At 46.0% G+C, this 56594-nt stretch carries 61 protein-coding genes and 1 tRNA gene (1 of these 62 running past the window's edge); 31 read left to right on the forward strand and 31 right to left on the reverse strand.

Features of this window, described 5'->3' with window-relative positions; translation table 11 throughout:
* The 5 genes from H6F66_RS17590 to H6F66_RS17605 all read right to left on the reverse strand — a co-directional run.
* Positions 1-155, reverse strand: a 155-nt coding sequence (locus H6F66_RS17590; RefSeq protein ID WP_190420221.1) for an IS1 family transposase, incomplete at its 3' end; no start/stop codon positions are given.
* Between the two features lie 232 nt (positions 156-387).
* A complete protein-coding gene (locus H6F66_RS17595) occupies positions 388-807 on the reverse strand; it encodes a hypothetical protein (protein WP_190423665.1) in 420 nt (139 codons plus the stop codon).
* A gap of 163 nt (positions 808-970) precedes the next feature.
* On the reverse strand, positions 971-1096 hold the full coding sequence (locus H6F66_RS28975) for a hypothetical protein (protein WP_277873834.1): 126 nt from the start codon (positions 1094-1096) through the stop codon (positions 971-973).
* Between the two features lie 46 nt (positions 1097-1142).
* Positions 1143-1730 carry a Uma2 family endonuclease gene (locus H6F66_RS17600; RefSeq protein WP_190423666.1) on the reverse strand — a complete coding sequence of 196 codons (588 nt, stop codon included), beginning with the start codon at positions 1728-1730 and terminating at the stop codon, positions 1143-1145.
* 230 nt (positions 1731-1960) lie between these two features.
* On the reverse strand, positions 1961-3142 hold the full coding sequence (locus tag H6F66_RS17605) for an RtcB family protein (protein ID WP_190423668.1): 1182 nt from the start codon (positions 3140-3142) through the stop codon (positions 1961-1963).
* A 241-nt stretch (positions 3143-3383) separates the two neighbouring features.
* Between H6F66_RS17605 and H6F66_RS17610 the strand changes: the two genes are divergently transcribed.
* The 4 genes from H6F66_RS17610 (at position 3384) to H6F66_RS17625 (ending at position 5520) form a co-directional block, all read left to right on the forward strand.
* Entirely contained in the window at positions 3384-4274 is an 891-nt protein-coding gene (locus H6F66_RS17610; RefSeq protein WP_190423670.1) for a class I SAM-dependent methyltransferase, read from the forward strand.
* A complete protein-coding gene (locus tag H6F66_RS17615; protein WP_190423672.1) occupies positions 4271-4972 on the forward strand; it encodes an HAD family phosphatase in 702 nt (233 codons plus the stop codon). Before H6F66_RS17610 ends, H6F66_RS17615 begins: the two co-directional genes overlap by 4 nt.
* A gap of 46 nt (positions 4973-5018) precedes the next feature.
* A tRNA-Ala gene (locus tag H6F66_RS17620) sits at positions 5019-5091 on the forward strand.
* 129 nt (positions 5092-5220) lie between these two features.
* On the forward strand, positions 5221-5520 hold the full coding sequence (locus H6F66_RS17625) for a hypothetical protein (protein ID WP_190423674.1): 300 nt from the start codon (positions 5221-5223) through the stop codon (positions 5518-5520).
* Between the two features lie 101 nt (positions 5521-5621).
* Here the strand turns inward: H6F66_RS17625 and H6F66_RS17630 are convergent, their stop codons facing one another.
* Together H6F66_RS17630 and H6F66_RS17635 are read right to left on the reverse strand one after the other, a co-directional pair.
* Positions 5622-5939 (reverse strand): RNA-binding protein, encoded by a 318-nt coding sequence (locus H6F66_RS17630; RefSeq protein WP_190423676.1) that lies wholly within the window; start codon positions 5937-5939, stop codon positions 5622-5624.
* Positions 5940-6098: 159 nt separating this feature from the next.
* Positions 6099-6314 carry a hypothetical protein gene (locus H6F66_RS17635; protein ID WP_190423678.1) on the reverse strand — a complete coding sequence of 72 codons (216 nt, stop codon included), beginning with the start codon at positions 6312-6314 and terminating at the stop codon, positions 6099-6101.
* 464 nt (positions 6315-6778) lie between these two features.
* On the opposite strand from H6F66_RS17635, the gene H6F66_RS17640 reads away from it, so the two are divergent.
* Positions 6779-7012: a hypothetical protein gene (locus H6F66_RS17640; RefSeq protein ID WP_190423680.1), complete on the forward strand. Its 234-nt coding sequence runs from the start codon at positions 6779-6781 to the stop codon at positions 7010-7012.
* A gap of 73 nt (positions 7013-7085) precedes the next feature.
* Here H6F66_RS17640 and H6F66_RS17645 read toward each other — a convergent pair whose 3' ends face one another.
* Both H6F66_RS17645 and ribD read right to left on the reverse strand, forming a co-directional pair.
* A complete protein-coding gene (locus tag H6F66_RS17645) occupies positions 7086-7697 on the reverse strand; it encodes a hypothetical protein (RefSeq protein WP_190423682.1) in 612 nt (203 codons plus the stop codon).
* A gap of 69 nt (positions 7698-7766) precedes the next feature.
* Complete coding sequence (gene ribD / locus H6F66_RS17650) at positions 7767-8900, reverse strand: bifunctional diaminohydroxyphosphoribosylaminopyrimidine deaminase/5-amino-6-(5-phosphoribosylamino)uracil reductase RibD (RefSeq protein ID WP_190423684.1); 1134 nt, start codon at positions 8898-8900, stop codon at positions 7767-7769.
* A gap of 220 nt (positions 8901-9120) precedes the next feature.
* On the opposite strand from ribD, the gene H6F66_RS17655 reads away from it, so the two are divergent.
* The gene (locus H6F66_RS17655; RefSeq protein WP_190423686.1) at positions 9121-9930 is read left to right on the forward strand and encodes an HAD family hydrolase; all 810 of its coding nucleotides are present in this window, start codon (positions 9121-9123) and stop codon (positions 9928-9930) included.
* A 29-nt stretch (positions 9931-9959) separates the two neighbouring features.
* On the opposite strand, the gene mreD is transcribed toward H6F66_RS17655, so the two are convergent.
* The 3 genes from mreD to H6F66_RS17670 form a co-directional block, all read right to left on the reverse strand.
* Positions 9960-10505, reverse strand: coding sequence for a rod shape-determining protein MreD (gene mreD / locus H6F66_RS17660; protein ID WP_190423687.1), 546 nt, complete (start codon positions 10503-10505; stop codon positions 9960-9962).
* Between the two features lie 90 nt (positions 10506-10595).
* Positions 10596-11330 carry a rod shape-determining protein MreC gene (gene mreC, locus H6F66_RS17665; protein WP_190423689.1) on the reverse strand — a complete coding sequence of 245 codons (735 nt, stop codon included), beginning with the start codon at positions 11328-11330 and terminating at the stop codon, positions 10596-10598.
* Between the two features lie 174 nt (positions 11331-11504).
* Positions 11505-12512: a rod shape-determining protein gene (locus H6F66_RS17670; RefSeq protein ID WP_190423691.1), complete on the reverse strand. Its 1008-nt coding sequence runs from the start codon at positions 12510-12512 to the stop codon at positions 11505-11507.
* Positions 12513-12811: 299 nt separating this feature from the next.
* On the opposite strand from H6F66_RS17670, the gene H6F66_RS17675 reads away from it, so the two are divergent.
* A complete protein-coding gene (locus tag H6F66_RS17675; RefSeq protein ID WP_190423693.1) occupies positions 12812-13174 on the forward strand; it encodes a single-stranded DNA-binding protein in 363 nt (120 codons plus the stop codon).
* Positions 13175-13247: 73 nt separating this feature from the next.
* On the opposite strand, the gene H6F66_RS17680 is transcribed toward H6F66_RS17675, so the two are convergent.
* On the reverse strand, positions 13248-13982 hold the full coding sequence (locus tag H6F66_RS17680; RefSeq protein ID WP_190423695.1) for an SIMPL domain-containing protein: 735 nt from the start codon (positions 13980-13982) through the stop codon (positions 13248-13250).
* 337 nt (positions 13983-14319) lie between these two features.
* Between H6F66_RS17680 and H6F66_RS17685 the strand changes: the two genes are divergently transcribed.
* From H6F66_RS17685 to murI, 3 genes are all read left to right on the forward strand, one after another.
* Positions 14320-15726 (forward strand): cation:proton antiporter, encoded by a 1407-nt coding sequence (locus H6F66_RS17685; protein WP_199295001.1) that lies wholly within the window; start codon positions 14320-14322, stop codon positions 15724-15726.
* Between the two features lie 497 nt (positions 15727-16223).
* Entirely contained in the window at positions 16224-18143 is a 1920-nt protein-coding gene (locus tag H6F66_RS17690) for an N-acetylmuramoyl-L-alanine amidase (RefSeq protein ID WP_190423699.1), read from the forward strand.
* Between the two features lie 51 nt (positions 18144-18194).
* On the forward strand, positions 18195-19058 hold the full coding sequence (gene murI, locus H6F66_RS17695; protein WP_190423701.1) for a glutamate racemase: 864 nt from the start codon (positions 18195-18197) through the stop codon (positions 19056-19058).
* Between the two features lie 63 nt (positions 19059-19121).
* Here murI and H6F66_RS28980 read toward each other — a convergent pair whose 3' ends face one another.
* Positions 19122-19250 (reverse strand): hypothetical protein, encoded by a 129-nt coding sequence (locus tag H6F66_RS28980; protein WP_277873836.1) that lies wholly within the window; start codon positions 19248-19250, stop codon positions 19122-19124.
* Between the two features lie 598 nt (positions 19251-19848).
* On the opposite strand from H6F66_RS28980, the gene sds reads away from it, so the two are divergent.
* Positions 19849-20820 carry a solanesyl diphosphate synthase gene (gene sds / locus H6F66_RS17700; RefSeq protein WP_190423703.1) on the forward strand — a complete coding sequence of 324 codons (972 nt, stop codon included), beginning with the start codon at positions 19849-19851 and terminating at the stop codon, positions 20818-20820.
* A 154-nt stretch (positions 20821-20974) separates the two neighbouring features.
* A complete protein-coding gene (gene menB / locus H6F66_RS17705; RefSeq protein ID WP_190423705.1) occupies positions 20975-21808 on the forward strand; it encodes a 1,4-dihydroxy-2-naphthoyl-CoA synthase in 834 nt (277 codons plus the stop codon).
* 198 nt (positions 21809-22006) lie between these two features.
* Here menB and H6F66_RS17710 read toward each other — a convergent pair whose 3' ends face one another.
* Positions 22007-22321 (reverse strand): hypothetical protein, encoded by a 315-nt coding sequence (locus H6F66_RS17710; protein ID WP_190423707.1) that lies wholly within the window; start codon positions 22319-22321, stop codon positions 22007-22009.
* 553 nt (positions 22322-22874) lie between these two features.
* Positions 22875-23444, reverse strand: coding sequence for a DciA family protein (locus H6F66_RS17715; RefSeq protein WP_190423708.1), 570 nt, complete (start codon positions 23442-23444; stop codon positions 22875-22877).
* A gap of 161 nt (positions 23445-23605) precedes the next feature.
* On the opposite strand from H6F66_RS17715, the gene H6F66_RS17720 reads away from it, so the two are divergent.
* From H6F66_RS17720 to H6F66_RS17730, 3 genes are all read left to right on the forward strand, one after another.
* On the forward strand, positions 23606-24907 hold the full coding sequence (locus H6F66_RS17720; RefSeq protein WP_190423710.1) for a hypothetical protein: 1302 nt from the start codon (positions 23606-23608) through the stop codon (positions 24905-24907).
* 142 nt (positions 24908-25049) lie between these two features.
* Positions 25050-25808 carry a PspA/IM30 family protein gene (locus H6F66_RS17725; protein WP_190423712.1) on the forward strand — a complete coding sequence of 253 codons (759 nt, stop codon included), beginning with the start codon at positions 25050-25052 and terminating at the stop codon, positions 25806-25808.
* Between the two features lie 246 nt (positions 25809-26054).
* A complete protein-coding gene (locus tag H6F66_RS17730; RefSeq protein WP_190423714.1) occupies positions 26055-26831 on the forward strand; it encodes a PspA/IM30 family protein in 777 nt (258 codons plus the stop codon).
* Between the two features lie 193 nt (positions 26832-27024).
* Here H6F66_RS17730 and H6F66_RS17735 read toward each other — a convergent pair whose 3' ends face one another.
* Positions 27025-27852 (reverse strand): hypothetical protein, encoded by an 828-nt coding sequence (locus H6F66_RS17735; protein ID WP_190423716.1) that lies wholly within the window; start codon positions 27850-27852, stop codon positions 27025-27027.
* Positions 27853-28192: 340 nt separating this feature from the next.
* Here H6F66_RS17735 and H6F66_RS17740 point away from each other — a divergent pair, with 340 nt between their 5' ends.
* The 3 genes from H6F66_RS17740 to H6F66_RS17750 all read left to right on the forward strand — a co-directional run bounded on the left by H6F66_RS17740 (position 28193) and on the right by H6F66_RS17750 (position 31171).
* Positions 28193-28519, forward strand: coding sequence for a thioredoxin family protein (locus tag H6F66_RS17740; RefSeq protein WP_190423718.1), 327 nt, complete (start codon positions 28193-28195; stop codon positions 28517-28519).
* Positions 28520-28585: 66 nt separating this feature from the next.
* A complete protein-coding gene (locus H6F66_RS17745; RefSeq protein ID WP_190423720.1) occupies positions 28586-29755 on the forward strand; it encodes an LL-diaminopimelate aminotransferase in 1170 nt (389 codons plus the stop codon).
* Between the two features lie 354 nt (positions 29756-30109).
* Positions 30110-31171 (forward strand): NF038130 family PEP-CTERM protein, encoded by a 1062-nt coding sequence (locus tag H6F66_RS17750; RefSeq protein ID WP_190423721.1) that lies wholly within the window; start codon positions 30110-30112, stop codon positions 31169-31171.
* A gap of 354 nt (positions 31172-31525) precedes the next feature.
* Here the strand turns inward: H6F66_RS17750 and H6F66_RS29435 are convergent, their stop codons facing one another.
* The 3 genes from H6F66_RS29435 to arsH all read right to left on the reverse strand — a co-directional run bounded on the left by H6F66_RS29435 (position 31526) and on the right by arsH (position 33996).
* Positions 31526-32230 carry a TVP38/TMEM64 family protein gene (locus H6F66_RS29435; protein WP_347269400.1) on the reverse strand — a complete coding sequence of 235 codons (705 nt, stop codon included), beginning with the start codon at positions 32228-32230 and terminating at the stop codon, positions 31526-31528.
* Positions 32199-33200: an arsenosugar biosynthesis radical SAM (seleno)protein ArsS gene (gene arsS / locus H6F66_RS17760; protein ID WP_190423725.1), complete on the reverse strand. Its 1002-nt coding sequence runs from the start codon at positions 33198-33200 to the stop codon at positions 32199-32201. The genes H6F66_RS29435 and arsS overlap by 32 nt, the downstream gene beginning before the upstream one ends.
* Before the next feature lie 169 nt (positions 33201-33369).
* Positions 33370-33996 (reverse strand): arsenical resistance protein ArsH, encoded by a 627-nt coding sequence (arsH, locus tag H6F66_RS17765; protein WP_190423727.1) that lies wholly within the window; start codon positions 33994-33996, stop codon positions 33370-33372.
* A gap of 178 nt (positions 33997-34174) precedes the next feature.
* Between arsH and H6F66_RS17770 the strand changes: the two genes are divergently transcribed.
* Positions 34175-34498 (forward strand): YnfA family protein, encoded by a 324-nt coding sequence (locus H6F66_RS17770; RefSeq protein WP_190423729.1) that lies wholly within the window; start codon positions 34175-34177, stop codon positions 34496-34498.
* Positions 34499-34566: 68 nt separating this feature from the next.
* On the opposite strand, the gene H6F66_RS17775 is transcribed toward H6F66_RS17770, so the two are convergent.
* From H6F66_RS17775 to arsM, 6 genes are all read right to left on the reverse strand, one after another.
* Complete coding sequence (locus H6F66_RS17775; RefSeq protein WP_190423731.1) at positions 34567-35040, reverse strand: dual specificity protein phosphatase family protein; 474 nt, start codon at positions 35038-35040, stop codon at positions 34567-34569.
* Between the two features lie 7 nt (positions 35041-35047).
* Positions 35048-35461, reverse strand: a complete 414-nt coding sequence (gene arsC, locus H6F66_RS17780; RefSeq protein ID WP_190423733.1) for an arsenate reductase, glutathione/glutaredoxin type — start codon at positions 35459-35461, stop codon at positions 35048-35050.
* A 13-nt stretch (positions 35462-35474) separates the two neighbouring features.
* Complete coding sequence (locus H6F66_RS17785) at positions 35475-36188, reverse strand: MIP/aquaporin family protein (RefSeq protein ID WP_190423735.1); 714 nt, start codon at positions 36186-36188, stop codon at positions 35475-35477.
* Between the two features lie 59 nt (positions 36189-36247).
* Complete coding sequence (locus H6F66_RS17790) at positions 36248-37300, reverse strand: PstS family phosphate ABC transporter substrate-binding protein (RefSeq protein ID WP_190423737.1); 1053 nt, start codon at positions 37298-37300, stop codon at positions 36248-36250.
* Positions 37301-37423: 123 nt separating this feature from the next.
* A complete protein-coding gene (locus H6F66_RS17795) occupies positions 37424-37747 on the reverse strand; it encodes a metalloregulator ArsR/SmtB family transcription factor (protein ID WP_190423739.1) in 324 nt (107 codons plus the stop codon).
* A 155-nt stretch (positions 37748-37902) separates the two neighbouring features.
* Positions 37903-38871 (reverse strand): arsenosugar biosynthesis arsenite methyltransferase ArsM, encoded by a 969-nt coding sequence (gene arsM / locus H6F66_RS17800; RefSeq protein WP_190423741.1) that lies wholly within the window; start codon positions 38869-38871, stop codon positions 37903-37905.
* 144 nt (positions 38872-39015) lie between these two features.
* Between arsM and H6F66_RS17805 the strand changes: the two genes are divergently transcribed.
* The 3 genes from H6F66_RS17805 (at position 39016) to H6F66_RS17815 (ending at position 42015) form a co-directional block, all read left to right on the forward strand.
* Positions 39016-39339 (forward strand): (2Fe-2S) ferredoxin domain-containing protein, encoded by a 324-nt coding sequence (locus H6F66_RS17805; RefSeq protein WP_190423776.1) that lies wholly within the window; start codon positions 39016-39018, stop codon positions 39337-39339.
* A 198-nt stretch (positions 39340-39537) separates the two neighbouring features.
* Positions 39538-40509, forward strand: a complete 972-nt coding sequence (locus H6F66_RS17810) for a M48 family metallopeptidase (RefSeq protein ID WP_190423743.1) — start codon at positions 39538-39540, stop codon at positions 40507-40509.
* Positions 40510-40722: 213 nt separating this feature from the next.
* Positions 40723-42015: a hypothetical protein gene (locus tag H6F66_RS17815; protein ID WP_199294998.1), complete on the forward strand. Its 1293-nt coding sequence runs from the start codon at positions 40723-40725 to the stop codon at positions 42013-42015.
* A gap of 31 nt (positions 42016-42046) precedes the next feature.
* Here H6F66_RS17815 and H6F66_RS17820 read toward each other — a convergent pair whose 3' ends face one another.
* Complete coding sequence (locus tag H6F66_RS17820; RefSeq protein ID WP_190423747.1) at positions 42047-43012, reverse strand: YbhN family protein; 966 nt, start codon at positions 43010-43012, stop codon at positions 42047-42049.
* Positions 43013-43461: 449 nt separating this feature from the next.
* Here H6F66_RS17820 and H6F66_RS17825 point away from each other — a divergent pair, with 449 nt between their 5' ends.
* Positions 43462-44019, forward strand: coding sequence for a DUF6658 family protein (locus tag H6F66_RS17825; RefSeq protein WP_190423749.1), 558 nt, complete (start codon positions 43462-43464; stop codon positions 44017-44019).
* Positions 44020-44112: 93 nt separating this feature from the next.
* Complete coding sequence (locus H6F66_RS17830) at positions 44113-44781, forward strand: DUF6658 family protein (RefSeq protein ID WP_190423751.1); 669 nt, start codon at positions 44113-44115, stop codon at positions 44779-44781.
* An 82-nt stretch (positions 44782-44863) separates the two neighbouring features.
* Here H6F66_RS17830 and larC read toward each other — a convergent pair whose 3' ends face one another.
* The gene (larC, locus tag H6F66_RS17835) at positions 44864-46216 is read right to left on the reverse strand and encodes a nickel pincer cofactor biosynthesis protein LarC (RefSeq protein WP_190423753.1); all 1353 of its coding nucleotides are present in this window, start codon (positions 46214-46216) and stop codon (positions 44864-44866) included.
* A gap of 197 nt (positions 46217-46413) precedes the next feature.
* On the opposite strand from larC, the gene H6F66_RS17840 reads away from it, so the two are divergent.
* The 3 genes from H6F66_RS17840 (at position 46414) to H6F66_RS17850 (ending at position 49635) form a co-directional block, all read left to right on the forward strand.
* Positions 46414-47067, forward strand: a complete 654-nt coding sequence (locus H6F66_RS17840; RefSeq protein WP_190423755.1) for an L-threonylcarbamoyladenylate synthase — start codon at positions 46414-46416, stop codon at positions 47065-47067.
* Positions 47068-47523: 456 nt separating this feature from the next.
* Complete coding sequence (locus H6F66_RS17845) at positions 47524-48720, forward strand: HetZ-related protein (protein ID WP_190423757.1); 1197 nt, start codon at positions 47524-47526, stop codon at positions 48718-48720.
* Between the two features lie 213 nt (positions 48721-48933).
* A complete protein-coding gene (locus H6F66_RS17850; RefSeq protein ID WP_190423759.1) occupies positions 48934-49635 on the forward strand; it encodes a PHP domain-containing protein in 702 nt (233 codons plus the stop codon).
* Between the two features lie 700 nt (positions 49636-50335).
* Here the strand turns inward: H6F66_RS17850 and H6F66_RS17855 are convergent.
* From H6F66_RS17855 to H6F66_RS17865, 3 genes are all read right to left on the reverse strand, one after another.
* Positions 50336-51022 (reverse strand): response regulator transcription factor, encoded by a 687-nt coding sequence (locus H6F66_RS17855; protein ID WP_190423761.1) that lies wholly within the window; start codon positions 51020-51022, stop codon positions 50336-50338.
* Positions 51023-51261: 239 nt separating this feature from the next.
* On the reverse strand, positions 51262-52374 hold the full coding sequence (gene mraY / locus H6F66_RS17860) for a phospho-N-acetylmuramoyl-pentapeptide-transferase (RefSeq protein ID WP_190423762.1): 1113 nt from the start codon (positions 52372-52374) through the stop codon (positions 51262-51264).
* A gap of 100 nt (positions 52375-52474) precedes the next feature.
* Complete coding sequence (locus H6F66_RS17865; RefSeq protein ID WP_190423764.1) at positions 52475-52726, reverse strand: DUF3134 domain-containing protein; 252 nt, start codon at positions 52724-52726, stop codon at positions 52475-52477.
* Positions 52727-52922: 196 nt separating this feature from the next.
* On the opposite strand from H6F66_RS17865, the gene H6F66_RS17870 reads away from it, so the two are divergent.
* From H6F66_RS17870 to H6F66_RS17885, 4 genes are all read left to right on the forward strand, one after another.
* Complete coding sequence (locus H6F66_RS17870) at positions 52923-53513, forward strand: PAP/fibrillin family protein (RefSeq protein ID WP_190423778.1); 591 nt, start codon at positions 52923-52925, stop codon at positions 53511-53513.
* Between the two features lie 79 nt (positions 53514-53592).
* On the forward strand, positions 53593-54408 hold the full coding sequence (locus H6F66_RS17875; RefSeq protein WP_190423766.1) for a PD-(D/E)XK nuclease family protein: 816 nt from the start codon (positions 53593-53595) through the stop codon (positions 54406-54408).
* Between the two features lie 22 nt (positions 54409-54430).
* The gene (locus H6F66_RS17880; protein WP_199295000.1) at positions 54431-55075 is read left to right on the forward strand and encodes a GNAT family N-acetyltransferase; all 645 of its coding nucleotides are present in this window, start codon (positions 54431-54433) and stop codon (positions 55073-55075) included.
* A 303-nt stretch (positions 55076-55378) separates the two neighbouring features.
* Positions 55379-56594, forward strand: partial view of a sigma 54-interacting transcriptional regulator gene (locus H6F66_RS17885; protein ID WP_190423768.1) — the 5' end (the start) only. 1376 nt of this gene lie beyond the right edge of the window; 1216 of the gene's 2592 nt are visible here — the first part of the coding sequence; the start codon lies at positions 55379-55381; the stop codon falls past the right edge of the window.

Below are 56594 nucleotides of genomic sequence, written 5' to 3' on the forward strand. Positions count from 1 at the left end.
CGATCTATCAACTCGCGGGTTGATTTAGAAATAGGTTGATGCTTGGGATTCATTACAAATTGTCGGCCACAATTTCGACATTTAAAATTTTGTTGGCCCGTGTGAGTATGACCGTTTTTTACAACGTATTGAGAGTCGCACTTGGGGCATTGCATAAGCTAAAAATCAAGTTTTATTGAATAGTTAAAATTATAACCAATTGTCATTACTATGCAGGACTACCCAACTGCGTAACTCCTGAAACTTGTAAAGTAATTCCGTTTTCTCAGTCAGATGATCAGTATCTAACCTGACATAATCAAATTGATCCTGCTCCAATCTAGAACAGACATAATCTGCCGTTACATCTAGTGAATTTGAGAGAACTACAATCATTTAACTCAGACATCAGGGGATTATAGAAAACTGGGTGTAGTAAGAGGTACCAGAGTCAAGATTTTCTCGTGTATTTGTAGCAGTCTGTGTACCCAGGTTCCGAGGATCTTGATCAGTCTGCTCTTGTGAATCAGTTCTCGTCTGAGTACCGAGCAGTATGTTGATTGAGTCAGAATGCTCTTTCTGCTGGCACACTGCTTCTTGATACAAAGATATGAAACTACATTTCATGATACTGTCTACTTGAGTGAGCTTATCCTTTGGTGAAGGGTTATCTGTAGAAGCATTATAACTATTGCGACCCAAAATTCTGAAGTACCTGCCCCACAGAGTAGGAGCAAATTTCGTGCCGTTGCTGGTGGATGGGCAGGGAGCCGCATCACCCACAACGCTCTCTGGGTTGGCAGAAAATTGCTCTTCAGTGGCTCCCACGAACCGAAAGAGCTTCCCGGCTACTAGAGCGACTATCTGATTAAAACCAGTACCTTGTGAGTGAGCTACTTGGACGGGGATCTACCCGTGAGTTAATCTTGCAGTCTGTGGAGGATCTTCACCAACATTTGCGATCGCGCTGCTGTAGATACCATTATTCACCTCACGCGCTGCGACGGCGAGTATTTCGGGGAATTGTGGAAAAGTCTAACAGATAGCGATCGCTACTTCCGGCGGTGTCTAGTTTCTGGGGAAACTCCCACAGCCTTTTATAGATGAAAAGTACCATAAGCGATCGCTCGTGTCAGAATGCGATCGCGCAAAAAGCATATACTTCAAGATGCCTCTGTCTCCGTAGATTCAAATCTAACTTGTCGATATACAGCATCTACGCTTAGAGAAAGTCCCACACTAGAGAGAGTGAATGTATCTCCTGACTCGTAGGGATAAAGCACCCACAAACCCTCCTCATTGCGCCGGAAGCACTCCACCCCTATCTGTTCTGACTGAATCAGCACGTACTCCTGTAAAGTTTCCATCTGACGATATCGAGCAAATTTACCACCCCGATCAAAAGCTTCTGTGGAAGGCGAAAGCACTTCTACAATTAGGCAAGGATACTGAACAAACTGATTAGAGTTTCGATCTCTAGGGTCACAAGTCACCACCACATCAGGGTAATGATAGGGGCCATTCTCAGAGGCTTGCACCTTAACATCTGCAATATAGACTTCGCAGCCTCTCTCTTGTAAATGACTATCTAGAGCCGTGTAGATATTGCCAGCGATTCGGTTGTGGGGCTTCGTCCCCCCAGTCATGGCAAAGACTTCCCCATCAATGTAGTCGTAGCGGATTTCTTGAGTGGGTTCCCATTCCAGATACTCTTGGGGAGTCATCTGGTTAAGTTGTCGAATAGCAATCATAGTTTCTATAACTTCCTCATAAAAGTTTTGTTAATGAAGCGAGAAGCCCTAATTCAATCTTCCTCAAATTATATTTTAAAATAGATTAATAAAAAACATCATTTTTATTAATTTGTGAAAATTATTAAACTACCTTTTAACTTCATTAAACTCTGCGTACCGCTGCGTTAACCTTTGCGTACCTTTGCGTTAAAAAATAAAAAAGGTGGGCGATGCCCACCTTACATAAATCAACCCTTAATACAGACAACCTGCTTTAGCGTTGCCACAACTTCGACAAGATCCGCTTGATTAGCCATGACTTGCTCAATCGGTTTATAAGCGCCAGGGATTTCATCTAAAACGCCCTCATCCTTGCGGCACTCTACACCATTCGTTTGCTGAATCAAATCATCCAACGTGTAGACATTCTTTGCCTTATTTCGAGACATTAAACGTCCAGCACCGTGACTACAAGAACAGTAACTTTCAGCATTACCTTTACCCTTAACAATGAAGGATTTTGCCCCCATTGAACCAGGAATAATGCCATAATCTTCTTCACGCGCCCGCACGGCACCTTTACGAGTCACATACACATCTTCGCCAAAATGCACTTCTTTTTCGGCGTAGTTGTGGTGACAGTTCACTGACAGCAGAGGTTTAGTCTGCTTACCACCAGCGAGATGCTTTTCCACAATCCGCTTAAAACGCGCCATCATCACGTCACGGTTGAAACGGGCGTAGTCTTGCGCCCACTGTAAATCGTGCCAGTAGGTGGCAAATTCTGGCGTACCAGCGACAAAGTAAGCTAAGTCTGGATCGGGTAAGCGATCGCCTGCTAGTTTCGCTAGTTCTTTAGCCGTGCCAATATGGTTTTGTGCCAGCATATTGCCGATGTTGCGCGAACCAGAGTGCAACATTAACCAAACAGAGTTCTCGGTATCCAGGCAAACTTCAATAAAATGATTCCCTCCACCGAGAGAACCCATCTGTTTCATGGCTTTACTTTCTAGGCGTTGTACACCTGAATGTAGTTCCTTGAAATCTCGCCAACCCTGCCAGTTTAAAACTACTTTTTCAACATTTTTGTTTTCATTGAAACCAACAGGAATCGCTGCTTCTAAATCCAGACGAATTTGCTTTAGCTTCCCCTCCAATTGTTCGGCGGTAAATGGCGTTTTAATTGCCATCATTCCGCAACCAATATCCACGCCCACAGCAGCGGGCATAATTGCTTCTTTAGTAGCCACTACAGAACCCACCAAGGCACCTTTGCCAAGGTGAACATCTGGCATTAGCGCTACGTGCTTGAAGACAAATGGTAGGGATGCGACATTTCTTGCCATCTTGGTTTCATCAGAACCAAGGGCATGATTTGCCCAAGATAGCACTGGCTTTGGAGTCGAAATTTCTAACTTTTCGTAGGGCATAAACGTGTGCCAACTATAAACAAAGATCCGTATTGCCGCAAGGTTACTTCCCGTCAATAAAGCAGACTCAGATGGGATAGCTGTGGCAAAATTCGTATATTACATTTATAATACATAAAAAATACAGTTTTGTCATCCCTAGAGACAACCCGCAGGCAGAGGTTCTGAGGTATAAGTTACATTAAGATTCGTAAAGAGGAGGTATGCTCCTCTGGTACTCACATTACCCGGATGAAATCCTATGGCGGTTGGCAAGAACTCAATCTATGAGCGCTTCTTAGCACCTGTGATTCGGATGTTCATTGATGAGAAGGGGTTACGGCGTTTTTATGAAAGCGTTGATTGGCAAAAGGAAAGCGATCGCTTCCGCAATCCTAATTTAGAATATCCTTCTTACTACAGTAGTCAAAACTTCCACGGCATAGAGGGCGGTTATCTTACCCCTGGTGCGGCAGTTTCCTACGATCCCATTACCCAGTATGTTTTGCCGCCTAACGAAGCCTGGATACGTCAAAGCTTGGTTGATGCAATTTCTGGGCAACCGCGACGGATACTGGATTTAGGTTGCGGTACAGGTTCCACAACTCTGATGTTAAAAAAGGCTTTCCCGGAAGCGGAAGTTATTGGTTTAGACTTATCGCCTTATATGCTGGTAATGTCTGAATACAAAGCCAGAAACGCTGAGGCTAATATTCAATTTTTGCATGGCAGTGCGGAAGCTACGGGGTTTCCCGATGCGTCTTTTGACTTGGTAACAGCTTCTCTGTTGTTTCACGAGACACCGCCAGAGATATCGCGTACCATTCTACGGGAAAGTTTCCGCTTGCTGAGGGCTGGAGGAGAGGTTTTAATACTGGATGGGAATCAGAAAACTATTCGCCAAGTTGATTGGTTGAGCGAAATTTTTGAGGAGCCTTATATTAGAGCTTACGCCGCCGATAGCGTTGATGCTTGGATGGGATCGGCAGGATTTGAAGCTGTGCAAACTCAGGATGTGTGGGCGATACACCAATTAACTAAAGGTGTTAAACCTATCGCAGTTAAGAATTCCCGCCGTACAGCGATCGCTGACATAGCTGATAATGAAGATTTGGCGGGCTTGGGTATCCCGGCTTATGGCACATTGGCATGACTTTGAAGGCAGTTCTGTTTGATTTTAACGGTGTAATTATTAAGGATGAGGCAATTCACCGGGATCTGATTGATGAAATTCTAATTTCGGAAAATCTGCGCTCAAAACCAGGGGAGTATCGGCAATTTTGTTTAGGCAGAAGCGATCGCTTCTGCCTAAAACAGATCCTCACAAATCGCGGCAGAGAAGTCAGGGACGGCTATTTAACCCAATTGGTGAACCGCAAGACGCAAGCCTACCAGCAGGCGTTGGATAAGTTGGAAGAACTGCCAATTTATCCCGGTTTAGAGGACTTTATTCAAAAGCTGCGGCTGCATGAGGTGAAACTAGCTATTGTCAGCGATGCCCTCCGTGCTGAAGTAGAATTGGTGTTAAATCGCACCGGGTTACTTGAGCATTTTTCGGTTATTATTGCTGCGGATGACACCACCACCAGTAAGCCAGAACCTGATGGGTATCTCTTGGCGATAGAACGCCTCAACCTTAAAGCTTCTAATTGTCTGGCGATTGAAGATACCCCAACCGGAATTCAAGCAGCGAGATCAGCGGGTGTGCAAGTGGTGGGGGTAGCCCATACTTACCCGTTTCATATGCTCCAGCGTTGGACTAACTGGGCTGTAGATTATTTTACCGACTTAGAAGTGGAGCGGGTGCAACAAGTATTTTCCCGCACGACACCGCAGGCAACCGCAGGTTAAAAGTAAAGTGCTAGAATAGGTAAGGCAAAAAATTAAGTTTAGATTAGGGGAATTAGCTCAGTTGGTAGAGCGCTGCGATCGCACCGCAGAGGTCAGCGGTTCAAATCCGCTATTCTCCATTTCCCTGTAAATTCGCAAATTAAATGTCGTAAGTTTTGAATTTACATCAGCAGAGTAGTTGATAAGGGCGCTACTGTGTCCGAAGTAATTAGCGCTAACATTGAGCCAATGTTATTGGAGGATACATTATGGCTCAAGTGTCAGTCGCTACTCTCCTGCTACTAGGGTTCAGCCTGTTCGCTACGGCAACCCGCGCCCAAGAGCATCCCACTATAACTCGCCTGGTTATGCGCGATCGCACCATTACCGTCACTTCAGATTCAAACGGGTTGCTATACTCAGTTAGCACAAAGGATGGTACTGTGCTTAATGCCAATCTTAGAGAAGAACAGCTACAAGCAAAGTATCCTGATGTGTATGAGAATGTTCGCCCAGCCATCGCCAGTGACAAAGTGACGGATAGTGTTATCCCTTGGGCTGGGATGTAGTCGTTTCTTAGATTGGCATAACCTATACATAGATAGCCCCACTCCACTTTAAAAGTGGAGTGGGGCTATCTATTATGGCTAAAAGAGTTTAGTCTTAAAGCTTAATAGCGGTTAGAGAAATTGCTGTTTCTCCGACCACCGCCGCCGCCACCACCACCAAAGGATGAACCTCGGTCTTCGCGGGGCTTGGCTTTATTAACTTTCAGATCGCGGCCCATCCATTCAGCCCCATCAAGGGCTTCAATGGCTGCGGTTTCTTCAGCATCCGTACTCATTTCCACAAAAGCAAAGCCGCGCATGCGACCTGTTTCGCGGTCAGTAGGTAGCTGAACCCGCTTGACACTACCGTATTCTGCAAAAACACCACTGAGGTCTTCTTGTGTGACTTCGTAGGAAAGATTGCCTACATAAATTGACATAGATTTTCTCCAAAATCAAAGCTTTGTAGAGATTTAGATTTCGGAGACAAGCCTGTCAAAACTAAAAGGAAAATGCCTGTCAATTCTAAAAACAAACGCTGCTACCGAACTTATTCTCACTTACGATACTAGCACGATATGGAGCTATGGGGGGGAGAGCTAGAAAAACGTTACAAAACGCAACAGTTGGGATGATGAAGTGGAACAAAGCGATCGCCTGATACTATTCAAGATTGGTAAATCCTCGCCAGTACACGATTTCAGGATTTTAACTGTGGCAAATCCATATACCCAATCGTGTTGGGAGTTGGGCGATCGCGTGTCACAACTGGCTCCGAAAGGGATAAAGCCGAGGTTAGTTACAAGCCTCAACAAGAAAGAGAGTGGGGCAGTTGACTTACAACCCCCTAAATGCCAAAAACTGATTTAAAACAGATGAAACCTTTTGCTAGCCTAATTTATAGCGTTATATATTTATTGGTATAATAATATATAGTATGGTCAGAAATCATATTTAAGCGACAGTTATTACAGATTTGTACAGCCAAAGTTCCCTTGCCTGGGGTAGAGGAGATAATGAAACGGCGAGAAAACTGAGAAAGCGAAACCCCCTACCCTCCATCTTTGTCAAGTTATTATTCACTTTGTTAAGTATTTTGTAACTATTGTTTCAACTTGTGCGATCGCATTTTTGCTATTACCAGATAAGTTATCGTGGAAAACTAAAGGAATAATTAAGTAGAGGCAGGGAGCTGTCACCAGCTCCGCTCACCGTACAAATAAAACCAGTTACCAGCGATTCCACCGCCAAGCACAAGTATCCGCCAAAAGGAGACTGTATGACTCCCACAATGCTACGTCAGCTTTGGACTGTAATTGAGACCACTCAGGCCAATATGCTGTTGAAATTAGACGATGCCAACTTGGTACAGTGGCTACTCAAGCAGATAAAACAACAGCGATCGCTCAATTCTGATGAAGCCAACATAATGAGCGACTATCTGCACTCTAAGCTATCCCTGATTCGGGATCTGGCTCAAGAGCGTCAGTCTGTATGGCAAGAAACCCACTAGAAGGCTCTGATGGAAAAAAGAATTCTTCGGCATTAGAAAAAGAGACGCGATGTTCATCGCGTCTCGAATGCTTTTATGGAGCCGGAGGGCGTGTTGGGAAGGACAGTTTCTCCGGGGGAGAATCTGGGGGTGAGATAGTCCGAGAGGAATTATCAAGCGTCCGCGACACCAAAACATAGCCCAAATAAGCGGGTAAAGACATAGCAATAACAGCTGCGATCGCGTAAACCCCAGTACGCCGCCTTAACCTAGTCCCATAATGGCTACGGTAAGGGTCATAAGAAAGCGATTCCGATGGAATAATGTCCCGCATAGCGATCGCTCGCTTAAACCGCACCCGCCGATCGTCAAGTTTTTCTAACAAAATCCAGCCAGATTGCGCCTCTTCTTCACACAGCTTTTGAAAAATAGCTGAATTGCGAAACAAATCAGACGAGGCGCGCACAATTTTAAATTCCCAGCCCATCATCCGCGGTTCTTTGGATGCTCCCCCAGAACCGCCGTTAGAAGAGAGCAACTCTGCTGGTGCGGAGTCTTGTTTAGATTCATAACGAGTCAAAGTTTCTTCCTCCTCCTCATCTTGCTGACGTGTAACCACCTGCTGCCAGCGCATCCATCCGCTCAGCATCACTGCATCCATTCCCAAACTTCCAACCAACAGGCTGCCAAAAATAACTTCGAGCATATTTCTATAGCTAATGGTTCCTAGCTAATAGCTAATGGCAATTGACAATAAGCTATTAGCTATTAGCCACTAGCCATTGACTAACGGTAAATAACCTTCCACCAAGCAATCTGAGCCAACTGTGCGCCAACGGACGCGCTCTAAGGTCAGAGCCTCGGTCATAGTTGCCAACCCCAAATCCCCCACCGGAGAGGGAGCCGCCTTACCACCGACAATTTTGGGAGCAATGAAAGCGAAAATTTTTTGCACTGCTCCTTCGGCGATCGCTCGTGCGGCTAAAGTACCACCGCATTCCCACAGCACCGAAAGTAATCCCTGCTCATATAAATATGCCATTGCCTTTGTCGGTGTCAGCCCAGTTAGCTCCACCACGGTTACACCCTTTTTCAGCAGCAGCTGTTGGAAATCCGGACTAGCTCCTTGCTCTGTTAACACTAAAGTAGGAGCCACCACTGTCTCCCACACATGAGCCTCTGCGGGTAAATCCAGAGATTGGCTCATCACTACCCTTAAAGGATTGCGAGTCTCAGTTTGATGGCTGGTTAAGTGGGGATTATCCCGACGGACAGTATTGCCACCGACAATCACAGCATCGCAAGACCCCCGAAGAGTACGATGCACCTCATTCCGCGCATCAATGCCCGTGATCCAGGCGCTGTGTCCCGTAGTAGTGGCAATCTTGCCGTCCAGAGTCATCGCGTATTTCAAAATGCCAAACGGACGGCGGTAAAGAATGCGATGGATAAAAGCCTCATTGAGCTGCTTGCAGGCTTCCTCCTCCACTCCTACAGCTACTTCTATCCCCGCCTGTCGTAATCGCTCAATACCTCCCCCTGACACCCGCGGATCGGGGTCAACCATACCCACCACCACCTTACTCAAACCAGCTGCAACCAACGCTTCCGAACAGGGAGGCGTCCGTCCGTAGTGATTGCAAGGTTCCAGATTGACATAAATTGTGGCTCCTTTCGCGCGATCGCCAGCCTCCCTCAACGCAAATACTTCTGCGTGGGGATGACCTGCCCCCGGATGAAACCCTTCGCCCACAATCTGCCCATCTTTGACAATTACAGAACCTACTAGGGGATTGGGAGCCGTTCGTCCTCTGGCGCTTAGGGCTAGTTCTATGCACCGCTGCATCATGGCGCTATCATTGAGGGTTACAAGCGACTCTTGTTGGGCGTCTTTGGGAAATTTATCCATGAGTTTGCTGTCCTGGCTACACCTGAGTTTAATTAATTAAGGGGCAAGCCAGCATAAGATCGCGATGGGATATGCTGGAGGCTGTTTCTAGGCCGCAAGCGATCGCTTGTTATTTCTATAAAAATGTCTAATATAAATTCTCTTCTAAATCCTCTAAAAACTTATGTTACACCTGTTAAGGTAAATAAACGTGTCTAAAAGTTGATATCTGTAACGTCTTATGAAAGGCACAGCCCCCTCAGTTTCGCAACCACCCCAGTGTTACCAACGTCAAGCCACTTCCCCGTATTGCCCACAACTGACGGTGTTTTGCGACTTTGACGGTCCTATCGTAGATGTTTCCAGGCGCTACTACACAACTTATCAGTTAGCGTTAGCTGAAACTCAAGAGCTGTACCAAGCTCAGGATGAAATCCTGCCGATTACAATGCTCAAGTTACAGCAGTTCTGGCAAATGAAGCAAGAGCGCGTCCCAGATGTGGAAATTGCCATGCGCTCTGGCTTAGCTGGAGAGCAGATAGATATATTTTTGCAGTGCGTGGTAAACATTGTGAATCAACCAGCCCTGTTACAAAAAGACAAGATGCAGCCTGGAGTAAATTGGGCGCTGCCGTTGCTACATTCTCAGGGCTTTAAGCTGGTATTAGTGACGTTGCGCTCTTCATCCCAAGTCACCCAAATCTTGCAGAATTACGGTTTGGCGCGGCTGTTTAGTGGCATCTATGGAACCGAAGACGATGATGCTGCCTATGTAAACTACGCCCACGTGAAAACGCAACTTTTAGAAAAAGCTATATCCCAACACTCTCACCCGAACAGGGAAAGCTCATTAGCTTGGATGGTAGGCGATACCGAAGCCGACATCTTGGCAGGACAAGCAGTCGCAATTCCCACAATAGCTCTCACTTGCGGCATTCGCTCTCGCCAAAGATTACAGCAGTTTCAGCCAACTTGCATTCATAGTGACTTACTTTCAGTTGCACATTACCTGCTAGAAGTCAATAGTCCTAGACTAATGCCTAAGTGCTAATTGTTCAACAATTAGCACTTAGCAACTTTTCAAGATTGCTGCAACAAATTCATCTGCTGCCACCAACGATTCAACGGATAGTAAACTACTGGGGCCCAGAGGCTGCTGAGAATGGCGCTAGAGAGGGCGATGCGCTGGTGATAAGTCCAAATTGCTGCCAGAGTGCGATCGCTCCCGATAGAGAACTGAATTGCGCTCACCGTCTCAGCCACAACTGCCATCGCGAACACAATTAACGCCACAGAAATAAAATCTTCTTCAATATACCGCTGCTTTTGAATCCGAGCCGTTAAAATTCCTACTACGGCCAGACTCAAAGCATGACTGGGTTCGGGTGAGGTCATTCCATCTTGGATCAGTCCCAACACCAAACCCGCTACAGCACCTTGAACAGCTGTTCGCTTCACACTCCAAGCCACCACCCAAATCAACAACCAATTGGGGGCAATTCCTAATAACTCCATTCCAGGTAGGCGAGTCGGCAAGATTAGCAAGCACAGCACCACAGAACCAACGGTTACTGCCCAGTTGACAATTTGACGTGCCCAAGGTGACAAATTAGAAACCTTAATCATTAGCCATTAGTTATTAATCATTAGTTATTAGTAAATTCTGATTAGCTAATTGTTCAGAGCCATTAACTATTAGCCAATAAGTAAACAAATTTAATTGGGATATATTATCACCCACTCCAAATAACTAATCGGCGCTGTCACCTTAATAATTGCTTCAGGAGCCGGGGTTTTTTCCAAGTTTACAGACTCGACGCGACCCAGTGGCAAGCCTGGAGGGAACAGTTTACTGACAGAGGATGTTGCTACAACATCGCCCCGCCGGACATCCGGCACTTTGTCAAAAAACTGCATCACCACTCGATTAGAGCCGTATCCCCGAATATAACCCATAACGCGGCTGCGGCTAACCACTGCACCCACGCGACTGCTAGGGTCGCTGATCAGCAAGACGCGGCTGGTATGGGATGTCACTTCCACGACGCGGCCTATCAAGCCACCTGTACCCATAACAATAAAGTCTTTTTGGATGCCATCTTCAGTGCCACGCCCCAAAGTGACCTGTTGCCACCAATTGTCCGGGGTACGCCCGACTATTGGCGCGGTTATCGCCTTCTGTTTCCTTTGTTGTACATAACCTAGAAGCTCTTGTAACTTCTGATTTTGGTTTTGCAGTTCGGTCAGGCGATCCTGCAATTCTTGTACGCGGGCATTCTCTCTAAGCTCTTGTGGCGGGGCTTCAGTTTGAAAGGGACGGGTAAGCAACTGGTAAACCTCAAACATGGCTGCCCCTTGGGTTTGCCGGATTAACCAGGCACTCCCAATAGCTGCCCCCGCCACCATAACTTGTATGCCGTGCCGAACCCACCAGCGACGCAGTGTATACATTTAGCTATCAGCTTTTTGTCTGTTATTCGTTGTCTGTTATTCGTTGTCTGTTATTCGTTGTCCGTCGTTCATTGGCGTTTGAAAGTTTGAAGGTTGAAAAGTTGTCGCCTGACAACTTTTCAACATTCCAACATTCCAACTTTTGCCTGACTACTGACCACTGACCGCTGACTGCTACATACTGCGCGATCGCCCACTAAAGACCCGCTCCAATTGTTTGAAGTTCTCTAACACTCTACCTGTCCCCAGCACCACGCACGACAGCGGATCTGCCGCTACGTGAGTAACAATGCCCGTTTCGTGGCTGATTAGCGTATCCAGCCCCTTCAACAAAGCACCGCCACCAGCCAGCATGATACCTCTGTCGATAATGTCGGCTGCTAGTTCCGGAGGAGTTCGCTCTAAGGTTCGCTTCACCGCATCCACAATCACTGAAAGCGGTTCAGACATACTTTCGCGAATTTCCGGCCCCTTGATAGTAACAGTTCGGGGCAAGCCAGACAGCAGGTGTAAACCCCTCACCTCCATGATTGCCTCTTCATCAAAACTGGTGGGGTAGGCAGAACCAATCTGAATTTTGATTTCTTCAGAGGTACGTTCCCCGATTACCAGGTTGTGGACTTTTTTCATGTACTGCATGATAGCTTCCGAAAGCTCATCACCAGCCACGCGCACCGACTCACTTAAAACCGTTCCTTGTAAAGAAAGCACGGCAACTTCAGTTGTGCCGCCACCAATATCAATGATCATGTTACCCGTAGGCTCTGCCACTGGTAGTCCAGCGCCAATAGCCGCAGCAACAGGCTCATCAATCAGGTAAACATCTCTGGCACCAGCCTGAGATGCTGCCTCCATAACGGCTCGGCGTTCTACGCCAGTGACACCTGAAGGAATACCGATTACAATCCGAGGAGAGACTAATGCTCTGCCTTCATGAACCCGCCGGATAAAATGCTTAAGCATTAGCTCGGCAGTGTCGAAGTCGGCAATGACACCATCGCGAAGGGGCCGCAAGGCCACCACATTGCCGGGAGTTCTTCCCAACATTTTTTTCGCATCTTCCCCCACGGCCAGCGGGGTTTTAGTGTCCATATCCATAGCAACCACAGAGGGTTCTTGGAGAACAATCCCTTTGCCGGATACATAGACCAGGGTATTAGCAGTACCCAAGTCGATACCCATGTCCCGGGATAAGGAAAAGCGACTGAAAAGACCCACTCGTTTCTACGCCCCCAAAATGAAATGCTGTTGTGTGTGACGGAATCTTAACGGAAATGGAACCGAGGTGGATTCTATTACGTTTTCTATCCTGAGTCTAGTCACGAAGAAGAATTCTTTATGTAAATTTGCCTCAAACTGATTTCCAAGCATGATTCTAATCGTCCAAGAGTAAATCAGGATAAAGTTAATTTGAGACTAAGATTTCAGTTCGCTAAAGTATAATTGACCATACATAAGTACAAATGTACTAAAAAATTCTTATGACTCTAAATGTTGTAACCCTGGTAGGGCGTGTAGGTGGAGATCCGGATGTTAAGTATTTCGAGTCAGGGAGCATTAAGTGTAAGCTGACGCTGGCAGTAAGAAGGCGATCGCGCAATAACGACCAGCCGGATTGGTTCAATTTAGAACTTTGGGGTAAAACGGCGGAAGTAGCTGAAAACTTTGTCCGTAAGGGCAGCTTGATTGGGGTGCAAGGCTCGTTAAAGTTTGATACTTGGAGCGATCGCAACTCAGGAGCTACCCGTTCTACACCCGTCATTAAGGTGGATCACCTGGATCTATTGGGTTCTAAGCAAGACACTGATGCTAGTGCGGGCAGCTATAACGATAGCGAGTTCTAAAAATTAAAAATTCAAAATTTAAAAAGAAGAATTTCCCTTTTAAATTTTGAATTTTTAATGCTTTATCCCTAGATTAATAACTAATTTGCAGGGTAACTGATGCCTCTACCTCTTGCTCACCGCCAATTACGGGAGTAGTTTTTGCTAGACTCTCAGACCGCATAGCCATATCAGCTATAGGGATTGGCCGTGGCGGCGGTACAACAGCGCCATTGACTTGAATATTAACGATTTCCCTACGAGTGAGATTTAAGGAACTCAAAACAGCATCAGCCTGGGCTTGGGCATCTTGGGTAGCTTCGCGTAGAGCTTGTTTTTGAGCAGACGCGATCGCGCTATCATCAGCTACAAAACTTATACCATCAATCCGGGTTGCCCCTGCTTTAACCGCCTCATCCAGAAGGGTTCCGGCTTTTTGAGTATCAATCCGAAAGCTGACAATATTGGTAGCACTATACCCCGTTAGACGCTGGACATTGTTCTCGTAGCTGTAAATCGGATTGAGGCTAATGCCAGTAGTTTCTAATTTCTCCACATTGCGAGATTTTAGCAACTCCACCACAGCAGCTGAGCGTCGGGCAGCTTCCTGCTGGACATCCGCCGCAACTTTCCCCTGAACTTCCACCCCTAGCCGCACCTGCGTCAAAGTTGTGGGAATATTTTCGACACCTCGCCCGCTAACAGTCAGGGTTCGCAGCATTTTTTCTTGGGCAACAGCTCTTGTAGCAATACTCAAGCTAAGCACACTCAATACTAACGATATCAGCCCAGCCTGCTTCCAAAAACTAGACGCAAAAGTTAGATTCATAGATTCTCCTCACAGACATAACCGCTTGTAATGCAGTTTGAATGTTCTCACTGTGCCACTACAGCAGCCAGAAAGTGTAAACAGTTACAGTTTTGGCAACTGAACTAAAGATACTTTTAAGGCGATCGCACTAGTCGGTAAAACAAGTATTTATACTCAATAATAAAAACCAAGCTCAAATCCAACCAATTAGGCTGAGTAAGGAATCGCTAAAAGCGATCGCACACCCTAGAGAGCAATCATCTTGTAGCCTAGTTCACTCCCCTTCCATTGCCGAATCGAGGCAGGGATTTGTAAAGAAGCTTGTAAAGTGAGAAGAATGAATTATGCAGACCCAATGGAGATAGTTTCAACTGCCTGGGTGAATTTTATCACCCCATTCTCGTTTCCACTTTGGAACAAAACTATTCCCGTGCTGGCAACAGCAACACCAGAAGCAGAAAACGCCCCACTCGTCCTAGGGGGGGTACTGCTGAGTTTAGTCGTAATTTACCTTGCCAGCAAAATCGGGGGAGAATTATCTAACAACATCGGCTTACCACCCGTCTTAGGCGAACTCGTCGGAGGCGTGGTAGTGGGTGTCTCCGCACTGCATCTGTTGGTATTTCCAGAAAGCGGCGCAGACAGTTCCAGTTCTGTAATTATGTCTTTCCTTCAATCCACTGGGGGGTTAAGTCCCGACGCAGGGGTAGGCGTGTTTCAAACCCAAAGCGAAGTCGTGTCCGTTCTGGCAGAACTGGGTGTGATCATTTTGCTATTTGAAATTGGTCTGGAATCCAACTTCAGGGAACTGATGGATGTCGGTATCCAGGCGTTACTCGTAGCAGTAGTCGGGGTAGCAGTGCCATTTGCCGCAGGCACTGCGGGACTGATGATCTTGTTTGGCATTCCAGCAGTACCAGCGATTTTTGCAGGTGCAGCTTTGACTGCAACCAGTATTGGTATTACCTCCAAAGTTCTATCAGAACTAGGGCGTCTTAATTCCAAAGAAGGTCAGATTATTCTTGGCGCTGCCGTCATAGACGACGTAATTGGTATCATCGTCCTGGCGGTGGTGGCAAGTCTTGCCAAAACTGGCAAAGTGGACGTAAGTAACGTTTTCTATCTGATTATCAGCGCCAGTGCTTTCTTGCTCGGTGCGATTCTGCTTGGCAAAGTCTTCAACAAATCTTTTATGATGATTGCCGAGAAACTCAAGACACGCGGTAGCTTGGTGATACCAGCATTCATCTTCGCCTTTATTATGGCTTATCTTGCCGCCGCTATCCATTTAGAAGCCATACTCGGAGCTTTTGCCGCTGGCTTAGTCTTAGACGAAACGGATAAGCGTAAAGAGTTGGAAAGGCAAGTGTGTCCCATTGCCGATATGTTTGTGCCGATTTTCTTCGTCACGGTAGGAGCCAAAACAGATTTAGGCGTACTCAACCCAGCTGTTCCTAGTAACCGGGAGGGTTTGATAATTGCCATTTTCCTTATCGTAGTGGCAATTGCCGGAAAGGTTGTTACTGGTCTTGCAGTATTTGGTCAACCCCAGATTAATCGATTAGCGATCGGTGTCGGAATGATTCCTAGAGGCGAAGTAGGATTAGTCTTTGCTGGTGTTGGTTCCGCCAGTGGTGCTTTGTCTGAAGCCACAGAAGCCGCGATTATTATGATGGTCATCTTGACAACCTTCTTAGCACCCCCGTTATTAAGGTTTGTGTTTCAAGAGGCTCCCGCAGTTCCGGTTAAGGAGAGTGATTAAGTGGGGGTGGGGACTGGGGGCTGGGGACTAGGTAAGACTTTTCTCAATTCCCAATTCTTAATTCCCAATTTCCTGTAACTGTTACCCACAGACAACTAACAACTAACAAATAAAGGCTTTTAGAGAAACTTAAGTCACTGTCTCAACGTCCTTGGGGCGTGACTCAATGAATTCAAAAGTTTTCTCGCTAGAGGGAATTTTGAGTAACCGATGTAGCGATGGGCAGCATAAGGACACTTAATTGCCAAACACCAGGGGCAAAAATTTACGACACATGAATCCAGTTCGATAGGGCATCTCCAAAGATGGCAAGTAAAATCAGCCATTCCTGCTTAATGTTCTGCATTGCTGCCACAGTCGTGGTATCGTTCAACCCAGTCTAAAATCATTAACTTGGCTACGCCATGCCCCGGATGCGACTTGATCGCACCCGAAATAGGACTAGAGCGTACAGACCGCTTTAACTCGGTCTTTACCTTTCTTTTGGAGAAACGATAGTGAGACTTTACTGGCTATTACCCAGTTGTTTGAGCCTTTTTCTGGTTACATCTCCCGCTTTTGCGGCAAAACTGGTTTCGTGGCGTTTTGATACTAATCAAAACCGGCTGGATTTTAGGACTGACGATGGAGTGCAGCCGAAAGCGCAGCTTTTGGCTAATCCTTCACGTCTGGTAATCGATTTGCCTGGTACAACTTTCGGACGCCCAACGGTAACGCAGCAGTTGGCGGGGGCGTTACGCAGTTTACGGGTGGGACAGTTTGAAGGTAATGTTACTCGCCTGGTGATTGAATTAGACCCTGGTTACACGCTTGATCCGGAGCAAGTAGTCTTTCAGGGAGCTTCCCCCAGTCAGTGGTCGGTACAATTACCAAAACCTCAACGAGTTTCACAATTACCAAATTCTTCTGCTAGACCAACACTGGTAAATCCTTCGTTCTCCTCGATACGGCCAACTTCTCCCAGTAAGCCAACTTTGGGAAATTTGTCGCCGTCCTCTGGATTCAATCGATCTTTAACCAGTCAAGCAGCCGCCAGCCCAGGTGGATCGGTTGCTGAAATTGAAGATATACAGGTGACGAATGATGGGTTTTTCCTGCGGACAAATGGCGATCGCCCTTCAATTATTAAGGTAAAGCGAAGTAGCGATCGCCGCAATATTACCTTTGACATCCAAGGCGCTACCATATCCCGTAGTCTCTCATCGCCAGAGTCGCGGGTGAATCGTTATGGTGTCAGTCGCATTCTCTTATCTCAGGTAGATACTTCACCTTCAGTCGTCCGCGTGACGATGAACGTGACCAAGGAAAGTCCCGACTGGCAGGCAAGTGTCAGCGGTTTTGGCGGTATTGTGCTACTACCGCAGGGAACTACTGCCGGAAGCATTGAAAGCCCCACTTTGGCTGGCAATCAGCCTTCCCCTTTCAATCCCCCAACTCGAACGGTGCCAACAACGCCAACAACGCGCCGTGACGGTGAGGTGGCAACGATTCAATCGGTTGAACTCTCCGGAACTCAATTATTCATCAGAGCAGATCGGTCTGTAAAGTTTACTGGAAAATGGGATGGCTCAGCTGGGGCCTACCGAATTACTATTCCTTCTGCGACTTTGGCTGAAAGAGTCAAAGGGCCCACTCTAGATGCTAAGACTATGGTGCGGCGGGTGCGTCTTGTACAGCAAGACCCTCGTACTGTGGTAATTCTGGTGCAACCGGGAGATGGGGTGCAGATTGGTGAACTCAATCAGCTGACTGACCAGCTATTAGCACTACAACTGCAACGCGGTCGCTTTAGCTCAGTGCTTCCCCGTCCTGATACAATTCCCGTCCCGGCACCGGAAACTAATAATCCCCCAGAGTTTTCACCCCGCCCTCGTAACGGACGATTGGTGGTGGTGGTAGACGCCGGACACGGAGGCAAAGATCCCGGAGCTATCGGCGTTGGCGGACTCAAGGAGGTGGATGTCATTTTGCCGATCGCACGGCAGGTGGAGGCGTTGCTAGAGCGGCAGGGTGTTCAGGTGGTGATGACGCGAAAGGATGACTATTTCGTTGACCTGCAACCGCGTGTGACAATGGCTGAACGGGCAAACGCCGATTTGTTTGTCAGTATCCACGCTAATTCAATCGGTGGTCGTCCAGATGTGCAAGGGGTAGAGACTTACTATTACTCTAGCGGCGGGCGTTTAGCTCGAAGCATTCACAACAGCATTTTGCAGGCTACTGATGCTAAAGATAGAGGGGTGAGGCAGGCGAGATTTTATGTACTGAGAAAGAGTTCTATGCCATCTGTGTTAGTGGAAGTTGGTTTTGTTACTAACCGACAAGAGGCGGCGAAACTTGGCTCACCTGATTACCAGAGTCAGATGGCACAAGCGATCGCTCGCGGTATTCTACAGTACATTCAACAAAATCTTTAAGCCTCGGTTAAGAGCCTTGGTTCGTGGTGAGTGGGGAGTGATCGATTGAAAATGAACAGCAAACAAGAAGTACACATAAATGGACAAAAAAGCAATGAAATATTACAAAGAAGCAGAATAGGCGTTTTTGATAGCGGTGTCGGTGGTTTGACTGTATTGAGAGAACTCTACCGACATCTGCCTAATGAGTCGATTCTTTATTTTGGCGATACGGCTCGACTGCCTTACGGTACCCGCTCTCAATCTGAAATTTTGCAGTTTGTGCGCGAAATTCTGATCTGGATGGTAGATCAGGGTGTCAAAATGGCGATTATGGCTTGCAACACCAGTTCCGCTCTGGCGCTGGAGGCAGTGCGGTCTGAGTTCGACCTACCAATTTTAGGGGTCATCTTGCCTGGAGCGCGTGCTGCTGTTGGCCTGGGTAAACGGATTGGTGTGATTGCTACCCCAGCCACGGCTGCCAGTAATGCCTATCGCCGCGCTATTTTAGAAGTTGATGCTACTGTCTCTGTCTGGCAAGTCGGTTGCCCAGAGTTTGTGCCGCTCATTGAGCAAAACCGCATTTATGACCCCTATACTTTGGAGGTAGCGCGGGAGTACCTAGCACCTTTGCTACAATATCGGATCGACACGCTGGTTTACGGCTGCACCCACTATCCTCACTTGGCACCGATTCTTAGGACAATTCTGCCCAGGTCGGTTAACCTTTGCGATCCAGCAGTTCACGTAGTTTCCGCTGCTGCACAAGAGCTTGATTTATTGGGATTGAGAAATGTTCGCCCTCCTTTGGCAACTCGATTTGCGGTTAGCGGCTGTCCCGAACAGTTTGCCAAACTGTCCGTACAGTGGCTCGGCTGCACTCCAGAGGTTGAAAAAGTTTATTTACCAGCAATGCTACACCGACAATTACCCTAAGCTTGCTGTTAGCAGTCGAATTTAGGCTGCTAACAACAAGCTTGTTGTCCGTAAGTGCGATCGCTAGGGCGCAGATTTCGTTCTTCCTGCACCCTTAACAGTCCGCTGCGCCAAAATCAACAGCAGATACACTGTTAACAAATAACCAGTAGCTAGAACGGGAATAATCAAAGGCATATCATTATACGTCATAATGTCGCTAACAACTAAAGAATGGTGAATTTTTATAACAAACTTTTGAATAGCAAACTTGGCTCACGCTATGCTTGAGCTTATTGCTGCCTATGAAAATTTTGGGTAGTCGTTTCCGATCCCTAAAATTTTTGATTGATTAATGCCAGACCCTAGAAGTGCGTTTGAAAATATAGGACTTTCAACGGTACTTCACCTAGCAAAGCTCCCTATAAAGAAAGCTACTCGCAAGTCTTTTATTTTTCTGACGGCTGTTATCCCCAGCGCTAATGCACTGTGAGATTATGCAGGAAGCCAGAAATGCTACTGCCTACCAAAAACCGTCATAACTACTCATCACAGACACACCAAAAGCGTGACCTGTAATTTTCCTACTCAGTAAGTCTATGAAGTTATTCAAATCCTTACATACTAGAGTAACACAAGATCCTCAGTGGTTAAAGTCGTTTTTTTTATATACTTTACAAATCGATACAATTTTAGAAAAAGCCTTGGTCAGCATCTTCTAACCAATAAAACCTTCCCTGTAGGGGATCATTAGCTTAAAATAAATGACAAGAATGTAAAATTTCGTAACTAACGCCTGAATGGCTAATCCATGACCTCAGTCACTACCCTCTTTGCCCCTGTTGAAGCTGACCTAAGTGTTCTCACGGAGAACTTGAAAAAATTGGTTGGTGCGCGTCATCCCATCCTCTATGCGGCGGCAGAACATCTATTCGGGGCGGGAGGAAAGCGCGTCAGACCCGCAATTGTCCTACTGATATCACGGGCTACGATGCTAGATCAAGACATCACGCCACGTCACCGAAGGTTAGCGGAAATTACAGAGATGATTCACACCGCAAGCCTGGTACATGACGACGTAGTAGATGAATCGGAAATACGACGGGGTGTGGCTACGGTTCACAGTCGGTTTGGCAACCGAATAGCTGTATTAGCGGGGGATTTCTTATTTGCCCAATCTTCTTGGTACTTGGCAAATCTAGATAACCTGGAAGTGGTCAAACTACTCTCAGAAGTGATTATGGATATGGCAGAAGGAGAAATTCAGCAAGGGCTGAATCGGTTTGACACGAGTTTGTCGATTGAGGCTTATCTGGAGAAAAGTTACTATAAAACTGCCTCGTTAATTGCCAACAGTGCCAAGGCTGCTGGTTGCTTGAGCGATGTGTCGCCGGAAGTGGCGGATAATTTGTATTGCTATGGACGTCACCTTGGGTTGGCTTTCCAGATCGTAGATGATATATTTGACTTCACAGGCTCGACAGAAGCGTTGGGCAAACCAGCCGGGTCTGACTTAAAAAGTGGTAATCTCACCGCACCCGTATTGTTTGCTTTAGAAGAAAAACCTTACTTAGAGGTGCTAATCGAGCGAGAGTTTACCCAGGATGGGGATTTAGAAGAAGCGATCGCGCTGATAATGGAAGGGAAGGGCATTGAGCGATCGCGCGAATTAGCCTCACATCATGCCCAACTCGCCGTCCAACAATTAGCTTCTTTACCCACCTCAGAATGCCATCAAGCCCTGATTGACATGGCTGAATACGTGTTGAGTCGCCTTTACTAAGGGCTGATTGTAGTGGTTGTACTGGGAACTATAAGAGTGAGGTAGAGATAAGGGTTAGCCCCTCTTTCTAGGAGTGAAGAATTATTAATTCCTAACTCATATTCATACTCCTTAGTCCTCAGTACAACCAGTACAACCAGTTACTAATTCCTCTATGCAACCTAACTGGCAAACCGCCAAAACTTACGAAGATATCCTATATCACAAAACAGACGGCATCGCCAAAATTACGATTAATCGCCCCCACAAGCGCAACGCCTTTCGCCCCAAAACTGTTTTTGAACTTTACGATGCTTTCTGCGATGCCCGTGAAGATACCAGCATCGGCGTAGTTCTATTTACCGGGGCTGGCCCTCATACAGATGGCAAATACGCTTTTTGTGCTGGTGGCGATCAAAGCGTGCGGGGTCAAGCTGGATATGTGGATGATGATGGCATCCCGCGCCTCAACGTCCTCGATTTGCAACGCCTGATCCGTTCGATGCCCAAAGTTGTAATCGCCCTTGTAGCTGGTTACGCTATTGGCGGGGGACACGTTTTGCACTTGATTTGCGACCTTACTATCGCCGCAGATAATGCTATTTTTGGGCAAACTGGCCCGAAAGTTGGCAGCTTTGATGGTGGATTTGGTGCCAGCTACCTCGCCCGGTGTGTCGGACAAAAAAAAGCGCGAGAAATTTGGTTTCTCTGCCGCCAGTACAGCGCACAGCAGGCGTTGGAAATGGGTTTAGTAAATTGCGTTGTGCCAGTGGAACATCTGGAGACGGAAGGTATCCAGTGGGCTAGCGAAATTTTAGAAAAAAGTCCGATTGCGATTCGCTGTCTGAAAGCTGCCTTTAACGCTGACTGCGATGGTCAAGCGGGGTTGCAAGAACTTGCTGGTAATGCCACCTTACTCTATTACATGACCGAGGAAGGAGCCGAGGGGAAGCAGGCGTTTCTCGAAAAGCGATCGCCTGATTTCCGTAAATACCCTTGGTTGCCCTAATAGTGTATTGCATAGTTCATGGTTCGCGCTACAAGAGCAATGAATCATGAACTGACACCAGTACCTCCAACCTATGAAATCAAAAGTCGCACTTTTGTTTAAAAAAGTGCGACTTTTGGAAGAGGTAATATTTATTTTCTATGGCGTATATATTTATCAAGATATCCTGCTTGGGATAGCTTGCGATTGGCAGTTTAGTCACACAAGCACTGCATCATCCGCTGGTTGTTGGTCAGTAGAGGCGTTCTCTTGCTCCTCGCTTGGTTGTTGAGAACAAGCGATCGCACATTTCGATGAGGTTGCTTGCTGCACCCGCAAATTTTCATCTTGCCAGCGCATAATTCCTTCCAAACTTTCCCATGAAGGAGCAAAGGCTTTTAGCGCTAATGAACACGCTATCCAGCTAGCTCGAACTGGTACCCCAAGTTGCTGACAAACACCACCACGTCGTCCCTCCGGCTTGTAATACTGACAATACCGGCAGGCAGAAGTCATAGAATTTTCAGTCTTCATGGGAATCCTCTTGAGGGAATTTGTTCTTCTATGTCTTATATTAAAATTCCCTATAAACGGTCAAAGAACCCCGAATCAAGCAATCTATTATCCTGCCTGTGTTCTACGATCCCCGCTGCAAAAAACGGCTTTATGTTTTCTTAATTTTCTTGTGATAAACATACATAAATAGAAATAAATAGGATCTTCAATCAGAATATAAAATTTAGGTAATAATACTGATTTAAATACAAACCTGATGGGGATCAAGATGAACGTTAAGGGTATGCGTTTAAGAAGAAACCTAATTTAATTTCAAACAGGGGCAGAAAAACGCTTAATTGAAGTGACTAATTCTGCCAAAACATACTTGATGTAGAAATTAGATGTTTAAGTAGGCATTGGCGTTAAATCGTGCGCTCGCGATCGCGCTCATTATCTTACTTTTGGGAGTAGGCGGAATGCAAGAGAGACGGTATATAAAGCGGTAGCAGCACCTAAGAGTAACAAATATAACTGCTCAAGTAACCCTGAGCAGTTACATTTAAAACAAAAAAAACATAGCAGTGGAAAACTAGCGTTGCCATTTATGGACGGCACACAGAGCGCAAACGTTCCAGCGCTGAAGTTCACCTGGGGGTGTGGGACACTGACACTGGGGACACAGAGGTGAGAGATGCGATCGCTCCCGCATTACCGATTCCCAATGTTGAAAAGCAGCTTTTGGCTCTTTTAGCTCAGGCTTCTCGCCAGAAAGTGCTGCCGAAGACATCCCCTCAACCCGACTGGGATGCTCTTGCCAAGTCACAGATTGTTCCTCAGCATAGGGAGAGCGGCTAGAGACAGATTTGTTCTGCCACTGAGCCGTCGAAAAGCGAATATCCACCAACTGGCTGCTCAACTTAGCATTCAACTTTTGCAAAATCCGCTGACGCTCAAAAGTAAGAGTTTGCGCCCAAGCAGCACCGCTCGTTGCAACCGATAGCACTCCCCGCGATATCGAAATTGGTCGCGTCTGGGCTGCTACCGCCACCCCCACCACCTCAGGCCAACACTTGAGCAAACGCTTAAATTCTTGTTGAGCCTGCCACGCCGCCTGATTTTCGATACTGTCTAAGATATGGTTAAGAGATTTAAAAGACATTGTTGTAATCCGGAGTTAAATGGCAGAATAATCAGCCATCAGGTTTGATCGTACCGAACTAACGACAGACTACAAATTACGGTTACGGTTGCCTAGAAGCCGAAAAAAGCGTCTAATGAATAGGCAAAGCAGCTCTCCAAGATTCGTCAGTTGCAACAGCTATGAGTCAAGGTCATTCGGTTGAATCTTCTAGTCGCTCCTCTTCAGCCCAGTCCATCAACCCAGCCTTGCAGGCGGCTCTGGGCAGCCTCGACGTGCATCTAGAAGAGGAATTATCCAGATATCGGCGCGAACGGGCAGGGCGGGGCGTGCCGCCAACTCGTGGCATGGGTCACAACCAGGTTCGCAAACCCATCGACATGATTTCCGTAAACGCCACGGGCGGCAGGAATCCATCGCCAGATCCAAAAGAGGCCTATTCCGCCCCAGCAACGCCAGCAAGCGAACCACCACTGGCAGCACAGGAAATCAAGGCAGTTGAACAAACCCACAAGGAGCCGATAGAGACACATAGCGCAGCAGTGCCGTCTTTTAACTTAGCCGCCGCCTCAGAAATACCCATTCCTAGAGCGCCGGAGGCAGCACCACCAGAGGTGCCAGCACCGCCGGAACCTGTCGACCAGGCAGCAACCACTATCCAGCCGGATGACTATCTGGAATCTTCCGAGCAACTGCTGCGAAGCCTTGCACAGGAAGAAGCGGCAGCTCGGTCACAACGTAGTTTTCTGGACAATATTCTTACTCCCTTGGGGGTTGGTTCCCTGTTACTTTTGCTGTTTTCCACAGCCATGCTGGGCTATGTGGTGACAAATCCATCTACTCTGAGTTCTCTGGGGCTAGATCGATTCTGGAAGTCATCCACTCCCACTGTGGCTCAAAGTCCGACAGCAACGACTCCCCAAACTAATGCCTCACCAGCAACCGATGCAGGGAAACCCAACGGGCCAGACCTTTCGTCGGATGAATTTAAGGACTTGAATTTGGACACGCTGAGTACGTTGAAACCTACTCCCAGTTCATCATCAAGAACGCCTCAGGTGGCAGTACCTAGCCCTCAAGTATCGGTGCCACCGATTGCCCCGTTACCCAATCCTCCTGCTATTGAATCTACTACTGGCGTGCCGTCAGGAACTGGGGCGATAGTGCCAGTTAAACCCCCCGCCCCTCTACCAGTATTGCCCGCGCGATCGCCTGTTGCTGCCACAACTCCCCCGGCACAACCAAGCGCTTCCCCAACGGCAACGGAACCTGCCCCACCGAATCCGGAAGGGTTCTACTATGTGGTAGTTAAATACAACGGGCCATCCTCCTTTGAGGAGGCGCGGAAAGTTGTACCTGATGCCTATATGTCACCGCAAGGAACCCAAATTTATCTGGGAGCCTTTAAAAAAGATTCTGAGGCTAAAACATTGGTGACAGAACTTCAAAAACAAGGGATTTCTGCATCGGTCTATCAGCCTTAAGCTGGAGGTGGCAAGCTTTGTAGGTGACATAGCATTCAGTTAACGTTTCTAACGTGTCCGCGATCGCTAATGTCTTGATTATTCAGTAGCCGACCGGAGAGCCACCAACACTAAATCCAAGCGTCGTGAATGGAGACTTGAGATGGGATTGATCGACCGCATTCTGCGAGTAATTCGAGCCAACATTACCAATTTGATTGGAAAAGCGGAAGATCCTGAAAAAGTGTTGGAAGAAACGGTTTTGGAAATGCAGGAGAATTTGATTCAACTGCGCCAAGCTGTGGCTCAAGCGATCGCTACTCAAAAACGCACTGAGCGGCAATACTCTCAAGCGGAAAACACCGCCTCTGAATGGTATGATCGCGCCCAACTAGCACTCTCTAAAGGCGACGAGAACTTAGCCAGACAAGCTTTGACCAAGCGCAAAGGCTATCAAGAAACAGCAGAGGCAATGCGCGAGCAAATAGACCAGCAAAGCCAGATGGTTAACCGGCTCAAACAAGATATGCGATCGCTAGAAACAAAAATCTCTGAAGCCAGAACCAAAAAAGATATGTACATCGCTCGCGCTCGTTCTGCCCAAGCTAGTGCGAAAATTAACGAAATGATCGGCGGCGTGAATACGACCAGTACCCTGACCGCCTTCGAGCGCATGGAAGATAAAGTTTTGCAACTAGAAGCACAAAGTGAAGCGATCGCTGAACTCGGAACTGACGATTTGCAAAAGAAATTTCTGACGCTGGAAGATGCTGGTGAAATCGACACCGAATTAACCGCCATGAAAGCTCAACTCGGTCAAGGCACCCAGACACCGCAATTGCCGTCTACTCAAAGCGCCAACTCAGATCCTAGCTTAGATCCTGAATTACAAAAAATCCGCTCCCAGTTGGAAAGTTCTTGATCTGGAAGCTACCGATTTTGTTGTGAAGTTTCTAGACTAGAAAGAAAAGCGATCGGTCTTTAACAATTCCTAAAGGTTGCGTGAGTCATTTTTGCATACCACCCTAGACTGGAAATGGTGTTACCAAGAATTGCCGACAGCACAACCAACGGAAAAACTGATCTACTAAATTGAACTTGCTCTTTTCTACTCCATAGAGCCTGCAAAATACCTACTTTAGTACACGCCAAGAGGATAAACAGCGTCATGGGATTATTTGATCGCATTAGCCGAGTCGTCCGAGCCAACCTAAACGACGTGGTGAGCAAGGCTGAAGACCCAGAAAAGATTCTGGAGCAGTCTATCATCGATATGCAGGAAGACCTGGTGCAGTTGCGTCAGGCAGTTGCCAGATCCATTGCCGGACAAAAGCGGACTCAGCAACAGTATAACCAAAACCAAACTGAAGCAAACAACTGGGACAGCCGCGCTCGGCTGGCTCTTAGTAAAGGCGATGAGAATCTTGCTAGAGAGGCGCTGGGACGCAAGAAGACACACGCCGAAACTGCTGCTACCCTGAAAACCAGCCTGGATCAGCAAACGACTCAGGTGGATGCCCTCAAGCGCAACCTAATTGCTCTAGAAAGTAAGATTTCTGAAGCCAAGACCAAGAAGGATATGCTGAAGGCACGGGCGCAAGCTGCCAAAGCCAACGAGCAGTTGCAAAACACCGTGGGACGCTTGGGAACCGGCAGCGCGATGGGAGCCTTTGAGCGGATGGAAGAAAAAGTTATGGAACTGGAAGCTCGTTCCACAGCAGCGCAAGAACTCACTGGCAATGCTTTAGAAGAGCAATTTGCCATGCTGGAATCCGGCAATGACGTTGATGATGAATTAGCAGCGTTGAAAGCTCAGATGTCTTTGGGCCCTGCCACAGCATCAGGAGGCGCACTACCAGCAGCTAAACCAACTTCTACCTCGTCATCTAATGCCGCAGTTGATAACGAGTTAGAAGACCTAAAAAAGCAATTGGATAACCTCTAAGCTGAGGCTTTACTGAGACGCTAAAAGGGTCAGATTGTAGGTTGGGTAATGCGATCGCGTTACCCAACTTTTGCTTTATAATGTAGGGTTTCTTACCTGAAGAGGGGGGGAATAAATTTTCAGCTCAAAGCTCAAACCTGTTAAAACAGTTGAAATCAATATTTAACAAGCAGTTGAACCAGAGGAAAAATTATTAATTATCAACCTTATCTTTCTGTTGCTGTTGGCGTTTTAGCAATGAACCGACACCGAAGACCCCAAACATTACAACACCCAATGTAGTAGAAGCTTCGGGTACATCGGCGGCTGAAACACTAGCTTGGTTACTAAAACTACTTTGTTTAAAAGCAAAAGTAGCTTCAGGAACAGGAGTCAAAGGATTAATTAAAAAATCTTTGACGTTGTTGGCAATTAGTTGATGCAAACGCACGTCATTATCAATGCCGATGTGAACGATGCTTTGGTCGTTGAACAGTTCCTCAACATTTACATTATCGGCACCCTTAACATTTTTTTGTACCGCTTGCGTTACTGCCCTTTCTATAACTTTTTGTGTTATGGAGCCGCCCGGATAGCTGGGATTACGCTGAAAATAATTAAATCCTTTGCTCACATTGTCCGGTACTTTATCATCAGAAATACCCACGGAATCAATTTGAACTAGGAGATTAATTGGCTGGGGGGCTGGAAAATTTTTAGCAAACACAGACGCTGCATTTCCACCTAAGCTGTATCCGATTATCCCTATAGAAGTCAGGTTATCAAAACTTTGGAGATAGTTTAATGCGTCGCTTGACTGCGCGTATGTAAAAACTCTGCTGTCGAAGGGGCGAGCAGAATTACCCCCAAACTGGTTCTGTAGTAGGTTATTAAGTATATTCAAACCAGTCTGCGGATTAGCAGGATCTTCACCGAATCCGGTAAATAACGCGATCGCAGTGCGTGAAGTGTTGGACGAATCGCTATCCCCAGACAAGCTTACCGCTATTGCCCCATCAGGCAACAGAGCAAGTAAAGTCACAGGAAATGTGTAAATAAACGCCTTGGCGAGTGTGAAACAAACTCTTGGAAAGAACATTGCGTCGTTTTAATAATGAATTTTAAAGCTGCTACTTTTGGCATTGAACAAGCTTGACTATCCAAAAATTAGAATAAATGTAGGGGCAATGACTCTACCCTGAGCGATAGAAGCGGGTTACTATGTACTTTCCTTGGCTGAAGCGAAACTCCTACAGACCGGAAAACACCGCCTGTACTTTTTTCAGGGTAAAATTCGGTCTATTGTAGAAACAGCAAGCAGCAGGGTTAATACCTGCCTAATGGGTTAGTGCAATCAAAATAGTGTCAGATGGTAGGTTGCGATGAGCAGCAGTGTTATTTCTATTACAGATACCGAATTTGAAACGGAAGTCCTGAAAGCAGCGCAGCCTGTACTCGTGTACTTTTGGGCTGCGTGGTGCGGCCCTTGTCGCCTGGTATCGCCAACAGTGCAAGCAGCTGCCGATACTTATGGCGATCGCCTCAAGGTCGTGAAAATGGAAAGCGACCCCAATCCCGAAACTGTGGCAAAGTACAAAGTGGAAGGACTGCCAGCTCTCAGGCTGTTTAAGGACAGTGAGGTGATTGAATCTCACGAGGGAGCCATTGGGAAACAGACATTGATGAGTATGCTGGAAACTCACTTGTAAATGACTAATAGTTAATGGCTAATTGTTAAAAGCCATTAGCTATTAGCAAAGGACAAAGGATTAAATATGCAGTTTGCCAAGCGTTTACAACCACTGCAATCAAATGTCTTTGCTGATATGGATCGGGCGAAGGCAAAAGCTAGGGCCGCTGGACAGGAGATAATTGATCTGTCGCTGGGTTCTTCTGATTTACCGACATCGACTCATATCATCGATGCGATCGCGCAATCTCTATCTGACCAGAGTACCCACGGCTACTTACTTTTTCACGGAACTCAAGCTTTTCGTCAAGCCGCCGCTAACTGGTATACGCAGAAATACGGTATTCCTGTTGATCCAGAAACTGAGGTGCTGCCTCTAATTGGTTCTCAGGAAGGCACTGCCCATTTACCCTTAGCGGTACTCAATCCAGGGGATTTTGCCTTATTGCTTGACCCTGGTTATCCTTCTCATGCTGGGGGAGTGTACTTGGCTGGCGGCCAAATCTATCCGATGCCAATACGGGCAGAAAATGGATTTTTGCCCGTATTTGAAGAAATCCCCCTGCCAGTTTTGCAAGAGTCACGGATGATGGTACTGAGCTATCCCCATAATCCCACGACTGCGATCGCGCCTTTATCTTTCTTTCAGTCAGCAGTTGCTTTCTGCCAGCAGCATAATCTCGTGTTGGTTCACGATTTTCCTTACGCCGATCTAGTATTTGAAGACGTAGCGGTTCCCTCAATTTTGCAAGCCGACCCGGATAAAAGCGTCTCGATTGAGTTTTTTACTATGTCCAAGTCCTACAATATGGGCGGCTTCCGCATCGGCTACGCAATAGGAAATGCTCAGCTGATTCGCGCCTTGCGTCAGGTAAAAGCAGCAATTGATTTTAACCAATATGGGGGAATTTTGAATGGCGCGATCGCTGCCCTTAATGGCCCGCAAGAAGGTGTAAAGGCAGCAGTTGAAACCTTTCGCCAACGTCGGGATACCTTCGTTAAAGCGCTTCACAGGATTGGCTGGGAGGTTCCTACCCCAGGTGCGACCATGTACGTGTGGGCTAAGTTGCCTCAACTTTGGGCAAACGATTCCATCGGATTTTGCAGCCAGCTAGTAGAAACTACTGGTGTTGCTGCTTCCCCCGGTGCCGGGTTTGGGAAATCTGGGGAAGGTTATGTGCGCTTCGCCTTGGTACAGGATCCAGCAATTTTGCAAACTGCGGTGGAACGGGCATCGTTGTTTTTACGCAAGTAATTACACGTAAATAAATAGCCATTATTTTATAGTTAAAACCAGTTTACGTACTCAAGTATTAATACTGGTAAATAGCTTGTAAAAACCTGTTCAATTCTTTACTCAGGCGTGACAACAGTTCACGCTAAATTTGCCTATTCAGCTTTGGGAATTTCTACAATTGACATGACCTGTGAGAGAAACCCTCGCCGCGAGTAATGCAGACAAAAGCAACTCCGGTGTGAAGAAACCACATTTAAAGTGAGAATCCTCAGACAGGCTATATCCCACCTTAGTTAACTTTAAAAAGGTCAAGTCATGTTAATAGGTTCTTCCAAAAGACTGAACAACCAGGAATTCTCCAAGCAAACCCGTATGCTAAAGGCAATCGAGAAATTACTAATTAGTGCCTCGGTTGTAGGTGTAAGCGCGATCGCATCTAACCCAGCCTTCGCTACAACACTCAAACCTAGTAATATTCAGTTCAGCACTTACCAGGACAAACCCCAACTTCAGACCTACCTTTTTGGAGATACTCAATATAAAACTGTCAATGGGATTGAAAGACAACTTTTAAATGACATCACCAGAGATGACATTAATAAAGCAACCCAAGCTTTAACCGATGACAGCGCCGCCACCAACGTTGAGTTTTGGTATGGAAGTGAAAACCCTCAAAGAGTTGGATTCACTGCCAATCTAGGAAAAAACACAGTTAAAGTCGAGACTGTCGTACAAGAAGATTGGCAAGATGAGAAATTGGCAAAGGGCTGGCTAGACGGCTTCCTCGGCGCTTACGCTTCCCTGCTACCAGCCTCACCGACTGCGGATCAATATAATTTGATGCTGGATACGCTGAAAACAAAAGGTCTGTACAGTGCTGGAGATCCTAACGTCGGCGCTGTGGCGCTGGATGACCAAACAGGTAAATTACAAATTGACCTGGTTGGACACTTGGATCGGGCTGGACTTTATATAGATACCAGACAGACTATTCCAAATCCCGTAAAGACAATTCGTCAAAATGGAAAGATAGTACCTAACCCTACTTTTGGGCAGCCAATTCCCAACCCGAATTATCTAAAGCCAAAAAATGATGCTCGTTACGCCACAGGTAACATATTTCTGGATCAAGCTATAGTCGCTTTAGCCACAAAATCAGTCCAACAAGGCAAATTCTTCCAAATGAGTGAGATTGCCAAAGTAACCTTCAATGGCGTGGTTGATTATGCTTTCGGCTTCTCAGCAATAGATTCTGGCGCTTTTGCTGCCGACGCTTCTGTTAGCGACACTACATCTCACACTGCCATTTACAGCTGGAACCGGACGTATCAGCTACCCCCATCTGAGTCTGTACCTGAACCTTCTGCCATGTTAGGTTTAATTTCTGTGGGTGGTTTCTTGGTTGGTAAGCGTAAGATGTTGAAAAAAGCTTAGTTTTTGCGATATCGATTGCTTTAAACAATACCTCCGCCAAAAATCGAAAGGGCTTTTGTAGTTCAGTTATTTACTAAGGCGACAACTCAGAATCTACGAAAGCCCACGCCAGACATTCAAGGACTATAGCGTTTCTCAGTTGAGTGGAATATATCGCGGTTGTTTTGTTTTCACCACCTTGGTAGGGACATGGCAATGCCATGTCCCTACAGATATATGTTTTCCAGGGACATATAACAGTTCAAATAGGATTGTGAGATGCCCGTCCTTCAGATACCCGACTTCTTAAAGAAGTCGGGTATCTTGCGTTCACGAACCATTTAGGGCTGCTATATAGAAGTTTTCTATGAAAAGTTAAGGCTTTTTTTTCCTAGCCAAAATTGGCAGGAAGGAGAGTAAGGCGAGGAAACTCAATGCTAAGAAAAAAGGAAAGCGATCGCCTCCTCGCAAAACCGACTCTCCCGTGGCTCCCACCCAGACGTAAGCTATCATTCCAGGGATAATTCCTAAAAAAGTGCCGACTGCATACGGAAACCAGTTAATCGGTGTTAGTCCAAAGAGAAAATTGACGACAGTGAAGGGCGAAATTGGCGCAAAACGCACCGCTAACACAAAAGTCAGCGGTTGACGGGCGATCGCTTGATTAAACCGCATCAAGGCTGGATGTTCGCCAAATCGACGTTTTGCCCAGTCATGCAACAGGTAACGCGCAGTCCAGAAAGCAGCGATCGCTCCCAGTGTAGCGCCCACGACAGACCAAAAGGTTCCCCAAACTAACCCAAAAACGGCACCAGCAACAATGGGAAACATTACTCCAGGTATACCTACCGCTGTTGCTGCGGTGAAAATTAGAAGAAACAAAAAGATGCCCCAATTCCCCCAACTTTTTATCTGCTGAGTAAGAACAATGGGATCGAACAAAACTTTCAGCGGGCTAAAGATACATAGCAGCAGGAAAAATAGCAGCGCGATCGCCATCCAAAATCGCGGATTTTTGAGGAATTTGGCTGGCGACCGATTTATCATTTCACACCAAAGCACCGCCGCAACTAGAACCACTCCCAGCCGTACAACCGTAACAATACGGTGCCGTCTGTACCTCGTCTATTAAGTCTAACCTTCCAGCTTCCAGTAGCTTAGCCACCGTCAGCGTTTCACCTGTGCGAGTTTTCGCTGGAATATTTGTCATCTGGTTAAAGTCGCAATCATAAATATTGCCCAGATAGTCGATTGAAAGTTCATTTCGACACATTAAATTTTCAACTGTATCGCCATTGAAATGAGCCTCTAGAAACTGCAAATATGGTGTGTATAGCTGCTTACGTTGTAAATGCTGCTGCACTCGCCCTATCGGTAAATTCGTAATCGTAAATAGGTTGTTAAATTCAACATCAAAATGTTCTCTTAAAAACCTCTGATAATCTTGTTGTAGCGTACTCTGATTAGGAGTTAGAGAAAATTTTTCTGTGTGCGGTACTTGCGGGTTAAACACCAAATCTAGGATTAAATTTGGGTCTTGGGCATAACCCAATTTATTCAGCCATTGCAGCGCCCGAATTGAAGCGTCATAAACCCCGTTTCCTCGCATTCTATCAACATTGTCTTCCAGATAACAGGGCAAAGAAGCAACAATTCTTGTTTGATGTTTGGCGCAGTATTCGGGGATATCTTCAAACCCCGATTCAAAGTAAATCGTGAGGTTAGACCTAACAATTACTTGTTTCCCATTTTCCCTGGCTGCTTCTACCAATGGCTTGAAACCATAATTCATTTCCGGCGCGCCGCCCGTCAAGTCTACTATTTTAAGTTCAGGAAATTTATATATTACTTCAATCAGTTGATTGCAAACTTCTGGGGTGAGTTCTTCTGTGCGTTTTGGCCCTGCTTCCACATGGCAATGAGTACAGGCAAGATTGCAGCGCTTTCCTAAATTGATTTGCAAAACACTGATTTTGCTTTTACTTAGAGGAAGTCCGATTTTTTCTTTAAATTGGGTTATTTTTGGTTGATTTGATTCTATCTGGAGCATTTGTTAACAAAAATTTATTGTTCTCTCCCGATCATACCGTTCTATTTTGTAGGCGAGTAGTTAAAAAACCCGTAATCTTAAAGATTATGGGTTGCGGGAAACAGTGCTTCACAGCTAGATTCCTTGACCTCTAGCTGTAGTATGAAATCACCCGACAGTCCGTAGGAAATTACATCTGAAGCAGCTTGGCTTCTTTTTCCTTGCGTTCGCTGTAGCGATCCGTCAGGTAGTCTACTCGATCTCGGAGTAGCAGCGTAAACTTGTAAAGTTCTTCCATTACGTCGATAACGCGATCGCGATATGCGGAATCCTTCATCGTTCCGTCTTCGTGGAACTCGTTGTAAGCTTTGGCAACCGAAGACTGATTGGGGATGGTAAACATCCGCATCCAGCGTCCCAGGATTCGCATAGTATTGACGGCGTTAAATGACTGAGAACCGCCGCTGACCTGCATGACTGCCAAAGTTCTGCCTTGAGTCGGTCTCACTGCCCCTAAAGTTAGGGGAATCCAGTCGATTTGGTTTTTCAGAATGCCAGTAATATTCCCGTGCATCTCTGGACTAGACCAAACTTGACCCTCAGACCACAAGCTTAAATTCCGCAATTCTTGAACCTTTGGATGGTCAGCTTCTACGCTGCCGTGAATCGGCAATTCACGTGGGTCAAAAAATTTGGTTTCTGCACCAAAACCTTCGATAATTCTGGCGGACTCTTCTGCTAATAAACGGCTGTAAGAACGCTCTCTTAAAGAGCCATACAAAAACAAGATTCTGGGTGGATGATCGAAAGTTGTCATGGAAATTAGTAACCTCTAGTTTAGGAATTCAACTAACGAATTGATCATGGCTTCTAGATGTAATATCATGTCCGGTTGAATAGCTATAATTAGAACTGAAGCGGACAGGTTTTTATTATTGATAATTAGACGGGCTTGATATAGGATGTCTTTTTTGACCTCTTAGTAATTACTAAAAATGCAAACGTTTGGCTTCTTTCTAGTTGCAGCTCTAGGAGAAATCTCCGGGTGTTACACGTTTTGGGCATGGTTACGACTAGGAAAGAGTATCTTGTGGACTGTTCCAGGTATCTTCGCTCTGATCATCTATGCTGTTGCTCTAACCAAAGTAGATGCTTCAAATGCTGGAAGAGCATACGCTGCCTACAGTGGTTTCTACATCCTCTTATCTCTGTTTTGGTTATGGTTGGCTGAGGGGGTTAAACCGGATAAGTGGGACTTACTTGGCGTTACGATCTCCCTCATCGGAGCGGTTGTAATCTTGTTCAGCCCTCATCGCTAATGAACCTCCGTCTGCATCCGAACCTTTACTGCACAATCCTCCACCGCCCCGTATGTCAATTGGCTTATTTATCCTCCTGCCAAATCTCGCAAAAAGGCGCTTTGGGCTTCTCGCAGTTCGACTTCGGAGTTAGCGCTTTCAATTTTCTGCATTGCTTCGCTATAAGACACGCCAGTGCAAATCAGGTAAGAAGCCAGCATCGTTCCCGTCCGTCGTCTCCCACTGGTGCAATGGACTGCAACAGCGCTGCCTTGGCGATTTTGACTGTCAACAAAGTTGTGTAATTCTTCAACCTGTTCCCGACTGGGTTGGGTACCGCCTTTGGTTGGCAACCAGAGGTGAGGGATGTTTGCCTGGTGATACAAATCTAGGTTGGAGGGGTCATCCATAACAGAGACAATCGCGCCAACGCCCGCAGCCTGTAGTTCGGTCAGTTCCTCTGGCATTGGCTTACGAACACCTGCGAGTTTGCCTGGAATCACCCACCACAAATTCTCTGCAATCGGTTGGATTGGTTGCTCTATCGGTGTTTGATTTGTCATTAGAACCTTATCCAACAGGTGTCGCTCCTTCTTTGAGCGATTCAATGAGTTGAGTCACCCGTTCTTTTATCTGATCGCGGACTCTGGGGAAAATTTCAGGCTGTTCAGCCGGATCGTCAAGCTGCCAATCCTCAAATGCTTCCCGAAGTACCCAATCTGTCGGCAGATTAACTCCACAACCGCACAGGGAAATTACCACATCAAAGTCTTCAGCCTTGAAGTCGCTAAGGGGTTTCGAGTGTTGATTGGTAATGTCAATGCCGATTTCTTTCATGGTAGCGATCGCTTCCGGTCTAACCTGAGAGGCTTCTAATCCAGAGCTAATCACTTCAATTTTTCCCTTACCCAGTGTTTTCGCAAAGCCTTCCGCCATTTGGGAACGGGCAGAATTTTTCTTGCACACAAACATGACACGTTTCATTTCGTTTCCTCGCTTACTGAATATCCCGAAATCCGTTGGAAAGTTGCCTGTACACCAGCACCGCTAATTGCGCCCCTAAAATCGGTGCCACCCAATAAACCCAATGGTGCTGCCATATTCCGCCAACCAAAGCAGGGCCAAATGACCTTACAGGATTCATACTCGCTCCGGTAATTGGCCCCATAAACGCCGCCTCTAACCCCACCGTCAAGCCAATCGCTAACCCCGCAAAGCCAATCGGGGCGCGGCGATCCAGCCCAGAACCAAAAATCACAAACATTAAAATAAAGGTGAGAACCGTTTCCAGCACCAGAGATTGCAGCCAATTCCCCTCTAGCGGCACAGTTGCACCCAGATTAGCTACGCGCCCCAAAGCTATTAACAGTAGAGCTGAGGCGATAACTGCTCCCAATGACTGCGCCAAAATATAAGGCAGCACTCGCCGCTTGGGAAAAAAGCCACTTGTCCAGAAAGCTAGCGTCACCGCTGGGTTAAAATGAGCGCCGCTAATGTGTCCCAGCGTATAAATTAAAGCCGCAACAACTGCCCCAAATACAAAGCTGATGCCGAGATGAGTAATGGCCCCATTGCTGATTTGATTGACCATCACAGCGCCAGTCCCAGCAAAGACTAAAACAAAACTGCCAATGCCTTCCGCCACGGCCTCTCGCCAGCAATGGGAAATTGATTTCCACAAAAAAATTTTTGAATTTGATTTCAAAGCCATTCTCAATGGGGGATTGGTAATAGGTAATAGGTAATTGACCTATTACCAATGTCCTAAAATTAAAACTTTGCTTCTTGGCGTAACAACTCACCAATTGTCAGATTTAGCTTCTGCTCTCCAGCAAATACCGTTCCTACTTTTCCTCTTTCAAAGTGGACAAAGGCGATGTGATAACCTTCTTCAGGTAAAGGTATGTAGCCTACAGTGTTAACCAATCGGTTCGCATTTTTCAGGTAGAATTCTACAAAAGCTCGGACTTCCGGTTTGTTTTGAGCATATTTTGCATTTACGTAGATTAAAAGCGGTCGAGAAAGGGGTTGATACTGAGCGTTTTCTACAGCCTGACGTGCAGGAAGCACTGCTCCATTGCCACTGTTAACCGCTAAAGCTTTCAATCTATTTTGGTTAGCTTCGTAGTAAGCGTATCCAAAGTAACCCAAAGCGTTTGGATCTGTGCCAACTCCTCGCACTAGAACGTTATCATCTTCACTGGCTGTATAGTCAGTGCGGCTGGCTCTGGTTTTACCGACTGTTGCTTCTGTAAAGTAGTCAAACGTACCAGATTCGCCACCTGCACCATACAGTTTAAGCGGTTTGTTAGGCCAGGAAGACCGAACCTGATTCCAAGTGGTAATTTTTCCTTGGGCTGCTGGTTCCCATATTTTTTTCAACTCTGCAATCGTGATGTCCTTTGCCCAATCATTTTGGGGATGAACCGCGACGGTGAGGGCATCATAGGCTATAGGTAGTTCTATGTAACGCACGCCAGCTTGACGGCAAGCTTCTACCTCATCGGTGAGGATGGGGCGCGAGGCGTTGCTGATGTCTGTTTCGCCAGCACAGAACTTTTTAAATCCAGCGCTGGTTCCGGAAAAGGCGACTTGTATTTGGCTGTTGCCATTTTTATTTAATTTATATTCTTTGGCTACTGCCTCCGTAATCGGAAAAACCGTGCTAGAACCATCAATTTTAACTGCTCCGTTGCTTGAAGCACTCCTCTGATTTTGCTGCGTGGATGGGGCTGAAGTACATGAGTTTAGTGTCGCAGCGACACTAGCTGTCAAAGCAAGAATACCTAGCCGGATAGCCGAACCCTTTGCTGTTATGTCCATTGCCCTCGCCCCGATTACATATTTTAGGGGTACACCTATATCATTTCAAAAAAAATTGATTTGTCAAGTAGTAGGGAAGGCATTGGAGACAATAACCTTATTAAAAAAGTTGATGGGTGAAGGCTAGTCAGGGCAGGAGCGAGCGGGCAACATCACAGCTTTTGTACGGTACTCGGCGAGGTACTGCTCCAAGAGGACAAATTGGGGGAGGTTCAGACTGTAGTAAATCCAGCGCCCTTCTTGACGCGATCGCACGAGTTCGGCTTCTTTGAGTGTTTTCAGGTGAAAAGAGAGTTTAGACTGCGTAACCCCTAATTTCTCGCAAAGTTCGCACACGCATAGCTCTTGCGATCGCAGCAAATCTATGACTTGAAGCCGCAGAGGGTCAGAAAGAGCATGAAAACTAGAAGAAATAGAAGCTGGTGCGATCGGTTTTAGGTTAACCATCAAGTTTTGTTGAAACGACTCTTTAGCTATCCTAAACCTTGCACCAACCAATAAGGCGGAAGCGATCGCCTCCCAAGCCGTAATAGTAACGAGAGCAGAAAAGCTCGCTCCCCAACCCGGTTGGGGAGGGATTCGGAATATGTTTGCAGCCTATATCAACAGCAACCGCCGCCAGTATAGTGCCAAGTTGAATCAGTAATTAATACTTCATTTGGCATTAATCCTCCCAGTTTTCCCGCCGTTTTATCGCACACGGCTGCTGGAATGCCACGATGAAGTATATGCCCATTCGAGTCATCAAAAAACTCTTCAGAACCAGCATAAATTGCTGTTTTTCCTGTAAAAATACAGGCACCATCTTCAGGAATTTGGACTTTAAAAGAGACAGAATCTAAACTTTCCAAAAGCAAAGGTTCCGGCAAACCGTAGGTAGCAGAATCCAGCAGCCGATATGGACGACGGGCGCGAATTTCTACCTGACCAAACCCAGCATCAATTAATTGCTGAGTATACTGTTCGTAAGTCATAGCACCAGACAAACACATTGCCCGTAACCTTTCATCTTTCTGAAGATGGGATGGAATCGGACGAGTAGCAATGGGGTCGCTCATTAACAGCCTGCCACCCGGTTTTAATACCCGATAGGCTTCTTGAAGCGCCTTATTCAAGTCGGCGGGCTCAAAGATATTAAAAAGACAATTTTGGGCAACTACATCTACTGAGGCATCTGGTACTGGTAAGGCGAAAGCATCGCCTTCCCGAATCTCTACAAAACTGAGGTCAAACCAGGCGTTTTGGGCAGAAGCCATTCTCAGGTTCTTAGCAGCAGCTTCGCGCATTTTTGCTACTGGATCGACGGCAATTACCCCACCAACTCGTCGGGAAAAATAGGCAAATTGCAGCGCTTCCAAGCCACCGCCAACACCTACATATAGCACACTCGGAGAGTTAGCCAGTTCCGTCGGATGGACAGTAGTGCCGCAGCCATAATTCATCTCCTGCATCTGGGGCGGAATTTTCAGTCCTGGTAATTGTAGCGGACTGCTTTGAACGCAGCATAAACCAACTTCTGGTGTCTGTGCCACTTCGCCGTAAAATTCAGCAGCGGTTTCAAGATAGCTCATTAAAATGTTCCCTTTTCTAGCAATTTACAAGAGAAAGACGCTAGACTCCTTTCAAACACTAGCAAAACCTGTCCCTACTGAACGAGTAGGGTGAAGTTAATATGGATCAATAATCATTCGGGATACAAGAGCGGACAGGGGAAATTGGAAAATATTGCACCAGAAAATTCTTTAGAACAACAGCAGCGTTGCCTATTTGTTTGCCAGTACCGCTCATGTCTGGCACATGGCTCCGCCGAAGTGTTAGCCGCTTTTGAGGCTCAGGAAGTACCAGGAGTTACGGTAAAGGGGAGCGGTTGCCAAGGACAGTGTAGCTGTGGCCCTACGGTGCGGATTGTCCCGGAAGAAACTTGGTACTGTCGAGTTCACCCCCAGGATGTAGCCGCTATTGTTGAACAACATTTAAAAGGGGGGCAACCTATAGAAGCCAAGCTGAACCCCAGAATTCATATGCAAATAACTTTTTAAGGTTATTTATGCTACATATAGTAACTTCTGACTATGATTTTTTTTCAGGGGTTAGTTGGTTGTTTGCTTCTAAAGATATTTCTGGGGCTGTTTGGCTGCATCCGTAATCGCGTTTAAATGTAATGTAGATCAAGACTTGATTAGTTTATTGGTAAGCTTTCATAGTTTCAGTAAAATGCTGTATAAGAGTTGATTAGTATGCCTACTTATACCGGAATTTCCAGCGAAGCATTTAGACACCCCCTCGACCGACAAGCCGAGGAAACTTTACGCAGCGTACCTGGATTTGACCTTGTGGCTCGCAAGTTTGTCGAATTTTTCTCTGAGCGTCCGCAGTTTGTTTATCAGATGGGGAATAGTATTCAGGTGGGGCCGCGCCAGTATTCCACCATTTACGGGATATTTCGGGAATGTGTACGCGATTTGGACATTTACCCAGAGCCATTGTTGTTCATCTCTCAAACTCCAGAGGCTAACGCTGGAGCGATTGGAGAAGAACGCCCTTTTATTATCCTAAATTCTGGACTTTTAGACCTGCTAAACGAAGTAGAAATTCGAGCAGTAATTGCTCATGAATTAGGACATCTTAAATGCGGTCATACGACTTTAACTCAAATGGCAATTTGGGCGCTGCGAACCATTAACTATATAGGTAATGCGACATTTGGCTTTAGCAATTTGCTAAGCAGTGGTTTAATTTTGGCTTTTTATGAATGGAGCCGAAAAGCTGAATTATCAGCAGATAGGGCAGCTCTTTTAGTAATAGATGACCTTAATCCAGTAATGAACAAAATGATGAAACTCTCAGGTGGGAGTATGCGTTATGTGAATGAAGCAAGTTTAGATGAATTTATTCGCCAATCAGAGAGGTATCAAGAACTCGATCAAGATGGATTAAATCAAGTGTACAAATTTTTACTTTATAACGGAGGTCAAGGCTGGTTTGTTACCCACCCATTTACAGTTGAACGTGTCTACCACTTGCGAAATTGGGCAACATCCGAGGAGTATGGTCAAATTCGTAGGGGGAATTACCAGCGTAAAGGAGCGTCGGGAGCGGTGAATGTTCCCTCGGAAGCACCAGTTGATGACGTGGAAGCACTGCGGCGTCAACTTGAGGAATTACAAGCTGAAATTAACCGCTTTAGGTCGCGATCGCAAGATCCCTAACAGTTGAAAATTATTTTCAATTCTGGCTATTGCAGCCAGAGAAAATAGGATAAACTGCAATTACTCTGTGACGACGGGTGCTATTTACTTTATCTTTTCATACTCTAAGGAAGGACTCAATAGTCCTAAAGTGCTGGAATGATCGGGGATCTTCTATCAGATGGGTATCAAACTAAGGCTCGCGTCAACTCTAATCAGTCAGAGCGCGAAATTTTGCCTAGTCAAGACATGATATATCGCTTCTTATTGGAGATAGTTCAGCACTGGCCTCCAGAAGATGTTTTACTGGAATTTAAGCGATTATTTATTTATTATGATAGTAATCCTATTAATGCTATAGCCATAAAATCGCTGTCAGAAATTATATTTTCTAATAACGAGGAAGAGTTTAGAAATACGCTGAAGCGGTCTTGTTATATTCTCATTAATAATTGGGAGACAACCAGAAACTATAGCTCTATAAAAGAGTTAATCCATTCATTTGATAATTTGCTAATTAGCAAAAAAACTCTGTCTCATAATTTAAGTAGACTGAGACTTTGGCTAGCAAATTTTATTAAAAGCAAAGACTATCAAGAGTTAAAATTATTTGCGGCGAGATACGAAGATGGTGACAACTTACACTGGAGCCAGCGCTATACTTCTTATTTATTAGTACCTCAGTATGCCGATCTCAAAAACCCGGTGGAACAGCGGGAAGCTGCGAGAGTGCTATCGCAAGAGCTAAAAGACAAGTTTAAGTTTGATCTGGCGATGTATACGGCGCGATCGCAATCGGCGATAGGTAGAGAACAATTGCCGAAAAACCCGACTGGACTGGGAGATGAGGTTCTGCGTCTTATCAAGGCAATTGTAGCTAAAAGAGGGCCATTCAGTTATGAAAATCTGGCCAATATTTTTAAACACCAAACGAAAGAACTTCCCTATCAAGATTTTAAGCAAAGCTTAAAAAAGTACTTGATTTTTTCAGTACAAAACCCAAATTTTGTCGAAGTTCTGAGAACCAAATTATCTGAAAAATTAGACAGATTATATAATAGTCATAACGAAAATGTCTTGAATGATGCGATAATGCTCCGAACCTGTAATCGGGTTATCGAGTATTTAACAACTGAAAATCATCAAGAACCATCGCCGCTATTTGGTTTGTTGATGTCTCAGGGGAATCCCTTGACTTTAGTGATTGTGTTATTAAAAGTTATTTTAATATCAAAAAACTCTCGCACCCATTTGGAAACTTGCATTGCTGAATTAATTCAGTATTATATGCACTATCCAGAAGAAGATTGCAAGTGGGTAATTAGTTTTTTTGAGATATTCAATATAACATTTGCGATTTATGGAGAAAATGTGCAATACAATTTAATAAAAATGCAAGAACATAGAAAAGAATATCAGTCGGATAAGCCTGTGGAGGTATACCGGGTTTTTTCTCAATTGAAAATGAATGCCGAGCTAGAAGCAGCGAATGAAGCGATCGCAGAGCCTCCAATAACGGATGAGTAAATTTAAAATTAAAAATGGGGATTCTTCATTTTTAATTTTTCACCAACGATGCTAGTCCCGCAGCTGCTACTTCCGCCAAAACACTTACCATGCGGAACAAAGCAACGACACTAATAAGAATAGCGGGAGAAAACTGTTGCCTCAAGAGTGCCAAAGCAGTTGCTTCAAATACCCCAATCCCCCCAGGAGCGCCCGGTACAACTAAGCCCAAAAGCCACGCCAGACTAAAAGCACTTAACAGCATTGGTATTTGACTGGAATTGATAGCCACAAGCGCCTGCATCGCAAACAAAAAGCCAGTACCGCGCAATAACAAAAAGCCAATTTCTCCCAACAATGGTAAAAGCGGATAGCGTTCTATGCGAAAAGAGGTTTCTTTTTGTTGAATCGGGGACTCTTGATTGGGGGCTGGGAATCCTATTGCCTCTGCTTGTGGAGTTGTGGGTGGTTCTATTTTTCTTTTTCCCTTCAACTTGCTCGCCAACTGCATCAGTGGGTTCAAAATCCGGGGATGAACGCCAAGCAAAATGACAGCCAAACTGAGAATTTGCAAGCCCAAAATTGGGGCTTGACTACCTATCAAGGCAATTAGCAAAGCTGCTGCAACCATCAGCAGAGGTTCTAGTACCACGCTGAGAGTTGCTGCACCTAAAGAGCCACCATGCGATGTCACCGCCACGATGCGCCCGTAGTAGTGCCAGACATTTCCTGGTAAATATTTAGCAAGGTTGGTTTTGAGATAAACCTGGATGACCCATCGGGGTTGAACAGGTTGGCGGAAGGATTGCAGAATCCAGCTCCATACCCATCCAGACCAAGTATGAGCAAGTAAGGTAATTAAAAACGCGATCGCTAAACAAGTCCATCCGTTACCAGTAATCTGAATTGCTGCAACCTCTCGCCAGTTGTCTTTCAGAGCCTTCGCTAAAAAAAACAGCGTCGCGCCGAGAATTACCCAGCGCAAGTATGGCTTTAGAGTTGACCAAATTTTTTTCATCGGCTTCTAAATTGAGTAGTCAATTGCAGCAGATACCTGATCCTAGGGTAAGAGCATAACGGGTGGGGATTGGTAGCGAGAATGTGATTTTGGAAACAGGTAGCGATCGCAAAGTCATCCTTACACTTTGCCAGCATTGGCGAACTATAGACCTTGTTTGCGCTCTAGCTAATGATCTAATTTCTCCAGACCCTCACAAATAGGTGTTGGCAACTATACTTCCAATAGAGCGATAAATCAGCCAAGTTGTATACTAGGACAGCGATTTAGCTTTCTTAGGGGCGCTGCTGACAACTAGATACGCACTTTTGGCTAATTCTTGTGAATCTCTCTAGAGTTAGATACGATTGGCTTGCAGTCGCTGCCAGAATGTGACCTTCGCTAGATGAGCGATCGCGCTGCTATTTGTATTAATTACAACAGTTGGTAAAAATTGTTGGGGGCGGTGTGTGAAACACTTAACTACTTTCTTTAAAAAACTACGCTTTGGTCAAATAGTGACCATCTTTTTCGCAGGTGTGTTGCTCATGGTAAGCACAGCTTGCAATAACGGTGACAATTTAGGTGCGCGTCCAAGTAATCCTCCGGTGCAAATGGGAGGTAACAACAACCCGCACTCAAATGGTGGAGATGGGTACACAAACTACAAAATGTCTACTGATCCATCTGTAAAGAATCAAACAGCCAAGCCAAATCGCGCTGAGATTAATACATTCAATCAACTAATTGCCACCAATAAAGATTCTGAAATACTTTACCCAGGCGCAGAGACACCAGCGGGTAGAATAGCCAAAGAGAACGAACTACCAATAAAAACCGCCAAAGATTTTGTGCAGCCTGAACCCGGTGGGCTAAATCAGCGTAATCCAGACTTAGGTGAACGAGTAGGAAATCGTCTGGAGAAAGTTGGGGAAACGTTTAAAGAAGCTACCGAATTTGTCAAAGATAAGGCAGATGAGGCTGGTGCAAGACCAGAAACCCAAAGCAACCCTGCTTTGCACAAGTAAGCTCAGGATTTTAGATTTTGAGAAAGCAATCATTTCAAAATCTAAAATCCTCTAGCTAACAACTATTAACTCTACAAAAAAAGGAGCTTTTCTATGGACAGAATAATTGCACGAATTAAAAACATCAATTTGGGCAAAATCATTACCGTCTTCTTGTCGGTAATCATCATGTTTGTTAGCACCGCTTGCAACGGTGGAGCGCAAGCAAAAACCCCAGCCCCAGGAAAAACCGCAGATCAAATAAGACATGAAGTTCCTTCAGGTGCCGTAACATCTGAATATAAAGGGGGGATGAACGACTATAGCGATTTAGATCCCAGAAAAGACTTCTCAGGTACAGAAACCAAGGCAAAAGGTCTGATAGATAACGCTGAGCGTAACGTCATTGACCAAACTGAAGATGTAGGAACAAACACCAAGCGGATACTTGATAAGAAGGGTGAAAACGCCAGAGATTTCGGTAAGAATGTGAAGGAAAATGTCGAAGATGCTGGCGACAAAGCTCAAAAATCAGCTCGTGATTTCTCTAAGGGAACACAGCAGGGAATTGACAATATCAAGGACAATACTAAGGATGCCGCCGCTGACGCGAATAAGTCAACAATGCGCGCAGCTGACAACGTTAAGCAAAATGCCTCTGAAGTGAATCAAAAAGCAATGCGGGCAGCTGACAACGTTAAGGAAAATAGCAAAGACGCAGGCAAGAACGTATTTGACAGTGCCAAACGGGCTGTAGATAAAGCGGCTGATGCTATTGATTAGCAGCCTCTGGAGTTAAACCAAAACTCAATAAGCTATTAATAGGGTGGCCATCGTCCACCCTATTTGTTATTTTGGGCTACTGTCACCAGCCCCTAGCGGCTCGGTGCTGACTATACCAAGCATCCAGCGCTAGTTGATGCACCTCGCGCCAGGGTAGGTTGTTAGCCCGTGCCAAAGCCGCGCAATCTTCATATTCAGGCTGTACGTTAGCGATCGCTCTTTCTCCATCACTACCACTCCAAGCAACCTTGACGCGGATTAAGCCAATATCTGTTTCAAGCTGCTGAATTTCCCGTTGCAAGATGGAACGTTGCTGCATCAGCCGCCGGATGCCCAGTGTAGTCGTTTCGCGGAACAAAACGGCTTCGCAAGCAGCTAAATGGTCTGGATGGCAGATAACCGTCAGCAACACGCCAGGGCGGGACTTTTTCATACCAATTGATTGAGTGAAAACATCTACTGCGCCAGCCTCAAAAAGTGCCTCAAACACATAGCCGATAGCTTGGGGATTCAAATCATCAATTTGCGTTTCCAGCACCGAAATCATTTCTAATTGAGGGGACTGAGGAATAGAGATTGGGGTAGAGAGATCCCCAGCCTGTAGCGCAGGCGTCTCGCCTGTGAATTCCCCAATCCAGAGACGCAGGATATTGGGAATCGATAACTGGCGAGAACCAGCACCATTACCAACACGCAGAATAGTCATTGGTGGCGGAGAACCAAAACTGGTTGCAAGAGTAACTGCGATCGCGGCCCCAGTCGGTGTCACCATTTCCCGGTCAATACCATTACTGTAAACTGGCACCTGGCGGGATTCCCACAACTTCAGCACCGCTGGTACTGGCACTGGCATCACACCATGAGATGCCCTGACCGTACCGCCACCAGTGGGAAGTGCCGAACAATATAGTTCGTCAATCCCTAACCAATCCAAACCCAAGCAAGTACCCACAATATCTACAATGGCATCAGTAGCCCCAACCTCGTGAAATAAAACCTCTTCCGGAGCAATACCGTGAACCGCCCCTTCCGCCTCTGCCAGCCGTCGAAACACCGCCAGACTCGATGCTTGCACCCGTAAAGGCAACCCGGCGGCGTTAATTAACTGCACAATTTCTGGCAAGCGCCGCGTCGAGGAATGAGCATTTTCGTGGTGGTGATGGTGATGTGCATCGTCCTCGTGATGGTGATGGTGATGTGCTTGGTGCTGACTTCCATTGCCATTATCCAGAACACTCAAATCTACGTGAACTTTGGTGGCTTGCTGGGCGTTACGATGGACTTTTTCGGCTCGTAACTGGTACTCGTGGGACATCCCCAAACCATCAAGCTTTTCTATCAGGTAATCCAAGGGAACCCCCGCATCTACGAGCGCCCCCAAACACATATCACCAGCAATTCCCGTCGGACATTCTAGATAAGCTAGCTTGTTCATAGAGTAATGAAGAGTCAGGGGCTTTAACCAAATTATCTGTTAAACGGGTTTTGAGGTTTAAATAAACTGAAAATTTGCACCATTTTCAACAATCTGGAGGCTCCCGCCTCCCACAGTCTCGTTCCTAGCCTCTGACTAGGGACGAGAATAATAACTGGTAACTAAATATAAGCTAAGTGCGAGAGAGCTAATTTTTCATGGCGACCATCTACACCATCCATCCTGATACACCCCAAACACGTCGAATAGAACAAATAGTAAAGGCAATGCGAGATGGTGCTGTAATCCTTTATCCCACAGATACTGTCTACGCGATTGGCTGTGACATTAACGTTAAGTCAGCTGTGGAGCGGGTGAGGCGGATTAAGCAGCTATCGAATGATAAGCCCCTGACGTTCCTGTGTCCGTCTCTGTCTAACATTGCCCAATATGCCATAGTCACCGATGCCGCCTACCGCATTATGAGGAATCTAATCCCAGGCCCCTACACATTTGTGCTACCTGCCACCAAGTTAGTACCCCGACTGGTAATGAACCCTAAACGCAAAACTACAGGCATTCGGGTTCCCGATCATATAGTGTGCCAGTCGCTGTTGCAGGCATTGGGCAATCCAATTATTTCCACGTCAGCACATTTATCAGACAAAAATGGGGATACGCCGATAGTGGGTTTGGAGAAGGCGGAACTGTTTGACCAATTGGACAATTTGGTAGACGTAATTGTGGATGATGATTCTCAAGTAAGCTTCGAGGTTTCCACAATTTTAGATTTGACCGAACAGGAACCTGTAATCGTCCGGAAGGGTCTGGGATGGGAGGCTGCTACGGCTTGGGCGACATCGGTCAGTTAATTTGATTAGATAAAGGCGATCGCTAATTTATTCAAAATCGCCATCCAAAATCCCACTGTGGACGATAAATCATAAACTACAACCGAAAAAACGGGAACTTCGGACTAAAAACTACCACCAACCCAGTTTGTGAATTGTCTACTAAACACTGACTATATATGCCCCACGGTAACGGTCATGCACCGATGTTCTGCGGGGCTTGTAGTTTAGGCACAGCAAGGGTTTTAGGTTTTTTGGAGCGGCTTTTCATCCCTGGAGAGCATCAAGAGTCTCCTTAGTTAGATAAACGTAGTAACACACAAGCTGCCCGGTGTCTAACGGCAAGCCTCTACAGTCTAAATATAGAGAGCTGAAACGGTCAATCGCAGGCACTGCCTGATATTACTCAAAACTTTTGCACCGTTTAAGAGCGCCTCTAGTTGACTTTAATTACTACCACCGCCAGGGGCTTTCACCATGACTACTATAAATTCTCTCAGCCAAACTTCTGACAATACGTTTAATTCGGCTGAGCAATTGTTAGGATTCGATTCGCAAACTTTAACAGAGCTTTTAGTAGAGGAACTGCGGTCTGAAATCAAAGTGATGTCTAGGCACGTTCAGGCAGTTGCGAGCAGGATTGCACTGGAGGTGGAACGGATTTGCCACAAGAGTTCCCGTATTCAAACTTCAGGCGAAATCAGTTCCTGGCAGCTAAACTTAGCGCGTCATCGGTTGCAAAAGTGTCTGTCGTACTACCGACTAGGTTCTAAACGCGGTCGCGTGGAACTGCACAGCAATCTCAGTGCTATGGTTTATCGCTATGTGGTAGCGCCTCAATCTCAGTTAGGTTTTCAAGCTCGCTACAACCTGATTGAGGACTTCTTGCAAGAGTTTTATGTAGAGTCTATCAAAGCTTTCCGGCGGGAAAATCAGCTTGGGGCAGACTATACGCCGCGCACTCAGTTGGAATTGGCGGAGTATATGGCGTTCAGCGAACAGTATGCCAAGCGGCGGATTAATTTGCCGAATCGCACCAGCCAGCAGCTGATTGTGCTGCGGGCGCAGAGTTTTGCTCGTCGCTTGCCCTCTGAGACGACAATGGATATTGAACAGGCGGTGGAGTTTCCCAAGGGTGAGGATGCTCAAACGCAAAGTCGGTCAGCGGCAATGCAACAAGTGCGATCGCAATTAGTTGCGGATACAGTTGACCCAGCGGAAGCTGTTTTGCGCGATCGCGTCATCATTGAGCTGATAGAATACCTAGAATCTCAAGGTCAACAAGACTGCGTAAATTACCTTACCTTAAAACTGCAAGACCTTTCCGCTCCTGAAATTGACGAGTTTCTGGGTCTAACCTCACGCCAGCGTGACTACCTGCAACAGCGCTTCAAGTACCACGTTGAGAAATTCGCTCGTCAGCACAACTGGCAACTGGTGCATCAATGGTTGGGTGCCGACCTTGACCAAAAGCTGGGAATGTCCTCTACTCAGTGGGAAGAGTTTTATAATCAGCTTTCCCCGGAACAGCAGCAGTTGTTGCAGCTAAAACAGGCTCAAATGGACAATCAAGAGATTGCGCGCTCGCTCAAATGCACCCCTAAGCAGCTGCAAAAGCGCTGGACTCAAGTCCTAGAAATGGCTTGGAAAGTTCGCAACCAAGGAGACTTATGACTCATGAGTTATGAGTGCTGAGTTTAGAAGAAATTCTCTCTATTCAAAATTCAGCACTCAACACTCAGCTCAGCCTCAAGTGTATAACAGAAAAATTTTCTAAATTCCTAACTTATAATTCATATCTCCTAACTTTTTTCAACCTATCCTGGTTTAGTTTTGCTAGGGTATTGTTAACAATTATCAATGAAAGCGCACGACTCATTTGAGGTTATGGCGATTAATCTTGTTCATTCTGCTTCACCCCATCCCCCAGCGCAAAATACAACAGCACTTCGGGAGGTCTTTGAGACAATTCAGGCTGATAGCTGTCCCACTTCCTATAACTTCCATATGCACACCATCTGCTCTGATGGTAGGCTGAAGCCAGAAGAGTTGATAGAGCAGGCAGTCGTCCTCGATCTCAAAGGTCTTGCTATAACCGATCATCACTCTGTTCGTGGTTACAAAGCGGCTCAATGCTGGCTAGATAAGGTATTTGATCACTCTAAAGTGGACGCTCCGCACCTGTGGACTGGTGCGGAAATTACTTCTAAGCTGCTGGAAATAGAAGTCCACATCCTCTGCTATGCCTTTGACCCAGAACATCCGGCAATGCAGCTGTATTTACAAGGCAAGGCACCCAGAGGAAGTGATGCTGAAGCTGCTAATGTAATTACTGCGGTTCATCAAGCTGGTGGCTTGGCGGTTTTGGCGCACCCATCCCGCTATCGCCTTCGGGCCACTGAACTCGTAAGAGCGGCTGCTGAAATAGGTATTGATGGCATGGAAACCTACTATGCTTACAATAACCCTAGCCCCTGGAAACCCAGCCCCAAGGAAACCACGGAGGCAATACAATTGGCTACTACCTATCGTTTGCTAAACACTTGCGGCACTGATACCCACGGTTTGAGCTTGCTTCAACGTTTGTAGGAAAGCTGGGGGCTGGGGAAAAGACGATTATCAATTAAAACTAAATATCAAGAAACCCGTTTTTGATAGGGAAAACGGGTTTTTTAAGCAATTCTCTCTGTTAGTGATATTTAATCCAAGAAGATAGCTAATCGCCTTTTTTAAGGCGGGGGATCAAGGGTTAACCAAAAAGTATTGTTTAAATTGCGATCGCATTACGCCTAATTGATTAAATAAGCTTCCAGCTAATCAATAAATTATTGCCTCTTCCCAAAGTAAGATATTTTTTATAGTTTATAAAATAAATGCCGCTCACTAAGGAGCGGCACACATAGCCCGAATCAGGAATAATGAAAAATTATTATTAAAAATTGCTACTTTGCATCAGCATCAGAACGGTGACGCTAACGCTCATCATCACCAAAAGGATAGCCAGAGAAACTGATTGACCCAAGTGGTTAGAAGATTGTGAAACTTTCATTTTTTTCTCTTTTAAATTACGAATCTGTTTAATAAAGATATCAGTAACCTTAAGGGATCAATGAGAAAAGGACAAGTTTCTTCAATTAACGCAAGGTTTCTTAATAAGAAGGATAGCGATCGCTCAGTTTTCCAGATGCCGAACGACTAGAAGCTCCCGCACACGAACAACGCCAGCCTGCGCGGGCCAATTCCTCGTTATCCGGGCGGCAGCCTGGATAACGAAGAAAGGGACAATTCATTACCTAGTTAAGCCATGTTCCAGGGCATACCGTACCAACTCGGTGCGGCTATTTGTTCCAGTTTTACTGAACAAGCGGCTGACGTACTTCTCGACGTTGCGGACGCTGGTTTCCAGACGACGGGCAATTTCTTTATTCATTAATCCTTCCGCCACCAAGTCCAAAACACTCTGTTCTCTAGGAGTCAAGTCGATGCGGATGGGTGGGGGCGTTTGCACAATGCGATTGGTATCTTCTAACATTCCCCTGATGGCGGCAATCTGAAGCTTGATATCTTCAATATCGTTGCCACCGCCTGCTGTGTTTGCGCCTGTTGTGCGACGTTCCAGCAAATTTTTGACAATTGCCTCTAATTCTTCCGGGTCAAAAGGTTTGGGAAGATAGGCATCGCACCCAGCTTGATAACCTAGTATGCGATCGCTTGTCATGCCTCTGGCGGTTAAAAACACGACTGGAAGACTCTTAAACCGAGGATCTTCCCGCAACTGCTTGAGGAACTGATAACCATCCACCTTGGGCATCATCACGTCCGAAATCACTAAGTCCGGTACGTTCTTCTGCAACATCTGCCATGCGTCAGTAGCGTTACTGGCAACCTGAACCTTAAAACCACTATCTTGCAGATACTCTTTGACTGCTTCGCGCAATCCAGGTTCGTCGTCTACCAGTAATAATTGTGCTGACATTGTTGTTTCCTTGCCGCTACGTTTTCTTTACAGTTTTGCTGGCATTAGTGTTTTTTTGCCGCTATTTTTTCAATGTAGCGAACTTTTTTCACAGCTATTTGATCGGACTTCTAGACTATACAAATTACACCATTAATAATAATACTTATTTTTATATTTATTTTATAAAAAAATTCTCGTTCTCCAGGCATCACCCCAAAGAACGAGTTTTGTGATGTCTAGCCCCTAGTCCTTAGCCCTTAATGCAGCACCAGACCTAACAAAGCTAAGACACCGTTAATCAGGTAAAACACCCCTACAATCTGCGTTTCACTCCAGCCACTCAGTTCTAGATGGTTGTGGAACGGAGACATTTTAAACAAGCGCTTGCCGATGCCATCTGGGCCTTTGGTGGCTTTGTAGTAGCTAACTTGGGCAATTACCGAAATTGCTTCCACAAAGAAAATCCCGCTGAGTATGAATAGCGCCCAGAGGTTGTTACTCAGAAGCCCAACTGCTGAGAGTGCGCCTCCCAATGCCAGGGAACCTGTATCGCCCATGAAAACGCTGGCTTTGTTGCGGTTGTGAACCAAAAAGCCCAGACAACTGCCACTCATACAGGCGCAGAAAATCATCAGACTGGGCGAGATTGGGGCAACTATAGCACCAAGTCCAACTAGAGCGATCGCGCACGTTCCCGCCGCTAGTCCATCCAAACCATCCGTGAGGTTTGTAGCATTACTCTCCGCCACCACAACAAAAACCGCTAAAGGCCAGAACAACAGCCCCAGAGGTAAAGCTAAATTGAAAGGCAACGAGATAGTTGTAATTCCCGCAGGTTGACTTATAGCCAGCCACGTACAAAAAAGCACGCCCACCCCAATCTGCAAACCCAGTTTCATCCGGGGCGAGATGCCTTTATTCGAGCGGAGTCTGATTACTTGCCAATCGTCAACCCAGCCAATTGTTCCATATGCTAAAGTTACAATTGATACTGCCATTACAGGCGCAAGCTCTTGCACCCCTACAGTTAAGCAAGACCAAATCAAAGCCACAAATACACCCACAGGCACAAAAAACAAGCCCCCCATCGTTGGGGTGCCTGCTTTTTTCAGATGAGTTTGGGGGCCATCTTCACGAATAAATTGACCAGTTTTCAATGCTTGCAGGAGGGGTACTGCCCAGTACCCTAATCCCGCCGTCACTACAGCACACAGGCACAGGGGCAAACTCATAGAAATGCCCAGCGCTGCCAGATAACCTGCTTGCCAATCGAAAATCAGCGTTCCCACACTCAGCCCAACCGCCAGCAATGCTAGTAGGCTCGTTCCTGAGAACTTTAACGAACGATCGGAAAATAATTTAGCGTCCACAGATTTTTAGTTCACTTCTCACACCAAAATTCAGAAGCCTAAATTCAGAATCCAGAAGTTTTTCTTGCCTCCTGAAGCCTGAATTCTTATGTGCTGACTATTAATCCTCGACCTCGACGACATCATCATCATCGTCTAGGTCATCGTAAGCACCATCATCGACCGTCATCAGGTCGGCGATTTCTTCATCGTCATCCATAAATGTGTCTTCTACGACTTCACGCGCCAACAGCCGCCCTGTTGATTCCAGCCAGTCGAGAATTGAAGGTTCTTGTTGTAGCGGAATGATACCAGCCAGTTGATGACGCGGTTCTTCGCGCAGAGACGGATTGTAAAACTTAGGGTCGGACATAAGAGGATAAGAGCCAGGGTCGCTAACTAGACATATTGAGTTTACCATTCGGAGAATGGCGATCGCTGCTAGATCATCCCTTTTGTGTCAAGGTGAGCGTTACTAAACTTATCAAAAATGAAGACGAGGGTGTCAGTTTGGTTGGAAAAACAAGGGCTAAGCTGATGGTAGTGTCACGCAACGCAAGTGTAAGGTCATAATGAGGAAAGCAGCACTACTGGAAGCGATCGCTTTTCAAAATCGCGGACTGCTGGCGACAGAAACCGACAAAACAGCCATTCTCGCCGCCGTTGCCCAATTGGAAGACATAAATCCCACACCCCGTCCGGTTGAGGCGGCTGACTTACTAGACGGCAATTGGCGGCTGCTTTATACCACCAGTCGCGGTTTATTAAACATTGACCAGGTTCCATTGCTTAAACTTGGTCAAATCTATCAATGTATTAGGGCAAAATCAGCCAAAATTTACAATATTGCTGAAGTTTACGGCTTACCCTATCTCGAAGGCATAGTCAGCGTTACCGCCCGGTTTGACCCGGTTTCTGAACGCCGCGTATTAGTAAAATTTGAGCGTTCCATCTCCGGTTTACAGCGGTTAATCGGCTACAACTCACCCTCTGATTTTATCCAGCAAATTGAAAGTGGGAAAAATTTTCTCGCCTTAGATTTTAGTATCGAAAGCCGCGACCAAAAAGGTTGGCTGGATATTACTTATCTCGACAACGATTTGCGGATAGGTCGAGGCAATGAAGGTAGTGTTTTTGTACTAACAAAAGTCATTAAGTAGTAGAGGTATCCCGCCTGTGTTCTTAGTCAATCAGAGGCGAGACTACAAAATGGCCAGGGACAACAAGCAATAAATAAAAATGCAATTAAATCAAGAAACCCTGTTACGGCTATCTCAAGGACAACTGAATTTATTAGAAACTTGTCCAAGAAGATTTCAACACATCTACTTAGACAAACTAAGTTCTCCCACCCATCCAGAACAACAAGAAAGATTGACTTGGGGTAGTCGGTTTCACTTGTTGATGCAGCAGCGAGAACTTGGATTGCCAGTAGAATCGCTGGTGCAGGAAGACGCGCAACTACAACGCTGGGTGAATGCGTTGTTGAATGCAGCACCCGAACTTTTGAAAACAGACTCGACATTTCGTCAAAGCGAACATTGCCGGACACTGAATTTTCAGGGATATTTGCTGACTGTTATCTATGATTTGTTAATTGAAGATGTGGGAAATGCTCAGATTTTTGATTGGAAAACCCATCTTCAACCGAAAAAGCGGCAATGGTTAGAAGCAGATTGGCAAACACGTCTTTATCTCTATGTTTTGACAGAAACAAGCGATTATTTGGTTGAACAAGTTTCTATGACTTACTGGTTTGTTCAGTCTCAACCTGAGCCAAAAAGCATTAAGATACAATACAACGCTAGAAAGCACGAGCAAACGGAAAAAGATTTAAAACACCTGTTGACGCAGCTAACAGAATGGTTGCAACGCTACCAGGATGGGGTTGACTTTCCACAAGTTCTAGAATCTGCTAATCGTTGCGGTGACTGTAATTTTGCGGTGCGTTGCGATCGCGTCCCGATCGCAACGCACCTTCGTACTGACGAAGAAAATCCCATTAATAGAGATTTGCTGCTAAATATCGCAAATATTCAGGAAGTTTATCTGTAAAAGATAAACAATTTCAAAAGTTATGATGGACGAGAAAAATGATGAGGCATTTTCTAATCACTCCTCTGTATATGTCCGCAATCTAGAAATCGACGATCTGGCTCCCGTTTACCACTTGGGAGAATCTGTTTTTACTAGCGATTTGTACCCCTATTTATACAGGACTTGGGACGAATGGGAGGTGATTGGGCTTTACAACACCGATCCAGAATACTGTCTAGTTGCCGAAATTGATGAACAACTAGCAGGATTCATTTTGGGAACGGTTATTAGCAAAGCAACCTGGACTTATGGATATATTATTTGGCTAGGAGTTAGCCCAAATTTTCAGCGCCGGGGTGTAGGAGATAAGCTGGTTGATAAGCTGATAGAAAGGATGATTGAAGATGGAGTGCGGTTCATGCTGGTTGACACCGATCCTGCTAATACTCCAGCTGTAAAATTCTTTGGACGCAAAGGTTTTGGCAATACTCGACAGCACATTTTCTTGTCGATGAACTTGAGCAAGCATGAATATTATGGAAGACTGATTTCCTACGAACGCGAAAAAGCTGAGAGGGCGGCATATAAGCGATCACGTCGTCGTCCTTCAACACAACCCCAGGGAATTACCAGCGAAGCTGCAACTAAGGTAATGGTGACAGAAACCCCGCCGCCGACTGGGTAAGATCCCGGTAGATTACCAGATGAATAGAAAGCTGGACGACTTTAGTCGCGGCTTTCGCGTACAAAGTCCGCCTTGGCAGGTTTTGTTTGTGTAGCGCCACCCTGAAGGGTGAACGCACTAGCTGCTGAGGCGACTAAAGAAAATCGCAGCTAGGATAATCAAACCCAATAGGGCTAAGGGAACCCAGAAATTAATAGGCTCTATCATCTCAGTTAATTTTATCCCCGCAATCGGGTGTTTAAATTAATAATGTTTATAGAATACAGCTAGAATGTAAAGCGAAAATTATTTTAAAAGGCAACCATGACATCACAAGATACGGTGACATGGCTACAAGAACGCACCGCACTAGGTGTACTGTCTGCACCGATATTAAATGCGATCGCGCAAGTTCTAGAAGAGAAAATTGTACCAGCACAGACGAACCTGGTAGTAGAGGACACGCCCCCAGAAGGACTCTATATTTTAAGACAAGGACAGCTAGAAGGCGATCGCAAAGAGCAAATTGGTTCAGCCTGGGGAATTAGTTTCCTCCCTGGAGCCGCCATCCACCTACAGGAATTGCTATTAGACCAGCAGGCGCAGCGCACTGTCAAGACTTTGAGCGAATGCCAGCTCTGGTTGCTTCCCGCCGCCCAATTTCAGGAATTAGTCGCCAAATATCCGGAAATTTCTCAGGCGTTCTCCCAACAAATGGCGCAAGAACTGGCGAAGCTATCTTCCCAGCTAAGCTACGAACAAGAACGTCAAACAGCCTTGCGTCCCTACCTAGTAGCTAGAGCCAAACGCGGGATTGTGGGAAAAAGCCGCTATGCTACCAGGCTCCGAGAACAAATTAAACAGGCAGATTACGATCGCCGTCCAGTCCTGATTTTTGGAGAACCTGGGTTAGAAAAAGACAATACCGCCGCCCTGATTCACTTTAGTTGCCCAAACCGACGCGAACCTGTAATTAAAGTAGACTGTAGTACCCTACAAGCCAGCGGTGCAGAACTATTTGGACGCATCGGTGGTAAACCAGGGCTAATTGAATCACTAGGGACAGGCACCTTAATACTCAACAATATCCAAGAACTGCCCCCAGAACTCACGCCCAAACTAGCGCAACTCTTGGAAACCAACACCTACAACCCCGTTGAAAGTTTCCAGCAACGTAGCGCAGGCATCTTGCTTGCGGGACAGGAACACAAAAGCAGGAGAGAAAATTCCTCACTCAGCCCTAGACCCGAAGCACTCATTTGTCAAGCTCGCATCATTATGATTGCGGAAAAACACCTACCTACAATTGAACGTCAAGTAGGCCATTTAATAAAAGTGCCGCCGCTACGAGTGCGAAAAGCCGACATCGAAGCTCAGGTAGAATACTACATTAGCCTCTTCTGTCGGGCAAAAGGCATTCCCAAACCCACAGTCACTCCAGAAGCTTTGCGCCGTTTACAGGCGTATGATTTCCCTGGCAACCTCAAAGAATTGCAAAGTCTCGTAGAACGAGCTATCGTTCAGTCTCCCGGCACCAAAG

The sequence above is a fragment of the Trichocoleus sp. FACHB-6 genome (genome assembly GCF_014695815.1).
Lineage (GTDB): Bacteria > Cyanobacteriota > Cyanobacteriia > Cyanobacteriales > FACHB-T130 > Funiculus > Funiculus sociatus.

Excerpts from the sequence above, each read along its gene's own strand:
- H6F66_RS28975 (WP_277873834.1), bottom strand. The coding sequence starts at position 1,096 with ATGGTACTTTTCATCTATAAAAGGCTGTGGGAGTTTCCCCAGAAACTA.
- H6F66_RS17600 (WP_190423666.1), bottom strand. The coding sequence starts at position 1,730 with ATGATTGCTATTCGACAACTTAACCAGATGACTCCCCAAGAGTATCTG.
- H6F66_RS17605 (WP_190423668.1), bottom strand. The coding sequence starts at position 3,142 with ATGCCCTACGAAAAGTTAGAAATTTCGACTCCAAAGCCAGTGCTATCT.
- H6F66_RS17610 (WP_190423670.1), top strand. The coding sequence starts at position 3,384 with ATGGCGGTTGGCAAGAACTCAATCTATGAGCGCTTCTTAGCACCTGTG.
- H6F66_RS17615 (WP_190423672.1), top strand. The coding sequence starts at position 4,271 with ATGACTTTGAAGGCAGTTCTGTTTGATTTTAACGGTGTAATTATTAAG.
- H6F66_RS17625 (WP_190423674.1), top strand. The coding sequence starts at position 5,221 with ATGGCTCAAGTGTCAGTCGCTACTCTCCTGCTACTAGGGTTCAGCCTG.
- H6F66_RS17630 (WP_190423676.1), bottom strand. The coding sequence starts at position 5,939 with ATGTCAATTTATGTAGGCAATCTTTCCTACGAAGTCACACAAGAAGAC.
- H6F66_RS17640 (WP_190423680.1), top strand. The coding sequence starts at position 6,779 with ATGACTCCCACAATGCTACGTCAGCTTTGGACTGTAATTGAGACCACT.
- H6F66_RS17645 (WP_190423682.1), bottom strand. The coding sequence starts at position 7,697 with ATGCTCGAAGTTATTTTTGGCAGCCTGTTGGTTGGAAGTTTGGGAATG.
- ribD (WP_190423684.1), bottom strand. The coding sequence starts at position 8,900 with ATGGATAAATTTCCCAAAGACGCCCAACAAGAGTCGCTTGTAACCCTC.
- H6F66_RS17655 (WP_190423686.1), top strand. The coding sequence starts at position 9,121 with ATGAAAGGCACAGCCCCCTCAGTTTCGCAACCACCCCAGTGTTACCAA.
- mreD (WP_190423687.1), bottom strand. The coding sequence starts at position 10,505 with ATGATTAAGGTTTCTAATTTGTCACCTTGGGCACGTCAAATTGTCAAC.
- mreC (WP_190423689.1), bottom strand. The coding sequence starts at position 11,330 with ATGTATACACTGCGTCGCTGGTGGGTTCGGCACGGCATACAAGTTATG.
- H6F66_RS17670 (WP_190423691.1), bottom strand. The coding sequence starts at position 12,512 with ATGGGTATCGACTTGGGTACTGCTAATACCCTGGTCTATGTATCCGGC.
- H6F66_RS17675 (WP_190423693.1), top strand. The coding sequence starts at position 12,812 with ATGACTCTAAATGTTGTAACCCTGGTAGGGCGTGTAGGTGGAGATCCG.
- H6F66_RS17680 (WP_190423695.1), bottom strand. The coding sequence starts at position 13,982 with ATGAATCTAACTTTTGCGTCTAGTTTTTGGAAGCAGGCTGGGCTGATA.
- H6F66_RS17685 (WP_199295001.1), top strand. The coding sequence starts at position 14,320 with ATGGAGATAGTTTCAACTGCCTGGGTGAATTTTATCACCCCATTCTCG.
- murI (WP_190423701.1), top strand. The coding sequence starts at position 18,195 with ATGAACAGCAAACAAGAAGTACACATAAATGGACAAAAAAGCAATGAA.
- H6F66_RS28980 (WP_277873836.1), bottom strand. The coding sequence starts at position 19,250 with ATGACGTATAATGATATGCCTTTGATTATTCCCGTTCTAGCTACTGGT.
- sds (WP_190423703.1), top strand. The coding sequence starts at position 19,849 with ATGACCTCAGTCACTACCCTCTTTGCCCCTGTTGAAGCTGACCTAAGT.
- menB (WP_190423705.1), top strand. The coding sequence starts at position 20,975 with ATGCAACCTAACTGGCAAACCGCCAAAACTTACGAAGATATCCTATAT.
- H6F66_RS17710 (WP_190423707.1), bottom strand. The coding sequence starts at position 22,321 with ATGAAGACTGAAAATTCTATGACTTCTGCCTGCCGGTATTGTCAGTAT.
- H6F66_RS17715 (WP_190423708.1), bottom strand. The coding sequence starts at position 23,444 with ATGTCTTTTAAATCTCTTAACCATATCTTAGACAGTATCGAAAATCAG.
- H6F66_RS17720 (WP_190423710.1), top strand. The coding sequence starts at position 23,606 with ATGAGTCAAGGTCATTCGGTTGAATCTTCTAGTCGCTCCTCTTCAGCC.
- H6F66_RS17725 (WP_190423712.1), top strand. The coding sequence starts at position 25,050 with ATGGGATTGATCGACCGCATTCTGCGAGTAATTCGAGCCAACATTACC.
- H6F66_RS17730 (WP_190423714.1), top strand. The coding sequence starts at position 26,055 with ATGGGATTATTTGATCGCATTAGCCGAGTCGTCCGAGCCAACCTAAAC.
- H6F66_RS17740 (WP_190423718.1), top strand. The coding sequence starts at position 28,193 with ATGAGCAGCAGTGTTATTTCTATTACAGATACCGAATTTGAAACGGAA.
- H6F66_RS17745 (WP_190423720.1), top strand. The coding sequence starts at position 28,586 with ATGCAGTTTGCCAAGCGTTTACAACCACTGCAATCAAATGTCTTTGCT.
- H6F66_RS17750 (WP_190423721.1), top strand. The coding sequence starts at position 30,110 with ATGCTAAAGGCAATCGAGAAATTACTAATTAGTGCCTCGGTTGTAGGT.
- arsS (WP_190423725.1), bottom strand. The coding sequence starts at position 33,200 with ATGCTCCAGATAGAATCAAATCAACCAAAAATAACCCAATTTAAAGAA.
- arsH (WP_190423727.1), bottom strand. The coding sequence starts at position 33,996 with ATGACAACTTTCGATCATCCACCCAGAATCTTGTTTTTGTATGGCTCT.
- H6F66_RS17770 (WP_190423729.1), top strand. The coding sequence starts at position 34,175 with ATGCAAACGTTTGGCTTCTTTCTAGTTGCAGCTCTAGGAGAAATCTCC.
- H6F66_RS17775 (WP_190423731.1), bottom strand. The coding sequence starts at position 35,040 with ATGACAAATCAAACACCGATAGAGCAACCAATCCAACCGATTGCAGAG.
- arsC (WP_190423733.1), bottom strand. The coding sequence starts at position 35,461 with ATGAAACGTGTCATGTTTGTGTGCAAGAAAAATTCTGCCCGTTCCCAA.
- H6F66_RS17785 (WP_190423735.1), bottom strand. The coding sequence starts at position 36,188 with ATGGCTTTGAAATCAAATTCAAAAATTTTTTTGTGGAAATCAATTTCC.
- H6F66_RS17790 (WP_190423737.1), bottom strand. The coding sequence starts at position 37,300 with ATGGACATAACAGCAAAGGGTTCGGCTATCCGGCTAGGTATTCTTGCT.
- H6F66_RS17795 (WP_190423739.1), bottom strand. The coding sequence starts at position 37,747 with ATGGTTAACCTAAAACCGATCGCACCAGCTTCTATTTCTTCTAGTTTT.
- arsM (WP_190423741.1), bottom strand. The coding sequence starts at position 38,871 with ATGAGCTATCTTGAAACCGCTGCTGAATTTTACGGCGAAGTGGCACAG.
- H6F66_RS17810 (WP_190423743.1), top strand. The coding sequence starts at position 39,538 with ATGCCTACTTATACCGGAATTTCCAGCGAAGCATTTAGACACCCCCTC.
- H6F66_RS17820 (WP_190423747.1), bottom strand. The coding sequence starts at position 43,012 with ATGAAAAAAATTTGGTCAACTCTAAAGCCATACTTGCGCTGGGTAATT.
- H6F66_RS17830 (WP_190423751.1), top strand. The coding sequence starts at position 44,113 with ATGGACAGAATAATTGCACGAATTAAAAACATCAATTTGGGCAAAATC.
- larC (WP_190423753.1), bottom strand. The coding sequence starts at position 46,216 with ATGAACAAGCTAGCTTATCTAGAATGTCCGACGGGAATTGCTGGTGAT.
- H6F66_RS17840 (WP_190423755.1), top strand. The coding sequence starts at position 46,414 with ATGGCGACCATCTACACCATCCATCCTGATACACCCCAAACACGTCGA.
- H6F66_RS17845 (WP_190423757.1), top strand. The coding sequence starts at position 47,524 with ATGACTACTATAAATTCTCTCAGCCAAACTTCTGACAATACGTTTAAT.
- H6F66_RS17850 (WP_190423759.1), top strand. The coding sequence starts at position 48,934 with ATGGCGATTAATCTTGTTCATTCTGCTTCACCCCATCCCCCAGCGCAA.
- H6F66_RS17855 (WP_190423761.1), bottom strand. The coding sequence starts at position 51,022 with ATGTCAGCACAATTATTACTGGTAGACGACGAACCTGGATTGCGCGAA.
- H6F66_RS17865 (WP_190423764.1), bottom strand. The coding sequence starts at position 52,726 with ATGTCCGACCCTAAGTTTTACAATCCGTCTCTGCGCGAAGAACCGCGT.
- H6F66_RS17875 (WP_190423766.1), top strand. The coding sequence starts at position 53,593 with ATGCAATTAAATCAAGAAACCCTGTTACGGCTATCTCAAGGACAACTG.
- H6F66_RS17880 (WP_199295000.1), top strand. The coding sequence starts at position 54,431 with ATGATGGACGAGAAAAATGATGAGGCATTTTCTAATCACTCCTCTGTA.